Origin of the sequence: Arthrobacter sp. LAR12-1-1.1, assembly GCF_040676555.1 — a bacterium.
Lineage (GTDB): Bacteria > Actinomycetota > Actinomycetes > Actinomycetales > Micrococcaceae > Arthrobacter.
In genome coordinates this window covers 56,085-113,755 of the sequence record NZ_JBEGIG010000002.1, presented here as the reverse complement: position 1 = coordinate 113,755, position 57,671 = coordinate 56,085, and the positions used below count along the sequence as shown (strand labels likewise).

The window sequence follows — 57,671 nt, the reverse complement described above, 5'->3', positions numbered from 1 at the left end:
AATATGTTCGGTGACGCGGCGGCGCATGGCGCGGACGGATTCGACAAAGCCGTCCCGTCCCGCAGAGGACCAGATCAAGGGCGTCACGGCTGCCTCGTAGCGGGCCCCCAGGGCGGTGTCGCCGGCAATCGTCCGGGCCTTCAGGAGGGCCTGGAATTCCCAGCTCTCGGCCCAGCGCGCGTAATAGCTTTCGTGCGAGGCGAGGGTCCGGACCAGCGGCCCGGATTTGCCCTCGGGCCGGAGGTTCGCATCCACTTCCCACAGCCCGGGTTCGCGGCTCGTGGACATGATCGCCCGCGAGATCCCGGCAGCCAGGACGGTGCCGATGGTAGTGGCCAGGGTGTCTTCCAGCGCGCCGGAATCGATCACGTAGATGACGTCGACGTCGGATATGTAGTTCAGTTCGCCGGCACCGCACTTGCCCATGCCGATTACGGCGAGCCCGACGTCGGCCACCTCCTCGGCGTCGAACTTCTCCGCTGCCTCGGCCCGGGACACGGCGAGGGCGGCCTCGAGGGCGGCTCCGGCGAGATCTGCCAGTTCCGCTCCCGCGGCCGGCATGAAGTCCAGCGGATCGGCCGCGCACAGGTCCTTGATGGCGAGTTCCACGAGCCCGCGCCGGTAGGCGGTCCGCAGGGCGGCGTAGGCTTCCTGACCGCTAAGGGCCGCCACCGGCCGGGCAGATTTGGGGTCGGCCCGCACCGACTGCAGCAGCCGGGACCGCAGGGCCGCGGCGTCTGCGGCCAGCGGTTCCGGGCTGACCCGGACCTCGAAGGCGTCGAGGTGCTCGGGGTGGCGGATGAGGAACTCGCCCAGCGCCTCGGAGGCCCCCAGGACCCGGTACAGCGGTTCGCTGCTCTCCAGGTCCGCGACGGCAAGCTTGCGCAGCTCCGGGTGCTTCTCGATCAGCCGCACCAGGGACTGCAGGGCCGTGTCCGGGTTCGCCGCCAGTTGCAGCCCCGCGAACAGGGCATCCTGGTCGAGCCCCTCCAGCTCCCGGGCCGCCAGGAACCGCTCGCCCTTGTCCAGATCACTGAAGCCGGCGGCAATGAGGCGTCGTGCCAGGCTCATTGGGGCAGCCTACAGAATGCCGAGATTGCGTTGCAGCTCGTAGGGCGTCACCTGGAGGCGGTAGTCCTGCCATTCTGCACGCTTGTTGCGCAGGAAGTGCTCGAACACCTGCTCGCCGAGGATCTGCGGCATGAGTTCGGAATCCTCCATGGTCCGGATCGCGTCGTGCAGGCTCGCCGGCAGCGGGTCGTGGCCCATGGCGCGGCGTTCCGCCGAGCTCAGTGACCAGATGTCGTCCTCGGCCGCCGCGGGGAGCTGGTAGCCCTCCTCGATGCCTTTCAGGCCGGCACCGAGGAGCACGGCATAGGCCAGGTAGGGGTTGGCGGCGGAGTCGATGCCACGGTATTCGATCCGCGCGGACTGGCCCTTGCCGGGCTTGTACAGCGGGACCCGGACCAGCGCGGAGCGGTTGTTGTGGCCCCAGCTCAGGTAGCTCGGTGCTTCCCCCCCGCCCCAGAGCCGCTTGTACGAGTTCACGAACTGGTTGGTCACCGCCGTGAATTCGGGGGCATGCTTGAGGATGCCGGCAATGAACTGGCGCGCCGTCTCGGAAAGCTGGAACTCCGCACCGGCCTCGTAGAAGGCGTTGGTGTCTCCTTCAAAGAGCGAGAAGTGCGTGTGCATGCCGGAGCCCGGGTGGGCTGTGAAGGGCTTGGGCATGAAGGTGGCGTACGTGCCCTGCTGCAGCGCGACCTCCTTGATGACCGTCCGGAAGGTCATGATGTTATCCGCGGTCTGCAGCGCGTCCGCGTAGCGCAGGTCGATCTCGTTCTGGCCCGGCCCGGCCTCGTGGTGGCTGAATTCCACGGAGATGCCGACGGATTCGAGCATGGTCACGGCGGTCCGGCGGAAGTCCTGGGCCACGCCGCCCGGGACGTGGTCAAAATAGCCGCCCTCGTCCACGGGGACCGGCGATCCGTCGGGGCCCGGCTGCTGGGACTTGAGCAGGTAGAACTCGATCTCGGGGTGGGTGTAGCAGGTGAAGCCCATGTCCGCGGCCTTGGCCAGGGTGCGCTTGAGGACGTTGCGCGGGTCCGCGGCGGAGGGTTCGCCGTCGGGGGTCAGGATGTCGCAGAACATCCGCGAGGTGGCCTCGGTCTCGCCGCGCCACGGCAGGATCTGGAACGTGGCCGGATCCGGCTGGGCGAGCATGTCGGATTCAAAGACACGGGCCAGGCCTTCGATCGATGACCCGTCGAATCCGAGCCCTTCCTCGAACGCGCCTTCAACCTCGGCCGGGGCCAGGGCCACGGACTTGAGCGATCCCACGACGTCGGTGAACCAAAGGCGCACAAACCGCACATCGCGCTCTTCGATCGTCCGCAGGACAAACTCTTGCTGGCGGTCCATACTGGCCTCTTTCCGGTTCTTCCATCCGCCCCAGGCCCGCCTTTCATGGGCCCTGCGGCTGCTCACGGTTCACTTTACTAAGCATTGCCTCCGATTGCTGAAGCCGGACCCCCGCGTAACACACCGTTAACACAACGGCGGAGGATTTCGCGGCGTACGGCGGCGCTGCGCCGTCACGCGGACCGCCCTTGTGACGTGATTCACTGCCAACGGGGACGTTCCCCGGTAGCTGCGGCACTTCGTATCGCATTACGCTCGTGGCATGGCCACACCTAACAGCTCTGATTCCAGCACGCCCGCAGAACTTGCGGCCCCCTACGGCAACGGCCCGGCAGCGGCTTCAGCGGCCGTCCCATCCGGAACCACGGGTGGCGCCGGCGGCGGCACTGGCGGGGCTGCGGAGGCGCCCCGGAAGCCGGCGGCCAGGATCCGCACGCATCATCTGTACCAGGCCAAGGTCAACGGTGAGCGCTTCGCCATGCTCACCGCTTATGACCAGTACACCGCCGAGATTTTTGACCAGGCAGGCATCGAGGTGCTGCTGGTGGGCGATTCGGCGTCCAATAACGTCTTCGGCAACGAGACAAGCCTGCCCGTGACGGTGGACGAGCTCCTTCCGCTGTGCCGGGCCGTCGCCCGCTCCGCGCGGCGGGCTCTGGTGGTCGCGGACCTGCCGTTCGGCAGCTACGAGGTCTCCGCCCAGCAGGCGGTCGCCACCGGCGTGCGGTTCCTGAAAGAGGGCCTTGCCCACGGGGTCAAGATTGAAGGCGGAAAGTTCTACGCCGAGACCGTCCGCGCCATGGTCCAGGCCGGGATCCCGGTCATGGCGCACATCGGCTTCACCCCGCAGAGCGAGCACGCCCTCGGCGGCTACCGGGTCCAGGGCCGCGGCGATGACGCCCAGCGGTTGATCGACGACGCCGTCGCGCTGGCGGACGCCGGCGCGTTCTGCGTGCTCATGGAAATGGTCCCGGCCGCCACGGCGGCCGCCGTGGATGCCGCGGTCGAGGTCCCCACCGTCGGCATCGGCGCAGGCAGCGCCACTACGGGACAGGTCCTTGTGTGGCAGGACATGGCGGGCCTGCGCGGTGGAAAGATGGCGAAATTCGTCAAGCAGTACGCGGACCTGCGCACCTCGCTCAGCGACGCGGCGAAAGCTTACGGCGAGGACGTGCGCTCGGGCCAGTTCCCCGGCCCGGAGCACTCCTTCTAAGCCACCTCCGGAGCACTCCATCTCAGCCGCCCTGGTGCCCACAAGGCATTCGTTATTCGTATCCAAAGCGTGACCTGCGGCGATACCTCATCCTTCACGGGCGATGCGTTGCGTCTCCGGTGCGGGCAGGCTGGCCATTAAGGTCTGCATTAAGGCCCCAAGATGTTCCGCCGGCCCGGACGGTTTCATGCGCGAAGCGCTGGGTCAGGCTCCGGCGGACACGACTGGAGGAGTATCGATGGACACGAATAGCTTCTGGGACGTCCTGCTGTGGAGTTTCTGGTTCTTCATCTGGATCGCCGCGCTGATGGTGTGGTTCCGTTGCCTGATGGACTTGTTCGGCGACCACGAGCTCAGCGGCTGGGGTAAAGCCGGCTGGGTAATACTGCTGATCTTCGTACCCTGGCTCGGCGCCCTCATCTACCTGATCGCCCGGGGCCGCAGCATGGCCGAGCGGCAGATGAAGACGCTGGCCCAGCAACAGGCTGCCCAACAGGAGTACATCCAGCAGGTCGCAGGCAAGTCGGCCAGTCCCGCCGCCCAGATCGCCGATGCCAGGGCGCTGCTCGATTCCGGAGCTATCAACCAGACCGAGTTTGATTCCCTGAAGGCAAAGGCCCTGGCCTGACGCGACACCTGACCTGGACAACGGGCGACGGCCCGGCATGAGAATCACCTGGCTTGGTCACTCCTCGGTGGTTCTGGATCTCGACGGAGTTCGGGTCCTGACCGACCCGCTGCTTCGTCCCCATGCCGGGCTGTTGCGACGCCTGGCACCGCGGCCGGCCCCGGAGTCGTGGAGCCGACCGGACGTGGTGCTGCTCTCCCACCTGCACCACGACCACGCCGAGCTGCGCTCCCTGCGCATGCTCCGCGGGGCAGCGCTGATGAGCGCTCCGGCGAACGTTGCCTGGTTGCGTCGCAGAAAGCTGCTGCACACGGTTCCTTTGGGGGACGGCTGGACGCCGGTAGGCGGCGGGGTCGAGATTCGCCAGGTGCCCGCCGAGCATCGCAGCCGCCCTATGCCGCACCGTCCCAACGACGCCAATGGCCAACTCGTTCGGGGCCCATCGGGCATCGTCTGGATCGCCGGTGACACGAGTTTGTATCCGGAGATGGCCGCGATCCCCGCCATGGCGGGAGGGCCCATCGATGTCGCCCTGGTGCCGGTCTGGGGGTGGGGACCGAGGCTCTCGGCGGGACACCTGTCTCCGGAGAGCGCCGCCCGGGCTGTCGCGATGAGCGGCGCGCGATTCGCCGTACCGGTGCACTGGGGAACGCTGCACCCTCCGTTCGTCACACATTTTGCCCGGAGCTGGTTTGAGCAGCCCGGGCACCGGTTTGCTGAGGCCGTGGCGGAGCAGGCTCCTGGCTGCACGGCAGTGGTCCTCGCTCCCGGCCAGTCATGGGTAGCGCCCGAGTGAGTCGCTCAGCCCAGTCATTCAATCCAGTCACTCAATTGTGGAATGCCGTCGTGGCTCGTTGGCCGCAGGACTCGAGCATTCCCACCAGCACCCGGTGGAGTTCTCCGGCACCCTCGATCCGCTCGGGCAGCCCCGCCATGAGGTCGGCCGGGCCGATCAGCATGGCGCGGTCCTGCCAACCGCCGAGGCCCCCGTGGGATCCGACGAGGCCTTCGAATGCTGAGACGTCGTCGGTCACTGGATCGACCGCGCTGTTCACATATAAATCCGGTGCCTCGGGGTGCATCATCGCCCGGGCGAGCACCCGCGCCGCGTGGGAGCCGAAGCCGGCCAACGGATCGATGCCCTCCACCGCGCCGCTGGTGAGGTTGAGGCGCCCACCGCTTCCGATCGCCCACGACTGGCCGTCGTCATCAATGCCGGCGACAAACCCGACACCGGGATGGCCTGCCAGGCCCGGGATCAGGGCTGGCCACTGGCTCTCGAGGGCTCGGAGAGTCAAGCGCCGGTCACCCCGCACGTAGACCAGGCCCAGGTTGCCTGAACCCAACACGACCACCGGATCCTCGGCGTCGCCGGGAGCCGACGTCTGCTGCGCCTTGGTCAGCACCTTATCGGCACGGCCGGCCAGTTTCCCGGTCATCCCGCCGGCCGCAATGTCGCCGGCGATGGAGTCCGCGCGCCCAAGCCCCTCGACGGACGCGTCCACGTTCTGAACCTGTTCGTTCATCAGTTCCGCACACAGATCGCCGAGCGCCTGGCCATACCGGTCGGCGAACGGGGTGCCCTGGGACTGGCCGTGGTCCGAGAGCACCACCAGCCGGTAGCGGCGGGGGGCGGACCCGGCGAGCTGGGCCAGGGATCCGAGCGTGCGGTCCAGGCCATCGAGGGCGGCGAGGGATTCGGGCCGGAACATGCCTGCATGGTGGGCGATCTCGTCGTAGTCGACGTAGTCGACATAGATGACCTTCGTGCCACGACGCAGCTCCTCCGCCACCAAGGCCGTGTTCAGGTCTCGCAGCAGAGCGTTGGTGACGGCTCGCAGCAGGGCGAAGGTCCAGTCTCGATGCACACGCGGGTTGAGGTCACGCTTGACCTGTCTCCGGGCCTGCCAACGCTCCTTGAGGATCTCCGCGACTGTCCGCGTGAAGCTGCGCATGAATCCGTTCGGCGAAGCGAAAAACCACGCGAACGCACGACGGGTTTGGGTGGAACCGCGCCGGACCTCCACCCGGCTCATCGTCAATAGCGATCGGGGCGCGTCACCGGTGAACAGATTCGAAATGGAGACGCCGTCGTCGCAGAGCAGGCCTTGGCCGGTGCTGTGCCTTTCCTCGATCACCCGGGCGTCTGCCGGACGGTTGGCCACCAGGACCCGTTTGAGCTCACGGTCATACCACCGGAAGGCGGGGATCCCGTCGACGGTCCCGTGCAGAATGCCCAGCTGGCTGGCTGGCGTGGTGCACGGCAGCTGCGGAGTCCATTCACGGAACTGGTAATCCCCCGATGTCAGCCAGCGCCGGATATGGGGTACTGCCCCGGATTGGACCGCCCACTGCAGTACCGGGAAGGGGACGCCGTCGAGTTGCACGAACAGGACGCCGTCAACTTCCGGATCCGTCACCGTTTCCTGCCGGCGTGCCCTTCCGGCCAGCGAGGTGATGAGTCCGTCATCAGTCCCGGCCGTGGTGGCCCACGAGATGAGCGTGCCCACGACGGCACTGACCCAGGTCGCGGCAAGTGCGGTCCATGCCGTCGACTCGATGCCGGGCACCAGGCGGATGGCGACGTACATGATCAGGGCCTGCCCGATCAAAGCGGTGAGAAGCACCGCCAGCCAGCCCACCCGGGCGGAGATCTCCACCAGCGCGGGGCGGAGCACCAGACCGACGATGCCCGCCACTGCTGCCACTGCGGCGTAGGCCCACCAACTGGTTGCTGAGAACCCTGGCAGCAGGGCGCCGGTGATAATGAGGGCTGCAGTCGAAGCAGCCCAGGCAAGGGCCAGCCTGGCCAGGTCGGTGACTCGGGCGCCGCGGGTGCGGATAGCGCTGGTCGGCATTTTCTCAGTATGGCTGGCCGTAACCGGCTGGCACTCACCCTCGCAGGGTGAGAATGACAGGCTGAGAAAAATCAGCCCCCGTGCGCGTTGTCCGGTCTGCGATTGCCAGCGGATGCCCCCACCTGCGCGGCAGGCCGAAACAGGCTAGTCGTCCTCGTCCTTTTCCCACGCCTCGTTACGCGCCTTGACCTTCTCCAGGGCGTGTTCGGCTTCCTCACGGGTCTTGTACGGTCCGATCAACTGACTCCAGTCGGACATCGCGTCTTCCTCGATCTCGTGAGTGTTGACGTTGTACCAGTATTCGGGCATCGGGGTTCCTTCACTGTTTTTCCAGCTGTTTTCCTGCTGTTTTTGCTGCTCTTTCCGGATGTATTTTCCGGGCCCTATTTTCCGGACTCTGTTTTCCGGACTCTGTTTTCCGAGCTGTTCCGGCACCTTATATGATCAATCTATGCCTTCTCTAGCCTCGACTGCACCCATCGGCACGCTTGTCCCGGGGACAGTGAGCCCGCAGCTTCCCGTACCGCACTCCATCCCGCGTCCGGAATATGTGGGCAAGCCGGCTCCGGCAAAGTTCACAGGCTCAGAGGTCAAGTCGGCAGAGACCATCGAAAAGATCCGGTTCGCCTCCAAGATCGCTGCCCAGGCCATCGTGGAGGTCGGCAAGCAAATCGAACCCGGCGTCACCACCGACCATCTGGACCGGGTTGGCCACGAGTTCCTGCTGGACCACAACGCGTACCCCTCCACCCTCGGCTACAGGGGTTTTCCGAAGTCCCTGTGTTCCTCCCTCAACGAGGTCATCTGCCACGGGATCCCGGACAGCACCGTGATCCAGGACGGCGACATCCTCAACATCGACATCACGGCCTTCGTCGGCGGCGTTCATGGCGACACCAACTACACGTTCCTGGTCGGCGATGTCGACGAGGAATCCCGGCTCCTCGTCGAGCGCACCCGGGAATCGCTGAACCGCGCCATCCGGGCCGTAGCTCCGGGACGCGAAATCAACGTGATCGGCCGGACCATCGAGTCCTACGCAAAACGCTTCGGCTACGGCGTGGTCCGCGACTTTACCGGACACGGAGTCGGCGAAGCTTTCCACACCGGGCTGATCATTCCGCACTACGACGCCGCGCCCGCGTACAACACCACCATCGAAACCGGTATGGTGTTCACGATCGAGCCAATGCTGACCCTGGGCACCGTTGACTGGGACATGTGGGCCGATGAATGGACCGTCGTGACCCGCGACCGCAAGCGCACTGCCCAGTTCGAGCACACCCTGCTCGTCACGGAGTCCGGTGCCGAGGTCCTCACGCTGCCCTGACTGTCCCGCTCCACACGCTATTTCCCCGAACATCCCGCTCTGCACCAGCCGGCCCTGTCCGGTCCCTACCGCCCGCCCCTGCCACGAACGGAACGAATTTGGCCAAGAAGGACGAGAAGTCGAAGAAGAACGCCCCTCTGATCGGCATTGACATCGGCGGGACCGGTATCAAGGGCGGGATCGTGGACCTCAAGAAGGGGAAGCTGATCGGCGACCGCGTGCGCTTCCCCACGCCACAGCCCTCCACCCCCGAGTCCGTGGCCGAAGTCGTCGCGCAGGTTGTCGCCGAGCTCACGGCACGTGCCGGCGCCCCCGACGCCAGCAGCCCCGTGGGTGTCACCTTCCCCGGCATCATTCAGCACGGCGTGGTCCACTCGGCCGCGAACGTGGACAAGTCCTGGCTGGAAGCCGACATCGATGCCATGCTCACGGCACGTCTGGGCCGCCCCGTAGAGGTCATCAACGACGCCGACGCCGCCGGCCTCGCCGAGGCCCGCTTCGGTGCCGGCGAGGGGATCGCCGGCACCGTCCTGGTGATCACCCTTGGCACCGGCATCGGTTCCGCCTTCATCTTCGACGGCAAGCTGGTTCCCAACGCCGAACTTGGCCACCTGGAGATCGACGGCTTCGACGCCGAGACCAAAGCCTCGGCCGTGGCCCGTGAGCGCGAGGGCCTCAGCTGGGAACAGTACAGCGTGCTGCTGCAGCGCTACTTCTCCCACGTGGAGTTCCTGTTCTCCCCCGAACTCTTCATCGTGGGTGGCGGCATCTCCAAGCGCGCCGACGAGTACCTGCCGCGCATGAAGCTGCGCACTCCGATCGTCCCGGCCGAACTGAAGAATGACGCCGGGATCGTGGGCGCGGCCATCGAGATTGCGCTGAAGCACAAGCTGGCCAAATAGAGGCGCATTCAGCTGTAAAAGCCAATTGAGCTATCACTCCGGGCCGTTCTGAACGCTGGGAACGACCCGGAGTGATAGCTCAATATTTTTGGTGGAGCCGGTGGTGGCAGCGGCTTCCCCTCCGCTGCCACCACCGGAGTCTGTGGTGTGGATCCTAGGACACAGTCACTAAGACACGAGAATCAAAAACTACGACGGAACTGAATCTACGACGGCGCTTGGAGCGGACGTTTGTCCGGGCTCTTGCCGTCCCGGCCCTTGGTCTCCGCCTCGTGGCGAAGCAGGGAAATCGCCGATTCGAAGTCCTCCAGCGATTCGAAGGCCTGGTAGACGCTGGCGAACCGCAGGTAGGCGACCTCGTCGAGACGCTGCAGCGGCTCCAGGATCGCCAGCCCGACTTCGTGGGCATCGATTTCGGCGGCGCCGGAGCCCCGGATCGCCTCCTCGACTTCCTGCGCCAGCAGGGCGAGATCGTCCTCCGTGACCGGACGGCCCTGGCAGGCCTTGCGGACGCCGTTGATGACTTTGCTGCGGCTGAATGGCTCACCGACGCCGGAGCGCTTGATGACGGTCAGGCTGGTGGTCTCCACCGTGGTGAACCGTCGGCCGCATTCGGGGCACTGACGGCGGCGCCGGATGGCGGAACCGTCGTCGGCGATCCGGCTGTCCACGACGCGCGAATCAGGGTTTCGGCAGAACGGGCAATACATGTCGGTTCCTCCCCTGTCGCAATCCGCGGCGTCAATGCTGTTTCAATGCTGTATCAGTGCAGTCGGCGCTGCCCTGTGTCCCCAGTTTACGACTACATGTAGCTGAATAACAAGCCTGTAATTACTACATGTAGTGGTCTGTGCCTGCTACCGGGCGGCGAACCGCACCGTGACGGCCTCGCCGTGCGCGGGCAGGTCCTCCGCGCCGGAGAGGCTGACGATGTGGCCGCTGACCTGCTCCAACGCGGACCGGGTGTAGTTGATGACCTGGATGGCGCGCAGGAACGTTGTCACGTTCAGTCCCGAGGAGAAAGCCGCCGTGCCGCTGGTGGGCAGCACGTGGTTGGAGCCTGCGCAGTAGTCGCCCAGGCTCACCGGGCTGTAGTCGCCCACGAAGATCGCGCCGGCGCTGCGGATCCGACTGGCCACCCGGGCGGCATCGGCGGTCATGATTTCAAGGTGTTCCGCGGCGTACGCGTCGCAGGCGGCGATGCCCTGCGCCAGGTCCTCGACCAGGACCACGCCGGACTGCGGACCGGAGAGTGCCTCGCGGACGCGGCTGGAGTGCTTGGTGGCTGCGGCCTGCCGCTCAAGCTCCACGCGGACGTCGGCGGCGAGGGCCTCTGAGTCGGTGAAGAGAACCGATGCCGCCTTGGGGTCGTGTTCTGCCTGGCTGATGAGGTCCGCGGCCACGAGGGCGGGACTGGCGGTGGAGTCCGCGAGGATCGCAATCTCGGTGGTGCCGGCCTCGGAATCGATCCCCACGACCCCCTTGACCAGCCGCTTGGCAGTTGCCACGAAGATGTTGCCCGGACCGGTCACGACATCCACGGGGTCGATCCCGGGGAGGTTGCCGCCGTCGGACGTGTCGGCCGGGATGCCGTAGGCGAAGGCGGCGATGGCCTGCGCCCCGCCGATCGCGTAGACCTCCTCGATGCCCAGCAGGCAGGCTGCCGCCAGGATTGTGGGGTGCGGAAGGCCGCCGAAGTCCTTTTGCGGCGGCGAGGCCAGGGCAATAGATTCGACGCCGGCGGCCAGTGCCGGGACCACGTTCATGATCACCGAGGACGGGTAGACCGCCAGGCCGCCGGGGACATAGAGCCCCACACGCGCCACCGGCACCCAGTTCTGGCTCACGACGGCGCCAACGCCCAGTTCGACGTCGATGTTCGCCGGGCGCTGGGCGTCGGCGAAGGCGCGGGCCCGCTTGATGGATTCCTCGAGTGCCGCGCGTACGGCGGGGTCCAGGCCCTCAAGGGCCGCACGCAGCGCCTCGGCCGGGACGCGGGGATGCGCCTGCTCGACGCCGTCGAAGGCAAGGGCCAGCTCCCGGAGTGCGCCGAAGCCGCGCGTGCGGACAGCGGCGATGATGTCCAGGACCTTGCCCTCGGCGTCCGCCATGGTGCCGGACTGTGCCCGGGGCACGGCAGCGCGGAGTCCGGCGAGGGACAGTTGCGCACCGCGCACGTCCACCGTGCGGAAGTTGAGGGCGGCGGTCATCGGGGTCACGGGGCTGTCAGGAGTTAGGCTCACCCGATCATTTTACGTGCCCTGCCCCGGCGCGCCGGCACTGGCGTCAGCGGCGGGCTTTGCCGCCGGAGCCCGGGAAGAGGCTGTTCAGGAAGATGGCCAGGGCGATCGCCGCGGGCCAGATGGCGAGGACCGCATAGGAGCGCAGTGAGAAGGCGACGCTGGCGCTGGCGGAGGTATCCGCCGGCGCTCCCCACCACTGGGCGCTGAGCACGCCGGTTCCCCACGCGATGAGCGCACCTGCGGCACCGGCCAGGACCACCAGGATGACGGTTCCGGGACCGGGCTGGTGGTGCTTGGTGCCGGCGACGAACGACCCGGCGATGCACCCTGCGAGCAGGCACAGCCCTGCCAGCACCAGGTCCCTGGGCAGCCAGGTTGCGGTGTTGGTGCCGGCGGCGAGGTCCGGGTCTCCCGTCAGGAGATTCAGGCCCGACGGCGCCAGCAGCCACCAGAGCAACCCCACCGGGACACCGGCGGCCGCGATGACCGCGGCCTTGCGCCACGGGTTTCCGCCGGGTCCGCGCTGCTGCTCTGGAGACGCGGGCCGGAGCGGCTGCGCGGGCTCCCCGGCGTGGTGGACGGGGCCGTCTAGTGCGGGCTGTGTCATGCAACAAACCGTAACAAGGATTCCGCCGGCGCATGACGAAGCCCGGCAGCACATGACGGCGGAAGTAATCAAAATGCCATACTCGATTCCCCTGCGGAATACGCTGGCAGAGTAGGAAGTATGACACGCACGTGCAGCAGGGAGTTGGATCGCAGTGGCCACAGATGAAGGAGTTTTCGAGGGGACGTTCAAGGAAATGTTCCGTCGGCACGCGGCGGGCGTGGCCATCATCACGGCCAACCACAACGGCGTACCGTTCGGATTCACGGCAACCTCCGTGGCCTCGCTGTCCGCCAAGCCGCCGCGCTTCACGTTCAACATGGCCAGGACCTCCAGCTCGTGGCCGGCTGTGGCGAACACAACCTACATTGGCGTGCACATGCTCGGGCTGGAAAACCAGGAGCTCGCCGACCGCTTCGCCCGGGCCGGCAACCGGTTCGACGGCGACCACTGGGAGCTCGGACCCCATGAGGTGCCCGTGCTCAAGGGAGTCAGCGGCTGGCTGATCGGCAAGGTCCAGATGCGGCTCTCCTTTGAGAACAACGCCGTTGTGGTGGTCGAGGTGGTGGAGGGCCAGGTCGGCGACGACGGCGTTCCCCTGCTCTACCACTCCGGGGCGTACAGCCAGCCGGTTCCGCTCGACTACGAGATCTAGGGACCGCTGGCCGGCACTGGTGACCGGGCTAGTCGCCGGCGCTAGTGACCGGGGCTAGCGGCATGCGTTAGTGACTGCGGCTAGTTATCCAGGCACGTCGGGCCCAGCAGCACCTTCAAATCGCCGAACAGCGACGGGCTCGGGTTGACGCGCAAATGCACCGGCAGGCCCATGACCTCCACCCGAGTGTCGCCCTGCAGGTGCAGCCGGACCTCGGAGTTTCCGCGGTGGGTGCGCAGCACGTCGCCCAGCTCAGTGACCACGGCCTCGGTGGCCTTGTGCGTGGCCATGGTGATCACCACGGGCCCGTTCTGGCTGTCGCTGAGGTCCGGCACGGAAAGTTCCATGCAGTTCAAGGTGACGGCGCCGTCGTCGCGCCGTTGCAGGCGACCCTTGACCACCACAATCAGGTCCTCCGCGAGCACCGAGGCGATGGGGCCGTAGACCTGGCCGAAGAACATGACCTCCATGGAACCGGCGAGGTCCTCGATTTCGGCGCGGGCGTAGGCGTTGCCGCTCGCCTTGGCGATCCTTCGGCTGAGCGAGGTGATCATTCCCGCGATGGTCACGATCGAGCCGTCCGGCGGGCCGTCTTCGGCGATGATCGAGGTGATTGACCGGTCGGCGTGCTGGCTCAGGAGCCCTTCCAAACCTTGCAGCGGGTGGTCGGAGACGTAGAGGCCCAGCATGTCGCGCTCGAACGCCAGCTTGTCCTTTTTCTCCCATTCCGGCAGGTCCGGGATTTCCGTGCTGAGCGACGCCTCGGGCTCCTGGTCCTCAAAGCCGGCGAAGAGGTCGAACTGGCCAATCGCCTCGTTGCGCTTGAGCGTGATGACGGAGTCGATCGCCTCTTCATGGATCATGGCCAGAGCCCGGCGGTGGTGTCCCAGCGAGTCGAAGGCACCGGCCTTGATCAGCGATTCGATGGTCCGCTTGTTGCAGACCACCGCGGGGACCTTCATGAGGTAGTCCTTGAAGGACGTGTAGGCGCCTTCTTTTTCGCGCGCCACCACCATGGCTTCGACGGCGTTCACGCCGACATTGCGGATGGCGCCCATGCCGAAGCGGATGTCAGTGCCAACAGGGGTGAAGTTGAGGGCTGACTCATTGACGTCGGGCGGCAGCACGGTGATGCCCATCCGCCGGCATTCGTTGAGGTAGATGGCCGATTTGTCCTTATCGTCCCCCACCGAAGTCAGCAGGGCCGCCATGTACTCCGGCGCGTAGTGCGCCTTCAGGTACGCCGTCCAGTAGGAGATGACGCCGTACGCGGCCGAGTGGGCCTTGTTGAAGGCGTAGTCGGAGAACGGCAGCAGGATGTCCCAGAGGGTCTTGACCGCGGCCATGGAATAGCCGTTGTCCTGCATGCCCTGGGAGAAGCCGGCGAACTGCTTGTCCAGCTCGGACTTCTTCTTCTTGCCCATGGCGCGGCGCAGGATATCCGCCTGGCCCAGGGTATAGCCCGCGAGCTTCTGCGCCACGGCCATAACCTGCTCCTGGTACACGATCAGCCCGTAGGTCCCGCCGAGGATTTCGGACAGCGGTTCCTCCAGCTCCGGGTGGATCGGGATGACCTCTTGGATCTTGTTCTTGCGCAGCGCGTAGTCGGTGTGCGCGTTGGCGCCCATGGGTCCGGGCCGGTAGAGGGCCAGCACGGCGGAGATGTCTTCGAAGTTGTCAGGCTTCATCAGCTTGAGCAGGGAGCGCATGGGTCCGCCGTCGAGCTGGAAAACGCCCAGCGTGTCTCCCCGGGCCAGCAGCTCGTAGGACGCCGTGTCATCCAGCTCAAGGGTTTCGAGGTCGAGGTCGATGCCCCGGTTCATTTTGATGTTTTCCAGGGCATCGGAAATGATCGTCAGGTTTCGCAGCCCGAGGAAGTCCATCTTGATCAGGCCGAGGCCTTCGGAGGTCGGATAGTCGAACTGGGTGATGACCTGGCCGTCCTGGAAGCGGCGCATGATCGGAATCACGTCGATGATGGGGTCCGAGGACATGATGACACCGGCGGCGTGCACGCCCCATTGCCGCTTCAGGCCCTCAATGCCCAGTGCCGTCTCGAAGACCTTGGCGGCCTCCGGGTCAGTGCTGATCAGCTGGCGGAAGTCCCCCGCCTCGCTGTAGCGCTTGGACTGGGAGTTCTGAATGTCGGCCAGCGGAATGTCCTTGGCCATCACGGCCGGCGGCAGCGCCTTGGTCAGCTGCTCGCCCATGCTGAACGGATAGCCCAGCACGCGCGAGGAGTCCTTGAGGGCCTGCTTGGTCTTGATGGTGCCGTAGGTGACGATCATCGCCACACGTTCGTCACCGTACTTGCGCGTGACGTAATCGATCACTTCGGACCGGCGCCGGTCATCGAAGTCGACGTCGAAGTCAGGCATCGAGACGCGGTCCGGGTTGAGGAAGCGTTCGAAGATCAGGCCGTGGTGCAGCGGGTCAAGGTCGGTGATGCGCATGGCGTACGCCACCATGGAGCCGGCACCGGAGCCGCGCCCGGGACCGACCCGGATGCCGTTGTTCTTGGCCCAGTTGATGAAGTCGGCCACCACGAGGAAGTAGCCCGGGAAGCCCATGGAGGTGATGACTTCCAGCTCATAGTCGGCCTGCTTGCGGACCTTGTCCGGGATGCCCTTGGGATAGCGGTACTGAAGTCCCTTATCGACTTCCTTGACCAGCCAGGACGTTTCGTCCTCCCCTTCCGGGCAGGGGAACCGCGGCATGTAGTTGGCGCCGGTGTTGAACGAGACTTCGCAGCGCTCGGCGATCAGGAGCGTGTTGTCGCACGCCTCCGGGTGGTCGCGGAACAGCTCCCGCATTTCCTGCGGTGACTTCAGGTAGTAGCCGCTGCCGGAGAAGGCAAAGCGCGAACCGCCGTTGTCGTAGGTCGGCTCCAGGAGCGTGGAACCGGACTGGATGGCCAGCAGGGCCTCATGCGCCTTCGCGTCGTGCTCGTGCGTGTAGTGCAGGTCGTTGGTGGCCACCAGCGGCAGGTTCAGGTCCTTGGCCAGGCGCAGCAGGTCACCGGTGACGCGCCGCTCGATGTCCAGGCCGTGGTCCATGAGCTCGCAGAAGTAGTTCTCCGCACCAAAGATGTCGCGGAACTCGGCCGCGGCCTCAAGCGCTTCGCGGTACTGGCCCAGGCGCAGCCGGGTCTGGACTTCACCGGACGGGCAGCCGGTGGTGGCGATGAGCCCTTCCGAGTACGTGTTCAGCAGCTCACGGTCCAGCCGGGGCCATTTGCCGAAGACCGAATCCAGTGAGGCGATCGAGGAAGCCCGGAAGAGGTTCCGCATGCCCACGTTGTTGTAGCTGAGCAGGGTCATGTGCGTGTAGGAGCCACCGCCGGAAATGTCATCCTTGCGCTGGTGCTCCTCGCCCCACCGCACACGGGTCTTGTCCGTGCGTGCGGTCCCGGGAGTCACATAGGCTTCGACGCCGATGATGGGCCTGATGCCCTGGTCGGTTGCCCGCTTCCAGAAGTCGAAGGCGCCGAACAGGTAGCCGTGGTCCGTCGTGGCGAGGGCCGGCATGCCGAGCCGCTCGGTTTCGTCGAACAGCTCACCGAGCCGGGCGGCACCGTCCAGCATCGAGTACTCGGTGTGGTTGTGGAGATGGACAAACGAGTCGTTGCTGGAAGTCACCGCACCATTCTAGTGCCGTGCCACGACGGCGGCGTGCAACCACGACGGCCGGAACGGAACCTGCCGGACAGGCCGGCGGGATCCGCCGCGGAAACTAAGAGCAAACTGGGACCGGAGTGGATCCGGCCGCCCGCGCCGGACAGCTCAGGCGTTCCCGGATTCCAGGACCTCGAGCGCATACTTCAGGTCCTGCGGGTACTCGCTGCTGACGGTAACCCGCTCCCCCGTCCGCGGGTGGTCGAAGGAGAGTTCCCGGGCGTGCAGCCACTGCCTGGTCAGTCCGAGGTTGGCGGCCAGCCGCGGGTCCGCGCCGTAGGTGAGGTCACCGGCGCAGGGGTGCCGCAGGGCCGCGAAGTGCACACGGATCTGGTGGGTGCGGCCCGTTTCGAGGTGCACCTCCACGAGCGAGGCCTTCCCGAAGGCTTCCAGGACCTCGTAGTGCGTCACTGAATCACGGCCGTCCTCGATCACGGCGAAGCGCCAGTCATGGCCCGGGTGGCGGCCAATGGGCGCGTCGATGGTTCCCGCCAGCGGGTCGGGAAGGCCCTGGACGACGGCGTGGTAAACCTTGTCCACGGTGCGTTCCTTGAAGGCCCGCTTGAGCACGGTGTAGGCGTTTTCGGTCTTGGCGACCACCATGACGCCGGAGGTCCCGACGTCGAGCCGGTGGACGATGCCCGCGCGCTCGGGGGCGCCCGACGTCGAGATCCGGTAGCCGAGACCGGCGAGGCCACCGACCACCGTGGGTCCCACCCAGCCGGGCGAGGGATGGGCTGCCACACCCACCGGCTTGTCGATGACAACAAACTCGTCATCGTCCAGCAGGATCAACAGGTCGTCCACTACTTCCTCCACGATTTCCAGGGGGTCCCTGCGGTCCGGCACGACGACGTCGAGCACGGTGCCGGGGGTGAGCTTGAGCGACTTCCCAACCCGCTTGGCATCGCTGGAGACGTTGCCCTCCGCGATCAGGGCGGCCGCCTGGGACCGGGAGATGTCCATCAGCCTGGCCAGGCCTGCGTCCACGCGGGAACCGGCCAGGTCCTCCGGGACGGTGAACCGCAAGGGCCCCGCGGCTGTCGCGTTATCCGGGGTGTTCTCAGACATCCTTGGCCACCGTATCCTTCGTGTGGCGCGAGCCGTCCAGGGAGATCCCGCGGAAGGTGAGCAGGCAGATAATCACGACGGCGGAAACCACGGCCGAGTCGGCGATGTTGAAGATCGCAAAGTTTGGCAGCTGGATGAAATCCACCACGTGGCCCATTGCGAACGAGGGCTCGCGGAACAGCCGGTCCGTCAGGTTGCCGAGTGCGCCGCCCAGCAGCAGTCCCAGCGCCAACGCCCACCAGAGCGAGCCGAGCTTGCGCAGCTGCAGCAGGATTGCGACAGACACGGCCGCCATGATGATCGTGAACACCCACGTGACGTTCTCGCCGATCGAAAACGCCGCCCCGGAGTTGCGGATGTAGAACCAGTGCAGCAGCGGTGGAAAAACGGCGATCCGCTCGCCCTCAGTCATGGTGCTCGTTACCCAGAGCTTGGTCAGCTGGTCGAACACATAGGCGAACACCGCGAAGGCAGCGAACAGGACAAACAGCTTGGCCCGGCGCGGCCGGGCCTGCACGGGCTGTGCCGCGTCGACAGGCTGAATGGCGTCTGGTGATGGTGCGTCAGTCATAGGGCTTTCGTTCGGGAGCCAGTGCGGAGACCAGGGGCCGGGTACCCGGCAAGCGCCGTGCACCGGACCGGTGGCGGCACGTTGCGGAAAAATGAAAAGCCGGCGGCCGAGGAAACCTCAGCCACCGACTTTCAGAATACTTGGCTTTTGCCTAGCTGTTGGCCTCGACCTCAGGGGCCGCAACGGAGCCACGGGCATCGAGGTCACGGAGCTGGCCCTCAATGTAGGCCTTCAGGCGTGAGCGGTAGTCACGCTCGAAGCCGCGAAGCTGCTCGACCTTGCGTTCGAGCACGGAGCGCTGCTGCTCGAGGGCACCAAGGATCTTGCGGGACTTTTCCTGCGCATCGTTGACAAGGCTGCTGGCCTCGATCTGGGCTTCAGCGATGATCTTGTCCCGCTGCTGCTCGCCGTCGGCGACGTGCTTGTCGTGCATCTGCTGCGCCATGGCCAGCAGGCCGGCGGCGGACTCGGAAGCCGGGGTGGCAGCGTTACGTGCCGGTTGGACTGCCTGGGCTGCCTTGGCAGCCTGCTCGGCTTCCTTCTTCTTGGCAGCTTCAGCGGCTGCTGCCTTTGCCTTGGCCTCGGCCTCGGCCTTGGCGGTGTCTTCCTTCTCGGCCTTGACGGGCGCCGGGACCTTCTCCACCACGGGTGCGGCGGCTGCGGAGCTGGCAGGCGTGCCGGCGCCGGATTCGGCGAGCTTCTTGCGGAGCTCGTCGTTCTCCTGGTTCAGGCGCCGAAGTTCGACGACGATCTCGTCCAGGAAGTCATCAACCTCGTCCTGGTCGTAGCCTTCGCGGAACTTGGTCGGCTGAAAGCGCTTGTTGACAACGTCTTCTGGCGTCAAAGCCATCTGGTCACCTCGTTGGTCTAGTTAGTCAGTAGGCCTTCCGGCCGTCAAAACTACGGTACCTAAATATGGTCTGGTTCCTCTAATTCAACACCGCAGTGTCAAACCGGAGTTTCTTTCGGTTGGGCCTCGGCCCGGGCAAGTCCCCTGCTCGGCCCGGTGGCTCATGCTGCGACAGGCTGGGCGTACACCAGGCCCTTGACGATCCACATCGCCACGCTGACGGCCACGAACAGCAGCAGGAAGCCAATGTCCAGCGATATTCCGCCCAGCCGCAGCGGCGGGATGAGCCGGCGGAGCAGCTTGAGGGGCTTGTCCGTGACCGAATACACAGCATGGGCGGCCACGAGTGCCAAACCGCGCGGCCGCCAGCTTCGGGCGAACATCTGCACCCAGTCGTAGACCAGGCGGATGATCAACGCCACAAAAAATAGCAACAGCGCGATATAGACGAGCCCGAAAACAAATCCCATGAGCTAACTCATATCTCCATGTTCATTCCGGATACCGCAGTGTCCTAAGGAAAGTGTCACTTCTATTTCAACACGGATAATTCCGCAGGGATGCCAGGCAGGTGTCCCCGCCTGGCATCCGTACCGAATATTCGGGCCTAGCTCTGGTTGAAGAAACTTGCCTGCGTCTCGCTGACCTTCTTGTCATCGCCAATGACTTCGATGTACGACGGCGAGAGCAGGAAGACCTTGTTCGTCACCCGTTCGATGCTGCCGCGGAGGCCGAAAACCAGTCCGGCGGAGAAGTCCACGAGGCGCTTGGCGTCGGCCTCCCCCATGTCGGTGACGTTCATGATGACGGGGATGCCGTCGCGGAAGCTTTCGCCGATGAGTTTGGCGTCGTTGTACGACCGCGGGTGGATGGTAGTGATTTGCCGGAGTCCGGTGGTCTCTTCGCGGCTCGATGCCGCACGCTTGATGGGTGTCACAGGTGCGCGATATTCCTCTTCAGCGGCGTGAGGCTCTTCCCGGGGGACCTCGCGGACGGGCGCCGGCGCACGTCGTTCCTCGCGGTCCTGCTCCATGGATTCGTCCTCATCCTTGTGCGGTGTGGGGTGCTCAGACTCGTAGTGTTCGTCGCCGTCGGCGAGCCCAAGATAGATCATTGTCTTGCGCAGAGCGCCAGCCATGGTCGACTCCTAATCTTGTCCGTAAGCGGGCCGCTTAATGACTAGATAGCCTTGGAATCCCCGCCATTACCTTCCAATACGTTCGAACTTACCGCAGGGCCGGACGCGGACCGAGAATATCGGAGCCAATGCGCAGGTGTGTCGCCCCAAAGCGGACGGCCTCTTCGAGGTCCTGGCTCATTCCGGCGGATATTCCCGTGGCGTCCGGAAATTGTTCTCTCAGCCGCCCGGAAATGCGTGCCAGATTTTCGAAGGCGGCCGCCGGATCCGCCCCGAGCGGGGCGACGGCCATGACGCCCGCGAGCCTTAGCCCGGCAGCACCGGCCAGCTGCTCGGCCAGTGCCGGGACCTCGTCGGGGGCTGCGCCGCCGCGGTGCGCCCCGGAGGCCTCGTCCAGGCTGACCTGGATGAAGCAGTCCAGGGGCGGGCGCCCGGTGCGTTCACTTTCGGCTGCCATCGCCTTGGCGAGTGCGGAAGCCAGGGCTTCCCGGTCCACGGAGTGCACGGACGCGGCGTACTTCACCACGGACTTGGCCTTCTTGCTTTGGAGCTGGCCGATGAAGTGCCAGCTCAGGCCGAGGTCTTCGAGCTGCGCCGCCTTTTCCGCGGCCTCCTGGTCCCGGTTTTCGCCGACGTCGGTGACGCCCAGCGACGCCAGTCGCCGGACGTCCTGCGCCGGATGGAACTTGGTGACGACGATCAGGCGTGGTGGCGTCGCCGTGCGGCCGGCGGCGGTAACGGCGGCGTCGATCCTGCGGCGGACGGCCGAGAGGTTCGCGTCCAGCTGGGCAAGCCGCGGGCCCTCCAGCGCGTCCTGCCGGCTCTCCCCCGGCACGTTGACCGGCCTGTACGTGTTTGTGTCCGGTACGTCCACCGGCTCAGTCATGGCCATGCGCCCTGTTCCCGTCCGTCCCGTGCGTCCCGTCAGTCCCGTCCGTCCATGCCAGCCCGGCGAAGCGGCCGGTGTGGCTGTTGCGGCGGTAGGAGAACAGGGTGTTGTCCTCGAGGGTGCAGCCCCCGGAGTATTCGATCGCGACGCCCGCTGCTTCCAGCTGGCTCCTGACACCTGCCGGCAGGTCCAGGCCGGGGGTGCCGGTGGACGTGGTGCACCAGGTGGCAGGCACGGTGGCGGCAACGTCCGCGCGCAGCGATTCGGGGACCTCATAGCAGCGGCCGCAGACCGAGGGCCCCACCCAGGCGCTGATGCGGTCCGCGCCGAGCTCCCGCAGGCGGGCCACAGCGGCCGGCACCACCTCGGCGGCAACGCCGGGCCGTCCGGCATGGACGACCCCGAGGACGGGTGCCCCAGCAGCGTCCTCGCCGACCAGTACCACCGGCACACAGTCCGCCACCAGGACGGCCAGCGGCTCGGTCAGGGAGACCATGGCATCGGCCGTGGGGGCTGCCGGAACCTGGCCCGCGGCGTCCGCTGCCGCCGGTGCGGCCGTGGAGCCAACGATCGTGGCGACGTCATTGCCGTGGACCTGGTTCATGTACCGGAAGGATCGCCCACCTAGCCCGGCGGCCGCTTCGAGCTCCGCGCGCCGGCGGCGGACCGCCGCGGGGTCGTCGCCAACATGCAGTGCCAGGTTCCCGGCTCCGGCGTCGGTGAAGGCCACCCACACGCCCGGCCGGACTTCAGCCCGCCAGCAAAACAATCACAACACCGCCATCGACATGTCCGGAATACCTACGTTCATACAATCCACCGTAACCCGCCGCAAAGCAGCATGGCACCGCCGGGCGGCGGTGCCATGCTGAAGCAGAACGATTTACTTGAGGAAGTCCGGGACATCCAGGTCATCGGAGTGCCGGCCGGACAGGTCCGGCTCCACGACGGCCGGCAGGTCGACGTCGAAGCCCGAGTCAGCCGGTATGGCTGAGGGACGCTGCTGGCCCCAGCCGCCGTAGCCGGAGGCGCCGACAGTGGCGTGCAGCGGCTGCACCGGGGCGGAGGCGGGTGCCTGCGCCGGAGCGGGGGCGGCGGACGCGGGCCGCTGCGGCGCGGCCGGCAGGGACTGGTCCATGGACGGCGAGGTGGCCTTCACGTCGTCGAAGCCGGCTGCGATGACGGTGACGCGTGCCTCGTCGCCGAGGGCGTCGTCGATCACGGCGCCGAAGATGATGTTGGCCTCCGGGTGGGCGACTTCCTGGACCAGGCGGGCAGCCTCGTTGATTTCGAACAGGCCAAGGTCCGAGCCGCCCTGGATGGAGAGCAGGACACCGTGGGCGCCGTCGATCGATGCCTCCAGCAGCGGCGAGGCGATGGCCAGTTCCGCGGCCTTGACGGCACGGTCTTCGCCGCGGGCAGAACCAATGCCCATCAGCGCGGAACCGGCACCCTGCATGACGGACTTGACGTCGGCGAAGTCGAGGTTGATCAGGCCGGGGGTCGTAATGAGGTCCGTGATGCCTTGGACGCCGGAGAGCAGCACCTGGTCGGCGGAGCGGAACGCATCCAGGACCGAGACGTTGCGGTCGCTGATGGAGAGCAGACGGTCGTTCGGGATCACGATCAGGGTGTCGACTTCATCGCGCAGTGCGTCGATGCCGGCCTCGGCGGAGCCGGCCCGGCGGCGGCCCTCGAAGGTGAAGGGACGCGTCACGACGCCGATGGTTAGGGCGCCAAGGGAACGGGCGATCCGGGCGACGACGGGGGCGCCGCCTGTACCGGTTCCGCCGCCTTCGCCGGCGGTGACGAAGACCATGTCCGCGCCCCGGATGACCTCTTCGATTTCATCGGCGTGGTCCTCCGCGGCCTGCCGGCCAACCTCAGGGTTCGCGCCAGCACCGAGACCACGGGTCAGCTCACGCCCGACGTCGAGTTTGACGTCGGCATCGCTCATCAACAATGCCTGGGCATCGGTGTTGATGGCGATGAATTCGACGCCGCGAAGACCGACCTCGATCATGCGGTTGACTGCGTTCACGCCACCGCCGCCGATGCCGACGACCTTGATGACGGCCAAGTAATTCTGCGGAGCTGCCACGTTACGTGTCCCTTGTTCGTGTACTAATGCGAAATCTGGTCGAGTCCTGCTTGAAGCTTTGAACCTTAACCTTCGACTTGAAGGTTATAGTTATGTCAAGTAACTCATGTCTGTGACGGTATTTCCTATGCCGGGGACATTCAATAACCGGCGCCGCGTGTCGCGGTAATACCGGGTAAATAGCCCCTGTATGTACTCCCGCGGGCGGCTGGACGTCCCGCGCTCGCCCCTCGGCGAGTGCGCGGACGCATCCGTGTGCCTGCCGGCGCCACGTCCGGAGTCCCGGAGCGCGGCGGAAGTGGCCGCAGCTACCGGGTGACAGGGTGCCGGGGCACGCTGACATCGTAGACCTTGACGGGGTTCTTCGGATCGGCCGGGACCTTCAGGAGGGCCGAAAGGACCCGCGCCTTCAGCTCCTTCTCCCCCGCGTTGCCCCAGACGATTGTCTGCCCGTCGACGAGTTTGAGTTCGACGGCGTCGGCGGAGGCGGCGGAGGCGTTGGAGAGCCGCGCCAGCACATCCGCCGGCAGTGCCCCCAGCACCGCAGTGATGGCCTGGAACAGGTCCTTCGGCAGCGTCCCGCTGCCGCCGTCGATCACCGGGAGCGATACCGTGGCGGCATCCGCGGTGGTGCTGAGCTGGACGCCGTCGACGTCCACCAGCTGGAATGTCTTGCCCTGCTTGACCAGGGCCACGGGAATGCGCTCGGTGACGTGAACCTGCAAGGTGGCGGGCGGCAGCGCCTTCACGGTGACGTCCTTGACCTGGACCAGCGGCTTGAGCAGGGCCGTGACCTCCTCCTCGCTGATCTGCGGCAGGGGCTTGCCCTGGAGCGGCGCGAGGGCGGCCTGAACCTGATCCGGGTTCAGCATCTTCGTGCCCTCCACCGTGACCGTCCGCAGGGCGAGCACAGGCGAGTACACGGCGGCTGCGACGATCCCCGCCATCAGCACGGCCACGATGCCGATGGTACTGAGCACGATGCGCCGGCGGCGTTTGCCCTTGGGCTCGGGGAAGGAGAGCACGTTGCCGGGCTCTTTGCCCGATGTGCCCTGCGGGTTCCGCGGGTTCTGTGCGTTGCCGCCGGCCGTGTCCGCGGCGTTCTTGGACGCCGAAATGACATCCGTGCCCGCTCCGCCGGGCGGCCGGGAGCCGGTTCCGGAAGCGTTGGATCCGCCCCGGTAGGTGGGGCGCCTGGTGCTAGGCACCGGCGGCCTCGACCGTGAGGGCGTCGACAATCAGCGGCCCGTAGGCCGTGACGTCGCCCGCGCCGGCTGTCAGGACGATGTCCCCGGGTCCGGCGTCCGCCAGCAGAGCCTCCACAGCCTCCCCGCCCGGTCCCACGAGGCGGCCGCCGGAGCCCAGGTGCTCGGCGATCAGCCCGCTGGTGACGCCGGGAATGGGATCTTCGCGGGCAGGATAGATGTCCAGGACCAAGGCCGTGTCCGCCGTGTTGAGGGCTTCGGCGAACTCGCGCGCAAACTCGCGGGTCCGGGAAAACAGGTGGGGCTGGAAGAGTACGTGCACCTTATGCTCCCCGGCGACGGCCCGTGCCGCGGACAGGGCGGCCCGGACTTCCGTGGGGTGGTGGGCATAGTCGTCGTAGACGCGGACGCCCCGCCCTTCCCCCTTGAATTCGAAACGGCGCGAGGCACCGGAGAAGTGGGCCAGTGCCGCAGCCGCGGTCTCCGGCGCGACGCCGAGTTCGACCGCCACGGCGAAGGCGGCGGCAGCGTTGAGCGCGTTGTGCCGGCCCGGAACCTGGAGTTCGACGCCGAAGGTGCCGGCCGCTGTCGAGATCCCCATCCGCCCCGGTTCGGCGTCGTGCAGCCGGATGGCGGCGTCGGCCGCCGTCCCGTACAGGACCACGCGGGTGTTGCCGCGGGCCAGGGTGCGCTCGGCGAGGGCCCTGGCCCCGGGGTCGTCCGCGCAGGCCACCATGACGCCGTCCGCCGGGAGCAGGGCCGTGAAGCTGTCGAAGGAGGCGTAGACGGCCTCGGCGGTGCCGTAGAAGTCCAGGTGATCCGGCTCGACGTTGGTCACCACGGCGATCGTGGGGCGGTAGTTCAGGAAGGAGCCGTCCGACTCGTCGGCCTCCGCGACGAAGATTCCCGAGGTGCCGTGGGCCGCGTTGACGCCGAGCGCCGGGACGTTGGCGCCGATGGCGAACGACGGGTCCAGTCCGGCGCCCTGCAGCAGCACCGTGATCATGGAGGTCGTGGTGGACTTGCCGTGCGTTCCGGCCACTGCCACCACGGTGTCGTCCGCCATGGTGGCGGCCAGCGCCTCGGAGCGGTGCAGCACCGGGAGCCCGGCGGCGCGGGCCGCTGCGAGCTCGGGGTTGTCGGGCCGGATCGCAGAGCCGGCGACCACCGTCTGGGCGTCGCCGAGGTTCCCGGGACCGTAGCCGACGGCGATCCGGGCCCCGGCGGCTGCCAGATCCGCCATGACGGGCAGCGCCTTGGCGTCGGAGCCGCTCACCGGGATGCCGCGCGCCACCATGATGCGGGCAACGGCGGACATGCCGACGCCGCCGATGCCGATGAAGTGGACGCGGCCGAGGGATGCCAGGGAACGGGTTCCGTGCTGGGGCTGGGTCATTGCTTTACTGCTTCCTGCCGTGCTGGTTTGTGGACGCGACTTCGAGGATGAGATCGGCCATGCGCCGGTCCGCGTTCCGGATCCCGAGCTGTTCGGAGCTGGCGGCCATCCGGGCCAGCTTGTCCGTGTCCAGCAGCAGGGGAATGATGTTCTCGCGGATCCAGTCAGCGGAGAAGGCCTTGTCGTCGACGATCAGGGCGCCGCCTGCCGCGACCAGGCCCGCCGCGTTCAGCGCCTGCTCGCCGTTGCCAATGGGCAGGGGGACGAAGACGGCGGGGACGCCCACCGCGGCCACCTCGCAGACCGTGGCGGCTCCGGCACGGGCCAGCAGCAGGTCAGCCGCGGCGTAAACAGTTTCCATGCCGTCCACGTATTCCACCTGCCGGTAGCCCGGCGCGGCGAGCGGCTTGCCGTCGGCGTCGTGCACGGACTTGCCGCGACCGGTGATGTGCAGGGTCTGCACGCCGGCGTCGGCGAGGGCTCCGACGGCCGCGGCGAGGGACCGGTTGATGCTCTGGGCGCCCGAGGAGCCGCCCGTGACGATCAGCGTCGGTTTGTCCGCGTCCAGTCCGAGCGCCTGCCGCGCCCCGGCCTGGGCGGCAGCGCGGTCGAGGCCGGAGATCTCGGGGCGCATGGGCATGCCCACGTGCCGCGCGCGGCCCAGTTTGGTCGCGGCGAAGGCGACGGCCACGTGGGCGCCGAGGCGTGCGCCGACCCGGTTTGCCAGGCCGGGGCGGGTGTTGGCCTCGTGGACCACGATCGGGATCTTCCGGCGCCGGGCCGCGAGGTACATCGGCGTGCACACATAGCCGCCGACTCCCACCAGGACGTCGGCGGCTGCCTCATCAAGGATGGAGCCCGCTTGCTTCACGGCACCGGCCATCCGCCCGGGAAGCCGGAGCAGGTCCGTGGAAGGCTTGCGCGGGAGCGGGACCCGGCTGATGGTGGCGAGGTCCAGCCCGGCGGCCGGTACCAGCCGCTCTTCCATCCCTCCTGGAGTCCCGACAGCCAGGAGCTGCACTCCGGGGCGGGACTGCCGGAGGGCGCCGGCAATGGCCAGCAGCGGGCTGATATGACCGGCGGTTCCGCCGCCGGCGAGGACCACGGACAAGGGCGACTCGGTGTTCATGAAGGGCTGTTTACGCTTTCGTACGGTTCTTGGAGGCGGGGTTCTTGCTGGTGGGGTTCTTGCCGGTGGGGTTCTTGCCGGTGGGGTTCTTGCTGGTGGGGTTCTTGCTGTTGGGGATTTTGGCCGATGAATTTTTGGCGGCACTCCGAGACGGGCTCCCGGATCCGTTCCCGGCGCCCTTGGTGGCGGGACGGGAGGCTTCACGGGCGGCGGATCGGCTGGCTGCATTGCTGGTGGCCCGGGCAGCGCGGGCGCTCCGCACGGAATTCGCGAACGCGGCCGGGCCGAACCTGAGCATCTTCTTCGGCTGCATGCCGGGGTCCATCTGGGCCCTGGCCAGGGACAGGACGACGCCGATTGCGCACAGCGACATCAGCAGGGCCGAGCCGCCGTAGGAAATGAAGGGCAACGGGACGCCGATCACCGGTGCCAGCCCCGTGACCACGGCCATGTTGACGCTGGCCTGGCCCAGCAGCCAGACCATGATCGCGCCGGCCAGGACGCGGTGGAAGACATCGTGCTGTGCGACGACGACGCGGTAGATGGCGGTGCCGAGGATAGCGAAGAGGACCAGGACCACGAGCGTGCCCACCAGTCCGAGTTCCTCGCCGATGATCGCGAAGATGAAGTCGTTGTGCGCTTCCGGGATCCAGCTGTACTTCTGCCGGCTCTGGCCCAGTCCGACGCCGAACCATCCGCCGGACGCGAGCCCGTACAGACCGTTGGTGGACTGGTAGTTCAGGTCGGAGCCATCGGCACAGGTCTGGCCCGTCCATGACAGGATACGGCACATCCGGTTCGGGCTCGTGACGGCGAGGACGGTCGCGCCTATGGCCAGTAACGCCCCGGAAATGCCGAAGAAGGAGAGCCGGACTCCGGCGAAGAACAGTGCGGCGGCCACAATGATCATCACAATCATGGCCGTGCCGAGGTCGTTTCCGGCGAGGATGAGGCCAAGGACCACAATAGCGCCCGGGAGCACGACCGGAATGAGCGCGTGGCGCCACTCCTGGAGGAGCTTGGCTTTGCGGTCAAGCACCGTGGCCATCCAAAGCGCCAGGGCAAGCTTGGCGGCTTCGGAGGGCTGGAAGGTGAACGGGCCGACGTCGATCCAGTTCTGGTTGCCCAGGGCGCTGCGTCCCACGAGGAGGACCAGGCCCAACAGCGCAATGGCCAAGAACATGAGCCCCCAGGCCACGCGCCTGAGCCAGGCGACGTTGACGCGCGAAAGGACAAACATGGCGAAGAGGCCAATGGCGGCGAATCCGCCCTGTTTGAGGGCAGCGGAGTACGGTGACTCCCCCGCAGCGATGGCTTCCACGCTGGAGGCGGAGAGGACCATCATGATGCCGATCGCCGTCAGGGCCAGGGTGGAGCCAAGGATCAGGTAGTACGTGGATCCGTTGCGGGACTTGCCGGTGCCTTCGAGCGCCGACCAGAATCCGCGGTTCCAGGCACGCACCCGGGCTGCCGGGGTGACGGAGGGCCTGCCGGCCGTTGACGCGGTAGCCGAAGGCGTCCTGCTGCCGGCGGACTTGCCACTGGTGGCACCGCCTCCGGCGGGTCGTGCCGCCGTCGTACGTGTGGGCGTGCTGACCATTGTTACTCCTCGCTGGTCTGAGCCTGCCCTTCCACGAGCTCGCGGACAGCTTCGATGAAGGCATCGCCACGGTGAGCATAGGAAGAGAACTGATCCATGGAAGCAGCCGCCGGCGCGAGCAGCACAGTGTCCCCGGAGGCGGCCAGCTGCGCCGCCGAGGCAACGGCCTGGGCCATCACAGTCTCACCGAAAATCGGCGAAGGGCCTGCGTCGGCTTTGGCCGTTACGGCAGTCTGCACGTCTTCAGTCTCGCCCTTGGCCGGCAGGATCACGGGGACATCCGGCGCGTGTCGCTTCAGTGCGGCCTGCAGATCGCTGGAGTCAGCGCCGATCAGGACCACGGCTTTGAGCCGGCTGCCCTGTTCCTGGATCAAGGAGTCGTAATTCACGCCCTTGGACAAGCCACCGGCGATCCACACCACGTTCTGGAAGGCGGATAAAGCAGCGGCGGCGGCGTGCGGGTTGGTGGCCTTGGAATCATTGACCCAGAGCACACCCTCATGGCGGGCCACGGGCTGGATCCTGTGGTCTCCCGGAAGGTAGTCCAGCAGGCCCTGGCGGACAGCCGACGGCGCCAGGCCGTAGGCCCGGACCAGGGCGGCCGCTGCCAGAGCGTTCGCCACCATGTGGCGCGGAGCCGCCGACCCCAGGTCAGCAATCGAGGCGAGTTCGGCCGCGCTGTCCTTGCGTTCGGCGATGAACGCGCGGTCCACCAGCAGCCCCTCCACGACCCCAAGCATGCTGATGGCCGGCGTCAGTGTGGTGAAGCCCACGGCCCGGCAGCCTTCCACCACGTCCGCGTCCTCGACCATGCGTTCGGTCTCGATCTGCTCGGCGTTGTAGATGCAGGCCTTCTGCGTATTCGCGTAGACCTTGGCCTTGTCGGCGAGGTAGGAGGCGTACGAACCGTGCCAGTCCACGTGGTCTTCAGCGACGTTGAGGCACACGCTGGCCACTGGGGACACCGAGTGGCTCCAGTGCAGCTGGAAACTGGAGAGTTCCACTGCAAAGACGTCGTAGTCCACGGGATCGCGCAGGGCGTCCAGGATCGGGGTCCCGACGTTGCCTACGGCGATCGCCTTGAGCCCGGCGGCCTGGAGCATGGACTCGGTGAGGCCGACCGTGGTGGTCTTGCCGTTGGTGCCGGTGATGGTCAGCCAGTCGGCGGTCTTGCGGCCCTTGCGTTCGCGGAGCCGCCAGGCGAGTTCGACGTCGCCCCACACCGGAATGTGCGCCCGCGCCGCAGCGGCGAGCAAGGCCTGGTCCGGGCGCCAGCCCGGGGACGTGACAACGAGGTCGGGCTTGTGCCCGTCGATCTTCGGAACCGACTCCACGGCTTCTTCGCCCAGCAGGACGTCCACGGCGCCGACGATGCGGAGCGTGTCGGCCTGGGCCAGCGCTTTGGCGCTGGTCGCGGCGTCCACCACGACCACCCGGGCACCGAGTTCGATCAGGGTATCGGCGGCGGCGAAGCCCGAGACGCCGATGCCGGTGACCACGACGCGCAGGCCGGACCAGTCGGAGTCCCACGTGGTGAGGCCCTGCAGCCGGGGTGAGGTGGTGAGCGGGGCGGGGATCGGTCCGGTCACAGGAGTACCACCCATTCAGCGTAGAAGATGCCCAGGCCGGCGGCGACAAACAACCCGCACAGGATCCAGAACCGGACCACCACCGTGACTTCGGCCCAGCCTTTGAGCTCGAAGTGGTGCTGCAGCGGTGCCATCTTGAAGAACCGTTTGCCCTTGGTGATTTTGAAGTAGCCCACCTGGATGATGACCGAGAGCGTGATGAGGACGAAGAGCCCGCCGATGAAGGCCAGCAGCAGTTCGGTGCGGGACAGGATGGCGAAGGCTGCGACGGCGCCGCCGATGGCCAGGGAGCCGGTGTCGCCCATGAAGATTTTCGCGGGCGAGGTGTTCCACCACAGGAACCCGACCATCGCCGCGCTCAGGATGGCGGCCAGCAGGGCCAGGTCCAGGGGGTCGCGGACGGAGTAGCAGCCGCCGCCGGCCTGGCGCGGGGACCCGCAGGCCTGGTTGCTTTGCCAGATGCCCATGAGCGTGTACGCCCCGAACACCATGACCGAAGCGCCGGCGGCCAGGCCGTCGAGGCCGTCGGTGAGGTTCACGCCGTTGGTCGCGGCCGTGACGATCAGGTTGGACCACAGCACAAAGAGTATGGCGCCGAGCACGGTTCCGGCGAAGGCCAGGTTGAGCCACGGAATATCCCGCACCAGTGAGATCTGGGTGGAAGCCGGGGTCAGGCCGGCGGCATTGGGGAAGTTCAGCGCCAGCACGGCGAAAATGATGCCCACGGCACCCTGGAGGATCAGCTTGGCTTTGGCATCCAGCCCCAGGCTGCGCTGCTTGGAAATCTTGATGAAGTCATCCAGGAAGCCGACCAGCCCCATACCCACCATGAGGAACAGCAGGAGCAGCCCGGAGGCGCTTGGACCCGGGGAGTGCGGGTTCATCATCCACATGATCAGGTGCGTGAGCCCGTAGCTGACGAGGACCGCCACGACCACAACGGTGCCGCCCATTGTCGGGGTGCCGCGCTTGGTGTGGTGGGAGGTGGGTCCGTCGTCCCGGATGAATTGTCCGTAGCCCTTGCGGACCAGGAACCGGATAAACAGCGGGGTGCCCACAAACGCGAGGAGCAGCGCCATTCCGGCGCCCATCAGCAGTGCAATCACAGCTGTGCACTCCCTTCGGTGGCGGTGGCGGCAGTTCCCTCAGCAGATCGCTCGGGAGAGTCCTTGGTGGCATGTGGGGGTAATGCTATCCGATCCCCCAAGTGGCGCAGCCCGATGCCGTTCGATGACTTGAACAGGACCAGGTCGCCGGGCTGGAGCTCGGCTTGAAGGAGCTCGTAGGCCTCGTCCGCAGTCTCGGCGAAAACACATTCGTCGCCCCAGGAGCCCTCGTTGATGGCGGAGACATACAGCGACCGGGCTTCCCGGCCCACCACGACGAGACGGGAGATGTTGAGCCGCACCACCTGGGTGCCGACTGCCATGTGCTCGCGGATGGAATCCGGGCCGAGTTCCAGCATGGCGCCCAGGACCGCCCAGGTGCGGCGGCCGCGTCCCAGCTCGGCCAGCGTCCGCAGTGCCGCCCGCATGGACTCCGGGTTGGCATTGTAGGCATCGTTGATGACTGTCACGCCGTCGGGACGCTCCGTGCGCTCCATCCGCCAGCGGCTGGCGGCGGCCTGCGTACCGAGCGAGGCGGCGATCTGCGCGCCCGGAATGCCGGCCGCGTGCGCCGCGGCCGCAGCCGCGAGGAGGTTGGCCATGTGATGGGCACCGATCAGCTTGGCGGCAACGTGGTACTCGGTCGGTCCTTGCTGGCTCAAGTCGCCGGGGAGGAACAGCTCAAATTCTGGATGGCCGTCGGCGTTCAGTTCCACACCCTCTGCCCTCACCACATCGGCTTGGGCCATGCCCGTCTGGACGCTGTTGTCTTGGCCTATGCCGGCCGCGCGGGAGGTGTAGCCGAGCACGCGGGCCCGGGTCCGGGCGGCCATCGCTGCGACGCGGGAATCATCCAGGTTCAGCACGGCGGTGCCCGTGGCCGGGAGCGACTCCACGAGTTCGCCCTTGGCCACCGCGATGTTGTCGATACCGCCGAATTCTCCGGCATGGGCGGAGCCGACACCGAGGACGACGCCGATCTCCGGCTGGACCATGTCCGCGAGGTATTGGATGTGGCCGATACCCGTGGCGCCCATCTCGATGACGAGGTAGCGGGTGTCGAAGTCGGCCTTGAAGACGGTGAGCGGGACGCCGATCTCGCCGTTGTAGGACCCTTGCGGCGCAACGGTGGCGCCTTCAGTGCCGGCTGCCGCGAAGATTCCGGCGAGCAGGTCTTTCGTGGTGGTCTTGCCGGCGGAACCGGTAATGCCGATCACCGTGAACGCGGCGCCGGCAGCTGCGCGGCTGGCCCGGATCCGGCGGACGGATTCAGCAGCCAGTGCGCCCATGGCGAGGACAGCGTCCTCAACGACGACGGCGGGAAAGTTCGTTCCGGCGGCGTCGGCGACTTCGCGCTCGACGAGTGCCAGGACGGCGCCCCGGTCAAAGGCGGCGCCCACGAAGTCGTGTCCGTCGGCGTTCTCCCCCGGTTTGGCCACATAGAGGGAACCCGCCGTGGCCTCGCGGGAGTCGGTCACCACGGATGCGGGAGTAATTCCCGGTTCCGCGGCGAGCCGGCCGTTGGTTATGTCGGCGATTTCCGCCGCTGTAAGTGCAATCATCTCGGTTTAGGACTCTATCCGGTGGTCTTCGAGAACGGTGAATCCCCGTGCTGTCAAGGCGTTCCGAAGCTCCACCCGGTCATCCAATGCCAGGTTGACTCCCTTGACCTCCTGCCACACCTCGTGCCCGCGCCCGGCCACGAGGATGGTGTCCCCGGCTCCGGCGAGCTCTACGGCCTTCACGATGGCCGCGTCGCGCGGGAAGACCTCCAGGACAGTGCAGTCCAGGCCTTCGTCATCCTTGGCCGCCAAGGCCCCGGCAAGGACGTCCGCGCGGATGGCCGCCGCGTCCTCGTCGTGGGGATCGTCGTCGCTGACAATTACGGTGTCCGCCAGCCGGGCCGCAATGGCCCCCATGGCGGGGCGCTTGCTCTGGTCGCGTTGTCCGGTGGCGCCGAAAACGATGATCACCTTGGACCCGGGCTCCGGGGACCGGACGGCTTCGAGGGCACGTTCGAGGGCGTCGGGGTTGTGCGCGAAATCCACCACGGCCGCCGGGGCCGTGGAGACGAGCTGCATCCGGCCGGGCACGGCGACGGTGAAGGGGTCTGCGGCGTCGAGGGCGGCCTGCACGGCGGCAGGCTCGTGGCCGCCGGCGAGCACCATGACCGTGGCCAGTGCTGCGTTGGCGACGTTGAAGCCTCCCGGCAGGCCAGTGTGGACGCGCAGCTCGGCGCCGTCCAGGTGCCTGAGTACGAAGTCGGAGCCAAGGCCCCGCGGAGCAGTCCGGGCCACAGTCCAGTCCGCGGTCCAGTCGGCGTCAGTCTGCCCGCTGCCGGTGGTCCCGGCCGCGGCGAGGGTTGTGACCGGGATTTCGGCGGCGGCCGCGAGCTTCCGGCCCCAGGCGTCGTCGATTGTCACCACCGCGGCGCGGGCGCGTTCCGGCGTGAACAGCCGGGCTTTGGTCTGGAAGTATTCCTCCATGGTCCCGTGCAGGTCCAGGTGGTCCTGGGTGAGGTTCGTGAACCCGGCGACGTCGAACACCACGCCGTCCACGCGGTGGAAGGACACGGCGTGCGAGGAAACTTCCATGGAGGCGGCATCGAGCCCGCGTTCGCGCATGAGCGCCAGCAGGGCGTGCACATCCGTGGATTCGGGGGTGGTCAGCAGGCTCGGGATCGGCTCGCCGCCGGCCAGGATCTCAATCGTTCCGATCAGCCCGGTCCGTTTGCCCAGCGCCCGCAAGAGGGCATTGATGAAGTAGGTGGTGGTGGTCTTGCCGTTGGTGCCCGTCACGCCGAAGAGGGCCGGCGCCCCGGCGCCGTCGGGCCGGCTCTGGTAAATGAGTGCGGACAGCCGGCCGACCACGCTGCGCGGCTCGGCGGACAGCAGCACCGGGACGGGGATGTCATTGGCCAGTGCCAGCAGGCGCGCTCCGGCGTCGTCTGTCAGGACCGCCACGGCGCCGGCGTCGACGGCCTGGGACACGAAGTCGGCCCCGTGCCGTGCGGCGCCGGGCAGGGCCACGTAGAGGTCTCCCGGGCGGACCGACCGGGAGTTCAGGGAGATCCCGGTGACCGGGACGGAGCTGGATGCCCCGGGAACGGCGACGCCGATCGCCGCACCGATGGCTGACAGCGGCACTGCGGCAACCGCAGTGGGCCGAAAGCCCGGGGTGGCGTCATGGCCGGACGGCGCGGAAGCATCGGGGGCGGTGAGCTCTGACAAGTGGATCTCCGTTGTGGTGCTAGTGGATCGGGCACTGAATGAATCGGGACCTGCGCACGGAGATAGGCTCCGGCGGGCAGGCACTGGGCAGTGGCGCCGGCTGGTAACTTCCGGGTGCCAGGTGGAACGGGCGCTACTTGGCGTACTGCGGCAGCCGGGCAGGTTCGCCGGTGGAGGGCTGGACGTTGAACGTGCGCAGCGTCTGGCTCATCACCGATCGGAACACCGGTCCGTTGGTGATTCCGTAGATGCTTCCCTTGGGCCGTTGCAGGACCACCTCAACAATAAACCGCGGATTGTCCATGGGCGCCATTCCCACCATGGAGGCCGTGAAGCCGCAGAAGCCGGATTTGCCGTCGTCGCACGGGGACTCGGACGTGCCTGTCTTGGCGCCCACGCGGTACCCGTCGATCGCGGCCTCCTTGATCTCGCCCTCGGTCACCGCGCTCTCCAGGATGTCGCGGACCTGCTTGGCGGTCTCCTTGGAAACGATCTGCTGCGGGGCCTTGGCCGGGACTTTTTCCTCGGTTCCGTCCGGGTTGATGTAGCTGTCGATCAGCCGCGGCTGGAGCATCACTCCGTCGTTGGCGATGCTCTGGTAGGCCCGGACGGTCTGGAGGGTGGATTGGGCGACGCCCTGGCCGAAGAGGACGGTGTACTGCTGGCGGCCATCCCACTGGTCAGCCGGGGTCAGGATGCCCTTGGATTCGGCCGGGAGTCCAATGTCGGGGGCGTCGCCGATCCCGAACTTCCGCAACCAGTCATGGCGCTGGTCCTTGCTCAGGCGCTGGCCCACCATGACCGTGCCGGTGTTCATGGAGTAGCCGACAATTCCGGCCAGCGTCCGGCGCTCGGTGCCGTGTTCGAACGCGTCGCTGAAGGTCTGCCCGTCCACGGTGTAGGTGGGCGGAATGGTGAAGGTGTCCAGCGGGCTGGACTTGCCTTCTTCGATCGCGGCGGCGGCCGTGATCATCTTCTCCACCGAGCCGGGCTCGTAGGAGGCGGTGACGGCCCGGACGCCGCGGTCCTCGGCCGCGACCTTGCCGGGGTCGTTGGGATCCGGGGAGTCGGTATCGGCCATGGCGATGATGTTGCCGGTCTTGGCGTCGGAGACCACAATCACACCCCACTCGGCGCCGAGCTTGTCTTTTTGGCTTTGAATCGCCTGCTGGGAAAAATACTGCAGGTCCGAATTCAGCGTGAGCTTGATGTCCTTGCCGTTAATCGCCGGCGTCAGCTCGTCCACGCCCACGGGGATGCGCAGTCCGTCGGCGCCGATTTCGAACAGGCGCTTGCCGGGTGTCCCTTTGAGGATCTCGTCCTGGGTCTGTTCGAGTCCTGCCTGCCCGGTGGTGCCGTCCTTGAGGAACCCCACAATTCCGCCGGCCACGGAGCCGTTGGGGTAGACCCGTTTGCTGGTGCCTTCGGTGACAATGCCCGGAATCTGCAGCTTGGACACCCGGTCCTCGACGTCCGGTTTCAAGTCCTTGGCCACGATGTAGTAGCGCTGGGTTCCGGTCAGGGCATCGCGCAGCGCGTCGCGGTCCATGCCGAGCACGCCGGCCAGTTCGGAGATGCCCTGGTCACGGGTGACCTTGACGAGTTCGTCCTTGCCCTTGATGGTTTCGAGCCGGCGGAACGAGTCGGTCTTGGTGTTGACGGTCTGGTCCACCACGACGTTATAGCGGATGACGCTGCTGGCCAGGACCGTGCCGGAGGAATCGAGGATACTGCCGCGCTCCGCGGGCAGCTCTATGGGCGTGAGCCGGTTATTGAGGGCCGCCTCCGCCATGCCCCCAATGTCCAGGCCCTGGACCATGAACAGCTTGCCGCCGACCACCAGCAGGAGCGCCAGCATGATGCCGAGTCCCCAGCGGAGCCGCCGGGTGGCGTTTGGGGCTTTCGCCTTGCTTGCCTTGCCGGAGTTCTTCGCCACGGTGAGTCCTTGCTGCTTGCCTTGCTGGTGGTCAGTGAGCGTTACTGCCCGGGGGTCTTCTGCGCCGGGGCGGGAACCGATCCACCGTGGAGCTCCGCCGCGGGAGCGGGCTTTGCAGGTGCCGCCGCGGGAGCGGGCTTTGCAGCCGCCGGCGCCGGCACGGTGTCCGCCGCCTTGCGCTGGGCCAGCGGTTCATTTTCCGTGACAGGCGGAACGACGTTGAGCTGTCCTGCGACGGCCGGTGCGGCGATGACGGCGCCCGGGGCATCGCCCTTGACGGCCGGTTTGGCCTTGCCGGTGACACTGAGGGTGGAGAGATCGATCTGGCCCTTGGCCAGGGATGCCACCATGCCCAGTTCCGCGGCCTTGGCCGCGAGGTTCTGCGGGGCGTCGAAGTTCTGCACTTGCTGGGTGAGGTCCTGGTTCTGCTTGGTCAGGGTGCTCTGTTCACTGCGGAGCTGGACCAACTGGTACTGGGCGGAGGAAACGGAGATGTTCAGGACCAGTACGGCCATGAGGGCAATCGCCAGGAGACCGAAGCAGAGGACCACGAATGGTGCGCGGCGCTTGCGGGGCACGGAGCGGACCACAGAAAGCGGAGTGCGCGCCTTCCGGGTCTGATCAGTGCCGGGGCGGAGGCCGGGCAGGGCACGGGCAGTGGCGCCCTGGGCAACGGGGTAGCTGTTGACGGCGGCGGTGCTCATGCGGCTCTCCTGGCTTTGATGCGTTCGACGGCGCGCAGCCGGGCGGAGGCTGCACGGGGGTTTTCGGCGATTTCAGCGGCGGTAGGTACCTCGGTGCCCTTCGTCAGGGTTTTGAGTTCGGCTTTGTGCTCTTCGAGCTCGACCGGGAAGCCGAGCGGGGCCGAGGACTTCGACCCGGCCTGGAAGAAGCCCTTGACGATCTTGTCTTCCAGGGAGTGGTAGGACATGACCACCACGCGGCCACCGAGGGCGATGGCCGCGATGGCTGCCGGAATGGCACGCTCCAGGACGTCCAGTTCCTCGTTGACCTCGATCCGGAGTGCCTGGAAAGTGCGCTTCGCGGGGTGGCCGCCGGACTTGGCGGCACCGGCGGGCACCACGGACCGGATCTGTTCGACCAGTTCGCCGGTGGTGGTGAAGGGCTTTTCGGCACGCGCGGCCACGATCCTGTTCGCGATGCGGCCGGCGAACTTCTCCTCGCCCCATTTTCGGATGATCCGGACGAGTTCTTCTTCGCTGTAATTGTTGACGACGTCGGCGGCAGTCTGGCCGCGGCTGGTGTCCATCCGCATATCCAGGGGCGCATCAAAGGAGTAGGCGAAACCGCGCTCCCGCTCGTCCAGCTGGAGGGACGAGACGCCAAGGTCCATCAGCACACCGTGGACTTCGGTGAAGCCCAGGTCCGCGAGGACGTCCGGGATTTCGTCGTAGACGGCGTGAACGAGGTCGGTCCGGTTCGCGAAGGGCGCCAGACGCGCCCCCGCCAGGGCCAGGGCTTCCTCGTCCCGGTCGATGCCGATCAGGTGGAGGTCGGGAAAGCGCTGCAGGAGGGCCTCGGAGTGGCCGCCCATGCCGAGCGTCGCGTCGATCACCACGGGGGTCTCGCCGCGGCTCCGGGCAGCCTCGAAGCCAGGGGCCAACAAATTGATGCACCGGTCCTTGAGGACCGGTACATGGCGTTCGGACGTTGGCTTCGCCTGGTCGGGATCAGTCATGCCGTCGTCCTTTCGTTGCGGGAGTTTGCTGGTTGCGGCCCTTACGCAACGTTCCTTGGTCCAGATCCCCATCCGCGCCTACCCGGTGCCGGCCTGGCTCCGGGGAAGTGAGCCAGGACAACAACCGGATGGGCGGCTGGAGATCTCGATCAAGGAACGTTGTGTGCTTGTGGATGAGTGGGGGTTCAGAGAATCCCCGGAATAGCGTCGTCTGTTTCCGAGAAGGCGGTTTCCTTTTCGGCCAGGTACTCACTCCAAGCCTGGGCGTCCCAGATCTCCGCGCGGGAACCTGCGCCAATGACGGCGAGTTCCCGGCCAAGACCTGCGTATTCCCGGAGCGCCGGCGGAATCGTCACGCGCCCCTGCTTGTCAGGTACCTCGTCCGAGGCTCCAGAGAGGAAAACACGGATGTAGTCACGTGCCTGCTTGGAGGAAATTGGAGCCTCCCGCATCTGCTCGTGAACCCGGCCGAATTCCGCCTCACTGAAAACGTAGATGCAACGCTCCTGGCCCCTTGTGAGAACCAGCCCGCTGGCAAGTTCCTCGCGGAACTTCGCGGGGAGGATAATTCGACCTTTTTCGTCCAGACGCGGCGAATGTGTGCCGAGAAACACGGCCCACCGCCCGTCTGTTCTAGAAAGTCCAACGTCCCCTGAGTTGCAACTACCCTCTTACGCCCTCCACATTACTCCACATCGCTCCACAGTCAACGACACGCCCGGGATGTTTAGACAAATTTGCGGATGTTTATCCCCTTTCGTCCCAGCATTTGCAGGGAAACAGGATTGGTGGGGGAAAGTGGAGTGATTTTTCCTGCTTGCCTCACTCGCCCTGGCCGATTCACGGTTCGGACCGGCGCCAGGGTGAATCAATTCGACGGCGCCGCCCCTTTTATGGCCCGATCGCGGCGAACCCGGGCAAGAACCGGAGCAAAATTTCTGCTTTAAATGGCGAAAGACCCGCCGAAGCGGGTCTCGCGCCGTCCCCCGGAGAGCCGGTGGCGGAAAGTGGAGGGCCTAAGGGGCCGTCACGGATTGGTTCAGGACTCGCCCCCGTGCCGTTCGTCCCAGCGCTGTTCAAGGTTGCTCATGAACGAGTTCCTGGGTTTGCCCTGCTTGCGGCCGCCGGCTGCCCGGGACCTGCCCACAGCCGAACTGCGCATCGTGGCGAAATAGACGCCGGCGCCCATCACTACAAAGCCCACAACCCCGACGATGATAATTTGCGTGGACACGCCGACCAATAACAGAAGCACGCCCGCGAGAGTCGCGAGCACGCCCATGACGAGGTGGCGTGTGGACCAAGAGCGTCCGGGGACCGATCCCATCGAGCTTGCAAACTTTGGGTCGTCCTCATTCAGCTGCTTCTCAAGTTGCTCCAGCAACTTCTGTTCGTGTTCCGAGAGCGGCATCACGACCTCCTCAAGTCTGCCAACGTCCGGGCGTGACGTATCCAGTGCCCTAATCGCCTAACGCCCGGGATTCCGAAGAGGTTCCCATTCACCGCCCTTGGTGAAAGGGGCAATTCAGCAGTCCCGTGCCGGTCTTAGCTGGCCGGGTCGCCCGAACGGTCGATCCAGTAGTCCTAAACCTAGGTATTAATAAGGATAGATTGTTGCGGCCTGTTCTGAAAGACAGTCTTAAGGCCCTGTCCCGTGTCCGAAACCCCTCGCTGGAGCCCTTGTCGGGGCGGGGCCGCCATATTCCTGCGCCGGTCCCTGCGCCGGGCTCACTCGAGGGGGCCCCCGGGATCCAGGAGCCGTGCCGGTAGAACCGACTTATTGCCGAATTTCCGGGTGACAGCATCGAGGGCTTGTTCGGCGGCCCGCCAGTTGTCGTCCCGGCGGTCCAGGCTGAGCTGGAGCGGGGCGTGGGCAGCCTCTTCCAGCTGTTCGGCCCGAATGCCCACGAGCCGGACTGTCATGGGCCTCTCACCTACCGATTCCAGGAGCTGCACTGCCACGGCGTAAAGAAGTTGGGCGCTGTCGATCGGTGTGCTGACGGTGCGGCTGCGGGTGATGGTGGAAAAGTCCGCGTAGCGCAGCTTGAGCGCCACGGTGCGGGCGTGCATGCCGGCGCCCCGGAGGCGCTCCGCGGTCCGGTGCGAAAGCCGCAGCAGCTCACGGTGCAGCAGGGCGTCATCCGCAGTGTCAGTGGCGAACGTCTCTTCGGCTCCAATGCTCTTTTCCAGCCGGACCGGCGTCACGGGCCGCGGATCGATGCCCCAGGAGAGCCGGTAGACATGCTCCCCCGACGCGCCCAGCAGCTTCCGCAGCGAGGGCAGCGGCGAGGCGGCGACGTCTGCCACCGTCCGGATCCCCCTGCGGGCAAGCACTTCCACTGTCTTGCCGCCGACGCCCCACAGCGCACTGACGGGAAGGCTGTGCAGGTACGGGACGGTTTCCTCGGGCCTGATCAGCAGCAGCCCGTCCGGCTTGCACCGGGTGGAAGCGATCTTGGCCACAAACTTGCTGGCGGCAATGCCCACCGACGCCGTGATTCCCAATTCCCGGAAGACGCGGGCCCGGATCAGTTCGCCAATCTCACGGGGCGGACCGAGCCGCCGGATGGCTCCCCCGACGTCCAGGAACGCCTCGTCCACGCTGAGCGGCTCGACGAGATCGGTGATGGAGCCAAAGATTTCCATGATCTGGCCGGAGACTTCGTAGTAGAGCTTGTGGCGGGGCTCGATAATGACAGCCGAGGGGCACATGCGTGCCGCCACCACCATAGGCATCGCTGATCTGACGCCGAACGCCCGGGCCTCGTAGGACGCGGACAGCACCACGGAGCGGTCCGCCGGATAGCCCACAATCACGGGCCTTCCCTTCAACTCGGGACGGCTGCGCAGCTCCACGGAAACAAAGAACGCGTCCATGTCCACATGCATGATGCTGCTGCGCCTCAGTTCCAGCAGGGAATCCCCGCTCAGGCGGCCGGGAAGCTGGCTGTGGGGCTGCGCATTCGGCAGCCCCCGAGGGTGCACATTTGACTGCACTCTCTGCTGATTGTCTGCGTCCGGCCCCACGTCTTCAATCCTATGCCCGGGGACTGACTAAACTGGAGGCTGATTCCGCTTCAACACCAGGAGGAAAGTCCCTGTGAAGGTATTTGGACAGCGCAAACGTGCCGCAGCAGCCATCGCGGCGGCGGGCGCGTTATTGGCCTTGGCCGCATGCACGCCCGCCGGCTCCGCGAGCCCGGCGGCGTCGTCGGCGTCGAACCCGGCCGCATCTGCGCAGTCCTCCACCACGGCTCCCCCCAGCCCTTCGGCGCAGCCCGGCACGTCGGCGACGGTTGGCGCGCTGGTTCCCGGCTTCCCGCAGAAGCTCCTGCCGCTCATGCCCGGGGCCAAGTTGGTCTCCAGCAGCTTCGATAAGACCACCGTGCCGGCAACCGTGGCACTGGTCGGCAGCATCACCGCCCCTGCCGCAGATGTCCTGGCCTTCCACACCAAGACGCTGGAGGCACAGGGCTTCAAGGCCGTACCCGGTGAAACCGTGGGCGCCCTGCCCTCGAAGGACTTCCTGCGCGGGGACAACGAAACTGTGAACATCTCCGTCATGCAGAAAGCAGGCGTGTCCACGTTCACGATTGGCGCGAACGTCGCTGCCGAGTCCGTCAAGTGAGTCTCGCTGAACAGCTAAGGCTAGAGCAGGCGGATTACGTGGCCGCCGTCGCCGGCCAGCTGACGGAGTTCCTGACCAGCCGCCAGGCCGTCATGTCCTCGATCTCCCAGGACATCGATCCGCTCATGGGCTCGATCTCAAACCTGGTCACGGGCGGAAAGCGCCTGCGGGCACTCATGTGCTACTGGGGGTGGCGTGGCGCGGGCGGGGAGGCAGGCGCCACCGAGGTGGTCACAGCCGGCTCAGCCCTGGAGCTGTTCCAGGCTGCGGCCTTGATCCACGACGACATCATTGACCGCTCGGATACCCGCCGGGGCGGCCCCAGCGTCCACCGCCGCTTCATTGAACTGCACGAGGCCCAGGGCTGGGCGCTGGACAGTGAGCGGTTCGGCCACGCGGCAGCGATCCTGACCGGGGATCTCTGCCTGTCCTTCAGCGAGGAATCCTTCACGGAAATCGGCCACCGCGCCGCCTCGGGCAGCCCGGCACGGCTGATCTTCAACCTGATGCGTGCCGAAGTGATGGCCGGGCAGTACCTGGACATCCTCGAAGAGGTCGCCGGGCCCAGGCGGGACCGCGCCGGGGCAGTCAGCCGGGCCCAGTCCATCATCCGGTTCAAGTCGGCCAAGTACTCCACCGAACACCCGCTCGCTCTCGGCGGCGCCCTGGCCGGCGCCGGCGACGAGCTGCTGCGCGGCTATTCCGCCTTCGCCCTGCCGCTCGGCGAGGCGTTCCAGCTGCGGGACGATGTCCTTGGCGTCTTCGGCGACCCCGTCACCACGGGCAAACCTGCCGGGGACGATCTCCGTGAGGGCAAGCGCACGGTCTTGGTGGCTTTCGCCCTGGACCAGGCCTCGGCGGCCGAATCAGAGTTCATCGACGCCAAACTGGGCAGCCCCGATCTCAGCGACGCGGACATCGAGGAGATCCGGCGGATCATCGTGGACTGCGGTGCGCTCCAGGCCACCGAGGTACTCATCGAGGAATTCGGCAAGGCGGCCTTCGCCGCCCTGGACCTCCTGCCGCTTCAGGAGCTGCCCAAGACCGCGCTCCGCAGGCTGGCAGAGGCCACGGTCAGCCGCGCCGCCTAATCAGAACGAAACACCGGACCAAAACGCAGCGGGCCGTGCACAGCGGCTTGCGCTGTACACGGCCCGTCATGGCACGTCTTGGGGATGCTGCCGGCTCCTTGATGCTGCCAGCGGGCTCCTACCAGGCCAGTGACTGCGCCCTGCGTCGGATTTCGGTCTTGCGCCCTTCCCGGAGGGCATCGATCGGCCGGCCGCGGAGGGACTCGTCCGGGGTAAAGAGCCAGTTGATCAGTTCCTCATCGGAGTACCCGGCGTCCGAGAGGACAACAATGGTGCCTTTCAGGCTCTCCACTGCGTGCCCGTCCTGGATGAAAGCTGCAGGCACGGACCGGATGCGCCGGTCGCCGATTCTCACAGCCGCCAGCGCACGCTCGTCCAAAAGTGCATGGACCTTGGTAATAGATACGTTCAGAAGCTGTGCGACATCGGGCAGGGGCAGCCATTCGCCCACGAGGCTTTCTACATTACTCACGCATAAAGATTGCCACGACGGGTGCCCCGCCGCCTAGTCGGCAGGCGCAGAAATGACGGCAGCGGCCATAGCCCATCCCACCGGCGGCAATGCCGCCCGGGTTCACCCGGGACCCCGCCGGGACACCAATTGCCCGACACTCCGCCGGAGAGTGGTTTGTGGAATGCCAAACAGTTCTTGTGCTAATTGCCAATTCATGAGACATTCACATAGATCACATTTGTAACAGAAATAACTTTTGTCACACTGGTAACACCAGTTCCACCGGCCTGACCGCAGCGTTGCCGCTGAGAAGAGGATCTTTCCAATGACGACCTCACGTTCGCCACAGCTCCGTCCGGGGCGCAGCCTGCCGCTGATCGCGGCCACGACGGCGGCGCTTCCCGCCGTCGTGCTTTCCTCCCTGGCGATCGCCCAGCCGGCCGCAGCCGAATCGCGTGTACGCTCGGTCCCCGCAACCCTCGCGGCTGCCATGCGAGCCCAGGCGCAGGCGGACGCAACGACGTCCCTCAAGGCGGCACTGATCCCCTCCGCCTCCGTGCCGGCAACGCTGCCAAGCGCCATGCGGCCCGCGCAGTCCGCGGCTCCCGCCGTCTACACGATCGCCCGCGGCGACACCATCAGTGCCGTTGCCGGCCGCTACGGCCTGGACACCTTCGCCGTGCTGAAGCTGAACAATCTGCAGGCGAACACCATCATCTACCCGGGGCAGAAGATCAAGCTCACGGGCTCGACGCCGGCCCCGGCAACCAAGCCCGCCGCCCCGGCCAGTTCCGCCTCTGTTACCTCCGGCTCTGGCCGCGTCTACGTCGTGAAGGCAGGCGACACCCTGAGCGCCATCGCCGCACGCCACGGCGTTGGGCTTTCCGAGCTCTTCAAGTGGAACGGGCTTGGCATGAGCTCAGTGATCTACCCCGGCCAGAAGGTCAAGGTCGGCGGCGGTTCCAGTACCCAGGCTCCGGCCGCGACAAAGCCCGCGTCGTCGGCACCCGCGCCGGCCAGCTCGGGCTCTTACACCATCAAAGCCGGCGATACCCTTTCCGGCATCTCGGCCCGCAACGGCGTCAGGCTCTCGGATGTCCTCTCGGCCAACCGGCTGACGATGTCGAGCATCATCTACCCGGGCCAGAAGCTCGTCATCCCCGGTGCGTCGACGATCGCGCCGGCTTCGAGCAAGCCTGCTGCCACCACGCCCCTCGTGCCCAGCACGTTCCTCGGGTTCAGCTACCCGGCCGCCGTGGTCAGCTCGGCCAACCAGAACAAGGCGCTGCTCAACGCCTCTCCCGTGCCCAGCCATCAGCAGATGAAGTCGATCGTGGCGGACACGGCACGGCGCATGGGCGTGGATGCCAGCCTCGCCCTGGCCTTTGCCTTCCAGGAATCCGGCTTTGACCAGCGTGCCGTGTCACCGGCCAACGCGATCGGCACCATGCAGGTCATCCCGTCCTCCGGCCAGTGGGCCTCCGATCTCGTGGGCCGCAAGCTGAACCTCCTGGACCCGTACGACAACGCCACGGCAGGCGTAGCGATCATCCGCCAGCTGGTCCGCACGAGCCCTGACTTGGACACTGCGATCGCCGGCTACTACCAGGGCCAGTACTCGGTGAGCCAGAATGGCATGTTCGAGGACACCAAGGGATACGTCGCGGCCATCAAGGCCAACCGGAGCCTGTTCGGTTAAGCACAGACACCAGCACAGGCTCCCTGACAACGGAGCGTGACGCTACGGGCCCGGATCGCATGTTGATTCGGGCCCGTTTCTGTCCAGCGACTACGATTGTAAGGTGCAAGAATACGTGTCGGACGCTCTCGTAGGGAACCTGGTGGACAACCGCTACCAGGTTCAATCCAGGCTTGCCCGCGGCGGGATGTCCACCGTGTACCTCGCCACAGACCAGCGCCTCGAGCGCGACGTCGCGCTGAAGGTGCTCCATCCCCATCTGGCCGACGACCCGCAGTTCCTTGACCGGCTGGGCCGCGAAGCCAAGGCCGCCGCCCGGCTTTCCCATCCCCACGTGGTGGGCGTCCTGGACCAGGGTGAAGACGGCCGGCTCGCCTACCTGGTCATGGAGTTCATCAAGGGCCACACGCTGCGGGACGTCCTCAACGACAAGGGCGCCCTGTCTCCCCGGCTGGCCCTGGCGCTGATCGATCCGGTCGTCGAAGGGCTCGGCGCCGCGCACGCCGCCGGAATGATCCACCGGGACATCAAACCGGAAAACGTCCTGATCGCCGACGACGGGCGGATCAAGCTCGGCGACTTCGGCCTGGCACGCGCCATCTCGACGTCCACGAGCACCGGCGCCCTGATCGGGACTGTCGCCTACCTCTCCCCCGAACTCGTCCTGGGTAAACAGGCAGACGCGCGCAGTGACATCTATTCCGTAGGGATCATGCTCTACGAGATGATTACGGGCCGGCAGCCGTTCGACGGCGACGTGCCCATCCAGGTCGCCTACCAGCACGTCAATTCCACCGTGGGAGCTCCCTCGTTGGAGGTTCCCGGACTGGCTGCGGAGATCGACGAACTCGTCCAGTGGTGCACGGACCGGGACCCGGACAAACGCCCCGTCGACGGGAGCGCACTGTTGTCCGAGCTCCGGCACATCAGGACCAACCTCAGCGACGCCGAGCTCGACCTCGTACCGCCGGCGGCTATCCTCAGCCCGCTGCCGGCCGTGGCCGCCCCGCCGAACCGGCGGCCCGGCAGTGCCGGCCCGGCGCCGGACGCGCACGACACTCAGGACACAACCTACGTGAAGCCGCCCACCGAGGCGCCCACGGAATTACACACTGAGGTATACGGCAGCCTTGCCCGGCCCACCGAGATGATCTCCCGCGCCAGCGGCAACCCGACCACCGTGATGTCCGGTGCCCCGCGGCGTCCGTCCTACGGTCCGTTGTCCACTCCGGACGAGGCGGCCTACGACGGCGCCGCCGGCTACGACGACCCGGCGGCAGTTGCGGTTGCCCCCAGCAAGCGCGCCCAGCGCAAGCTGGACCGGGACGAGGAGAAGGCGCGCCAGCGCGCCGCGGCCACGCCCACCAAGACCCTGCACGAGGGGAACCCGCGACGCCGCGGGCTGCTGTGGATCGTCCTGCTCGTCGTCGCGGCGCTGCTCGCCGCCGTCGCCGGCTGGTTCTTCGGGATGGGACCGGGCTCGCCCGGAACGATCCCCCCGGTGGCGAACAAGACCGTTGCCGAGGCCCAGGACCTGCTCCGCACCGCCGGGTTCCAATCCACCGTCAAGGATGTCTTCGACGACGACGTCTCGCCGGGGCTGGTGGTCGGCTCGGAACCAAACGCCGGCGAGGTCATCCGCAAGTTCCAGCCCGTGTCCCTTGCCGTTTCCAAGGGCCCGGAACTGTTCCCGCTGCCGGAACTGACCGGCAAGACCCTGGACGAGGCCAAGACCACCCTCAACGCCGCCGAAATGGCCCTGGGTCCGATTACCGAGACGTTCGATGAATCGGCGCCTGCCGGCACGGTGCTTGCCCAGGCGCCTCGCAGCGGCAATCCGGTGCGGCACGGGACGCCCGTGGGCCTCACCGTCTCGAAGGGCCCGCAGCCCATTCCGGTCCCGGATGTCCGCGGCCAGGAGCAGCGTGCCGCCGTGAGCGCGCTCGAAGCCGCCGGGCTGAAGGCCGTGGTCTCCCCGGAGACAGTCAATGACCGGAAGGTGCCCAAGGGTTCCGTCGTGGCGCAAGACCCGGCCTCCGGCAACCTGACCAAGGGCGGATCGGTCACCCTGACGATCTCGAAGGGTCCGAAGCTCGTCGAGGTACCCAGCTTCATCGGGAAACAGGCCTCGGAAGCCAAGGAGGCCCTCGAAAAGCTCGGCTTCGAGGTCCAGATCGATGAGATCCTGGGAGGATTCTTCGGAACAGTCCGCGCCCAGGATCCCGTGAACACGGCCGTCCCCGAAGGCTCGCTTGTCACCCTGACCGTGGTCTGACCGCACGCGGCTCAAGGCAGACCTGCTCCACATAAAAGCTCCGCCCGGCTGCATCAGCCGGGCGGAGCTTTTTTAGCAGCGTTATTGTCTGCGTTTTTCAGCGAATTCTGTTGTCGATCAGTGCCGCGGGTCAGCGCTTGGCGAGGGCTCCGGCCACAAGGAACGCCATTTCGAGCGACTGCATGTGGTTCAGGCGCGGATCGCAGACCGACTCGTAGCGGTCCAGGAAGGCTTCCTGGTCGATCGGGTCGGCTCCGCCGAGGCATTCGGCGACGTCGTCGCCGGTCATCTCCACGTGCAGGCCGCCGGGGACGGTGCCGAGCGCGTGGTGGACTTCGAAGAATCCGCGCACTTCGTCGATGACGTCGTCGAAATTGCGGGTCTTGTAGCCGTTGGGCGAGGTGACCGTGTTGCCATGCATGGGGTCGGTGACCCACAGGACCTGAGCCCCGGAGGCGGTGACGCGTTCGACGATCGCCGGCAGCTTCTCGCGAATGTTGCTGGCGCCCATGCGGGTGATGAAGGTAAGCCGGCCGGGCTCCCGGTCCGGATCCAGTTTGTCTATCAGGCGCAGGGCGTCGTCGCCGCTCGTTGACGGGCCGAGCTTCACGCCGATCGGGTTACGGACGCGGGAGAGGAAGTCAACGTGTGCATGGTCCAGCTCGCGGGTGCGCTCCCCGATCCACAGGAAGTGCGCCGAGGTGTCGTAGGGCAGCCCCGTGCGCGAATCGATGCGGGTCAGGGCGCGCTCATAGTCCAGCAGCAGCGCCTCGTGGCTGGCGTAGAATTCCACGCGCTTGAGTGCCTCGAAGTCGGCGCCGCAGGAGGACATGAACTTGATGGCGCGGTCGATGTCCCGGGCCAGGGACTCGTAGCGGGCGTGCGCCGGGTTTTCGGTGAAGCCCTTGTTCCACTGGTGCACCAGGCGCAGGTCCGCGAAGCCACCCTGGGTGAAGGCACGGATCAGGTTCAGCGTCGAGGCGGAGGTGTGGTAAGCCTTCAGCATCCGGCCGGCGTCGTGGGCGCGGGAAGCGGGTGTGAAGTCGTAGCCGTTAACGATGTCGCCGCGGTAGGCCGGCAGGGTGACGCCCTCGCGCGTTTCGTCGTTGGAGGAGCGGGGCTTGGCGAACTGGCCAGCCATGCGGCCCATCTTGATGACGGGCATGGCCGCACCGTAGGTGAGGACGACGGCCATCTGGAGGATGGTCCGGACGCGTGCGCTGATCTTGTCCGCCGTCGCCGCTTCGAAGGTCTCGGCGCAGTCGCCGCCTTGGAGCAGGAATGCCTTGCCCTGCGCGGCAGCGGCGAGCCGTTCACGAAGGATGTCCACTTCGCCGGCGAACACGAGGGGCGGGAGGACGGAAAGTTCCTTGACGGACGCCTCAAACACAGCCGGGTCGGACCACGTGGGCTGCTGCGAGGCCGGGAGTTCCCGCCAGTTGTCCAGTCCGGGATAGTTGGCGGCTCCGCTCTGGGCGGTGCTGGTCAGCGGGGAAACTGGTTTCTCAGATAGCTCGGTCACCCTCTAAGGATAGTTGCCCCAACGAGGTTCGGCGGCCCTGCCTGTCATTGACTGCTCCGTTGCCGTCACATGGCACCCGTGGCGCCAGTTAGGCAGTCCCGGGAACCTCGGGGCCGTCTTCCGTGGCCGCCGTCGGCGCACCGGGGTTGTGAGCGTTGTCTGGCGTTTTTTCTGATGTTTTGTCGGCGGCTTTGTCGGCGGGCGCTTCCTGCGCCGCATCGGGGCCCGCGGAGGCCTTGTCCGGCGCTGCTTCCTGCGCTTTGCCCGCCAGGCGGAGCTTCACGACGGCGGCGTACTCGTCCACGTATTCCTGACCGGACAGCCGCATGAGTTCATACATGATCTCGTCAGTCACCGAACGCTGGACCAGCCGGTCATCCTCCATCCCGTAGTAGCGGCTGAAGTCGAGCGGTTCGCCAAAGATCATGCCAATGCGACGGATATTGGGGACGCGCTTGCCGATCGGCTGGACTTTGTCCGTTCCGATCATCGCCACGGGAATGACCGGTACACGGGCCTGCAGCGCCAGGCGGGCAACGCCCACCTTGCCGCGGTAGAGGCGCGCGTCGGGGCTGCGTGTCCCCTCGGGATAGATGCCCAGGAGCGAGCCGTTCCTGAGTACGTCCATGCCAGCGTTCAGGGACTGCGCGGACGCGGCTCCCCCGGACCTGTCCATGGGGAGCTGGTTGGTGAGCCGGAAGAAGGCGGCGGTCAGCCTGCCCTTGATCCCGGTGCCGGTGAAGTATTCGGATTTTGCCAGGAATGCGACGGGCCGCGGCACCATGACCGGCATGAAGATGGAATCCGAGAAGGAGAGGTGGTTCGAGGCCAGGATCGCGGCGCCCTCGGCCGGGACGTTGTCCAGGCCCTTGACCCAGGGCCGGAACAGCAGCTTCAGCACCGGTCCCAGGACAAACGTCTTCATGAACCAATAAAACACTCGGTGACCTCTCCGGAAGGCGTCTGGCCGGCCGCCCAAATCGGGTCCGGCCAGGACTTCAATGGACACCTTACTCTAGTGAGTTTTGCCGCCAAGGGTGACACGATGGGCTCATGACTGAAAGCAGCACTCCCCCGGCGCCCGCCGCTTTCAGCTACCCCGGCCACGGCCCCAACGCCCGGACCGGCGTGGCCATCTGCCACGGCTTCACGGGCAGCCCGCACAGCGTCCTGCCGTGGGCCCACCACCTCGCCGCCCAGGGCTTCGCGGTATCGGTGCCACTGCTGCCCGGGCATGGCACCCACTGGCGGGATCTCGCCCGGCAGCGCTGGCAGGACTGGTACACGAGCTTTGAAACGGCGTACCTGGACCTGGCCGCCCGGACCAACGACTGCTACGTCGCGGGGCTGTCCATGGGCGGCACCATAGCGCTGCGCACCGCGGCCCGCCACAGCGTGGCCGGCGTGGCCGCAGTCAACCCCGGCCTGAGCTTCTATGACCGCAGGGTCAGGATCGTGGGACTGCTCAAATACTTCCAGCGCACCACCATGCCGCTTCAGGAGGAGAATTCCACGGCGGCCGCCACCGACGACGGCGACTACTCGCTGACGCCGTTGGCCGCCGTCCACCAGCTGCGCCGGCTGTTCTCCGCGACCCTGCGGGACCTGCCGGCAGTGCAGGCTCCTGCCCTGGTCTTTAAGTCGGCCACCGACGCCGTGGTCCCGCCGTCGTCCCTGGCGCTGCTGCGCAGGAGGCTCGGATCCCGGGAACTCACCGTGATCCCGCTGCCGCACAGCGGGCACGTTGCCACCCTGGACGCCGATGCGCCGCTACTCTTTGAAGAATCAGTCCGCTTCTTCCTTCAGCACGCCCACGCCACCCACACACGGTCCACCATGCCGCCCACCGCCCCCTCGGAGACCACATGAGCATCCTTCCGGACCACTCGCCGTTCAGCAGCCCGTTCACGGGAACCGGCCCCCGGACCGGCGTCGTGGTGTCCCACGGCTTCACCGGCAGCCCGCACGGTGTGCGGGACTGGGCGTCGTCGCTGGCCGGTGCCGGGTTCGCCGTCCGGCTGCCCCTGCTGCCGGGGCACGGAACGAGCTGGCAGGAGCTGGCCAAGACCCGCTGGCAGGACTGGCATGCGGCCCTGGACGCGGCCTACCTGGAGCTAGCGGAAGAATGCGACATCGTGGTCGTGGCGGGGTTGTCAATGGGCGGTGCCCTGGCGTTGCGGATTGCGGCCACCCGTCCCGTGGCGGGGGTTGTGGTGGTCAACCCCGGCCTGGTCATCGATGATCCCCGTGCCCCGCTGGCCGGCGTCCTGAAGTTCGTCCTCAAGAGCACCCCTGCGATCGCCAATGACATCCTCAAGCCGGACATGGATGAGGGTGCCTACCCGCGCACGCCGGTGGCCGCGGCGCACGAGCTCAACAAGATGTTCAAGGACACCGTGCGCCTGCTGCCCCGCATTACGGCTCCTGTCCGGGTGTACCGTTCAGCAGTGGATCATGTGGTGTCCGAATCCAGCATGGTGGCCCTGCGCCGCGGGTTGACCAACGCCCCGCTCGAGGTGGTCCGGCTGGAAAACAGCTACCACGTCGCTACTATGGACAACGACGCGCCCGAGATCTTCCATGGCACAGCCGAATTTGTCCGGTCCGTTGCCTCCGCAGCCAGTCCGGGCGCGGCCCGCGCCAGCCGGAAGGACACGGCCAATGACTAAACCAGACCCCGACCTCCCGGATCCCGAGACTCCGGACCCGGACCCCGCCGATGCCCGGCACTCCGGCCCGGACGCCACCGCGCACCAGGAGCCCCAGCCCCCTGAGTCCCAGGCCGATGAGTCCCAGGACTCCCCCGCCTCGGACGCGCAGTTGGCCGACGACGACGCCGTCTGGCTGGATCTCGTCGCCAGGCTTGAAGGGGTCGGGGCAGCCGGGGACGAGGCAACCGGCGGGCCGGCCGACGGACCCGACAGCGCTGCCGGCGGCGGCGCCGGCTCCGGCGCTGGCTCCGGCGCTGGTTCCGGCGCTGGTTCCCCTCCGGGTCGGACGTTCCGGGATTTTGACCCGTTGGGCCTCTCCGGCGCCGCACCGATCGAGCTCTCCGCCAAGGAGCGCCTCGCCCCGGCCCCGGGGCAGCCGGCTGCGGGCACCAACGAGATACCGGATACTGCGCCCGGCCCCCGCGACTACGAGCCCGACGACGACGACGGCGCGTTCGTCCCGGAGGAGCCGCCCAGCCTGGCAGGGGCAGATCCGATGACTGTCCTTGCCTGGATTGGCGCGGTGGGCGGCCCGATTGCGCTCGTGCTCTCGGCAATGTTCTGGCGGTCGGCGCCGCTGGTGGCCATCCTTGGCATGGTGGCCGCGTTCGCGGCCGCGGTGGTCTTCCTGATCATGAAGCTGCCCGGCGAGAAAGACGAGCACGACGACGGGGCGCGCATCTAGCCCACCCGCTCATTTAGGCCACCAGCTACTCCGCCTGTATCTCAGGGCTGGCTACATCGCGCTGCTACGTGTGCATCCGGCTGCTGACCCGGGAGAGGTCGGCCGCGCCGATCAGTCCGGCGTTGGGTCCGAGGGCAGCCAGTTCGATCTCCGCCGCCGGGCGGAAACCGCGGCCGGTTAGGTTCCGGGCGAAGGCCTTCCGGGCCGGCGCGACCAGCAGCTCGCCGGCATCGCACAGTCCGCCGCCGATCACGAACTTTCCGGGGTCCAGGGCCGCTGCGAGGTTCGCCAGGCCAAGGCCCAGCCATTCCCCGACGTCCTCGAGGAGTTCGCAGGAGGTCTGGTCCCCGGCCTTGGCCAGCTCGGTCACAATCACGCCCGTGATCCGTCCCACGTCTCCGTCCACAGCCTTGAGCAGTTCCTGGGCAACCGGAGAATTAGCAGCGGCCAGTTCCCTGGCCTCGCGGCCGAGCGCATTGCCTGAGGCGTACTGTTCCCAGCAGCCGCGGTTGCCGCACTCGCAGCGGTGCCCGCCCGGCATGATGATCTGGTGGCCGAACTCCCCCGCCACGCCGAAGCGGCCGCGTTCCAGCCGTCCGTCCATCACCATGGCGCCGCCGATCCCGGTGCCCAGGGTGATGCAGACCAGGCGGTTCTGTCCCTGTCCGGCGCCGAAGCGCCATTCCGCCCAGGCGGCAGCGTCGGCGTCGTTGGTCAACAGGACGGGGCGGCGCAGCAGCCGCTGCAGGTTCTCGCGCAGCGGTTCATTGCGCCAGGCCAGGTGCGGGCTGAAGAGAACGGTACCGCCGTCGAGGTCCATCCAGCCGGCGGCGCCGATGCCGACCGACCAGATCCGGTGCCCGGCGCCCAGTTCCTCGACCAGCTCGACAATGACCTGCTCCACGGCGCGCGGGTCATTGCCCGGAGTGGAGCGTTTAGCCTGGCTGAGGATCCGGCCCTCGGCATCGACCACCCCGGCAGCAACCTTGGTTCCCCCGATGTCGACGCCGATCGCCAGGCCCTTGCGGCCCAGCCGCAGGTGTGAACGGATGTCGTGCCCGGCCGTGGCGGCCGCCGCTCCGGCCACGGTCCTGCTCCGCCAGGCGGCGGTCCGGCCGCGCAGGCCGGGCTGCCGGCCAGGTGTTGGTGTCTGCATGGTGCCCCATTCTATTCGCCGGGACCGGCGCAGCCGCGAACGCCCCCGCAGCACGACGCGCCAGCACGACGCGGAGCATTACGCCGCGCCGGTGTCCGCAGCATCCAGACTGGCGGAAAGTCGGGCCCGCCCGTAAAGTTACTGGCCAGTAGGTGTCGTAGAACACACCTTGGGGGAACCGCATACTAGGCTTAGCGGTACCCCTTGCGGGCCTATGGATACCTAAGGAGCTGTCGTGCGAGAAATCATTGTCCCGCCCCTGGTGAATGTCGATCCGGACACCAACGTCACCGATCTCGTAGTGCGCCAGGCGGCCAAGGCCTCCAACCCTGCGCTTTTCTCGCGGCTCGACGCGGCGGGCCAGTGGCAGGACGTCCGTGCCACGGATTTCCTGGCCGACGTGTCGGCCCTGGCCAAGGGCCTCATGGCCAGCGGTGTGGCGGCCGGCGACCGCGTGGGCATCATGTCCCGAACGCGGTATGAATGGGCCCTGATCGACTTCGCCATCTGGTTCGCCGGCGCCGTTTCGGTCCCGATCTATGAGACCTCCTCCCCCTCCCAGGTGGCGTGGAACCTTGGCGATTCCGGCGCGGTAGCCGCGTTCGGCGAATCCGCGCATCACGAGGACATCATCCGGCAGGCCGCCACCTCCGAAGGGCTCACTGCCCTGCGTCATGTCTGGCAGCTCGAGGGCGACAGCCTGGACGAGGTCCGTGCGGCTGGAGCCGGCATCAGCGACGCCGAGCTCGAAGCGCGGCGCGGCCAGGCGTCCCTGAACGATATCGCCACGATCATCTACACCTCAGGAACCACCGGCCGGCCCAAGGGCTGCGAGCTGACCCACGGCAATTTCGTGGAACTGTCAGAGAACGCCCTGGTCACGTCGCTGGGCAAGATCGTGCACGAGCAGGCCAGGACCATCATGTTCCTGCCCATGGCCCACGTCTTCGCACGCTTCATCTCCGTGCTGGCCGTCGCAGCCGGCGTCACGGTGGCGCACACACCGGATATCAAGAACCTGCTGCCGGATCTGCAGAGCTACAAACCGACCTTCATCCTCGCCGTCCCGCGCGTCTTCGAAAAGGTCTACAACTCCGCCCTGACCAAGGCCGAGGACGGCGGCAAGGGCGCCATCTTCCACCGCGCTGCGGACACCGCCATCGAATTCTCCCGGGCCCGGCAGGCCGGCAAGGTGGGGCTCGTGCTGAGGCTCAAGCACGCCTTGTTCGACAAGCTCGTGTACAGCAAGCTTCGGGCCGCCATGGGCGGGCACGTCGCCCATGCCGTTTCCGGCGGCGGCCCGCTCGGCGAACGGCTGGGCCACTTCTTCCAAGGCATCGGCATGCAGATCCTGGAAGGGTACGGGCTGACCGAAACCACGGCGCCGGTCACGGTCAACACCCCGGACCTGATCAAGATCGGCACCGTTGGCGCCCCGATTCCCGGCAACTCCGTCAGGATCGCGGACGACGGCGAGATCCTCACCAAGGGCGTGTGCGTCATGCGCGGCTACTACAAGCGCGATGACCTGTCCGCCGCGACCTTCGACGAGGACGGCTGGTTCCGCACGGGAGACATCGGCCAGCTGGACGAGGCGGGGTTCCTGACCATCACGGGGCGCAAAAAGGAAATCATCGTCACGGCGGGCGGCAAGAACGTGGTTCCTGCCCTGCTGGAAGACCAGATCCGGGCGGACGCGCTTGTCTCGCAGGTGCTCGTGGTGGGCGACAACCGCCCGTTCATCGGCGCCCTTGTGACCCTGGACGAAGAGGCCCTTCCCGGCTGGCTGGGCCGCCACGGACTCCCGGCCTCGACCTCGCTTGCCGAGGCTGCCGGGCACCCGACGGTCAAGGCCGCCGTCCAGGAGCTCATCAACCACGCCAACCAGTCTGTGTCCCAGGCTGAGGCGATCAAGTCCTTCCGGATCGTGCCGGCCGACTTCACCGAGGCCTCCGGCCATCTGACCCCTTCCATGAAGGTCAAGCGGGCGCAGGTGCTCAAGGACTTCGAGAACGTGATCGAGGAGATGTACAGCGCCAAACGTCCCACCCTCGCGTAGGCAACGGACGCCCGCACCACAGCAAAGGGCCCTTCCAGCTTCGGCTGGAAGGACCCTTTGTCTGTGTTCCGGGTTGTTTCTGCTGCCGCTATTCGACGACGAGCAGCAGATCCCCGCCCTGGACCTGTTCGATCGAGCCGACGGCGAGGCGCGCCACGGTGCCGGCCACCGGCGTCGTGATGGACGCTTCCATCTTCATGGCCTCGATCGTGGCCACCGTGTCGCCGGCCTTGACCGTGTCGCCGGCTTTGACGGTCAGCGTGACGGCACCGGCGAACGGCGAGGCCACCTGGCCCGGCTGGGAGGCATCGGCACGTTCGGCGGCCTTGACGTTGCTCACCACTGAACGGTCACGGACCACCACGGGCCGGGACTGGCCGTTGAGCGTGCACATGACCGTCCGCATGCCCTTTTCGTCCGGCTCGGAGACGGCCTCGAGCGAGGCGATCAGGTGGACGCCCTTCTCGAGTTCGATCTCGTGCTCCGCACCGCGCTGCAGCCCGAAGAGGTAGTCGCGCGTGTCCAGCACCGAAAGGTTGCCGTAGGACTCGACGCTCTTCTCGTAGTCCTTGGTGGGACCGGCGAAGAGCAGCCGGTTGAGGGTGCGCCGACGGGTCTTGGAGTCGCCGTTGAGCGCGGCGCTGTCCTCGGTGCTGAGCTCGACGTCGCGGACCTTGACGTTGCGGCCCTGCAGCGCCTTGGTCCGGAAGGGCTCGGGCCAGCCGCCGGGCGGGTCGCCGAGTTCGCCGGAAAGGAAGCCGATCACGGAATCCGGGACATCGTACTTCTGCGGGTTCTCGTTGAAGTCCGCGGGATCGGCGTTGAGGCCCACCAGGTGCAGGGCGAGGTCGCCCACCACCTTGGACGACGGCGTCACCTTCACCAGGCGGCCGAGGATCCGGTCCGCCGCGGTGTACATGTCCTCGATCGCCTCGAAACGCTCGCCCAGGCCCAGCGCCATCGCCTGCTGGCGCAGGTTGGACAGCTGTCCGCCCGGAATCTCGTGCTGGTAGACCCGGCCGGTGGGGCCCGGCAGCCCGGACTCGAACGGCGCGTAGACCCGGCGGACGGCTTCCCAGTAGGGCTCGAGGGCACAGACGTTCGCGAGGCTGAGGCCGGTGTCGCGCGGCGTGTGGGCCAGCGCGGCGACGAGGGCCGAGGCCGAGGGCTGGCTGGTGGTTCCGGCAAGGGAGGCCGAGGCCACGTCCACGGCGTCCACGCCGGCATCCACGGCCGCGAGGAGCGTGGCCAGCTGGCCGCCTGCGGTGTCGTGGGTGTGCAGGTGGACGGGGAGGTCGAACCGCTCCCGCAGCGCCGAGACGAGGCGTGCCGCGGCAGCCGGACGCAGCAGCCCGGCCATGTCCTTGATCGCGAGGATGTGCGCCCCGGCGTCGACGATCTTCTGCGCCAGCTCCAGGTAGTAGTCCAGGGTGTAGAGCGTTTCCTCCGGATCCAGCATGTCCGCGGTGTAGCAGAGGGCGACCTCGGCGACGGCGGTACCGGTCTCGCGGACGGCCCGGATGGCCGGGGCCATCTGGTTGACGTCGTTGAGGGCGTCGAAGATGCGGAAGATGTCGATGCCCGTGGCGGCGGCCTCGTTGACGAACGCCACCGTGACCTCTTCCGGGTAGGGCGTGTAGCCGACGGTGTTGCGGCCGCGGAGCAGCATCTGCAGGCACAGGTTCGGCATTGCCTTGCGCAGGGCAGCAAGACGGTCCCACGGGTCTTCGCCGAGGAAGCGCAGGGCGACGTCGTAGGTTGCCCCGCCCCAGGCCTCGACCGACAGCAGCTCCGGGAGCAGCTTGGACTCGGCCGGACCGGCCGCCACGAGGTCGCGGGTGCGCACACGGGTGGCCAGCAGGGACTGGTGCGCGTCGCGGAAGGTGGTGTCCGTGACAGCCACGGCGTCCTGCGCGCGCAGGGCCCGCGCAAATCCTTCCGGGCCGAGCTCCAGGAGCCGCTGCCGGGACCCCGGCCGGGCCTCAGTGTCATCGAGGGCCGGAAGCTTGTCCGCCGGGTCCGTGTGGACCCGCAGTTCGCCGTTGGGCTTGTTGACGGTGACGTCGGCAAGCCAGGTCAGCAGCTTGGTGCCGCGGTCTGCGGAGACCCGCGCCTTCAGCAGCTGGGGCCGTTCGTCAATGAACGAAGTGGCCACATCCCCGGCGACAAAGTCGGCGTCGTCGAGGACGGCCTGCAGGAAGGAGATGTTGGTGGACACCCCGCGGATGCGGAATTCGGCGAGGGCGCGGCGGGCGCGGGCGACGGCGGCCGGGTAGTTGCGGCCGCGGCAGGTCAGCTTGACCAGCATCGAGTCGAAGTGCGGGCTGATCTCCGCACCCGAGTAGACGGT

General features: G+C 67.0%; 48 protein-coding genes and 1 pseudogene (2 of these 49 cut by a window edge). 14 read left to right on the top strand and 35 right to left on the bottom strand.

Annotation, left to right across the window (positions count from 1 at the left end):
- On the bottom strand, positions 1-1,071 hold the beginning of the coding sequence (locus MRBLAR12_RS04560) for a bifunctional [glutamine synthetase] adenylyltransferase/[glutamine synthetase]-adenylyl-L-tyrosine phosphorylase (RefSeq protein WP_229994711.1). Its footprint begins 1,941 nt before the window's first position; 1,071 of the gene's 3,012 nt are visible here — the first part of the coding sequence; it begins with the start codon at positions 1,069-1,071; its stop codon lies off the left edge, out of view.
- A 9-nt stretch (positions 1,072-1,080) separates the two neighbouring features.
- Entirely contained in the window at positions 1,081-2,421 is a 1,341-nt protein-coding gene (gene glnA / locus MRBLAR12_RS04555) for a type I glutamate--ammonia ligase (RefSeq protein ID WP_120954845.1), read from the bottom strand.
- Between the two features lie 262 nt (positions 2,422-2,683).
- On the opposite strand from glnA, the gene panB reads away from it, so the two are divergent.
- The 3 genes from panB to MRBLAR12_RS04540 all read left to right on the top strand — a co-directional run bounded on the left by panB (position 2,684) and on the right by MRBLAR12_RS04540 (position 5,058).
- Positions 2,684-3,634, top strand: a complete 951-nt coding sequence (gene panB / locus MRBLAR12_RS04550; RefSeq protein ID WP_229994712.1) for a 3-methyl-2-oxobutanoate hydroxymethyltransferase — start codon at positions 2,684-2,686, stop codon at positions 3,632-3,634.
- A gap of 238 nt (positions 3,635-3,872) precedes the next feature.
- The gene (locus MRBLAR12_RS04545) at positions 3,873-4,262 is read left to right on the top strand and encodes an SHOCT domain-containing protein (protein WP_229994713.1); all 390 of its coding nucleotides are present in this window, start codon (positions 3,873-3,875) and stop codon (positions 4,260-4,262) included.
- 37 nt (positions 4,263-4,299) lie between these two features.
- Positions 4,300-5,058 carry an MBL fold metallo-hydrolase gene (locus MRBLAR12_RS04540; protein WP_364743889.1) on the top strand — a complete coding sequence of 253 codons (759 nt, stop codon included), beginning with the start codon at positions 4,300-4,302 and terminating at the stop codon, positions 5,056-5,058.
- Between the two features lie 31 nt (positions 5,059-5,089).
- Here the strand turns inward: MRBLAR12_RS04540 and MRBLAR12_RS04535 are convergent, their stop codons facing one another.
- The gene (locus tag MRBLAR12_RS04535) at positions 5,090-7,120 is read right to left on the bottom strand and encodes a phage holin family protein (protein ID WP_229994715.1); all 2,031 of its coding nucleotides are present in this window, start codon (positions 7,118-7,120) and stop codon (positions 5,090-5,092) included.
- A 144-nt stretch (positions 7,121-7,264) separates the two neighbouring features.
- On the bottom strand, positions 7,265-7,429 hold the full coding sequence (locus MRBLAR12_RS04530; protein ID WP_139164280.1) for an SPOR domain-containing protein: 165 nt from the start codon (positions 7,427-7,429) through the stop codon (positions 7,265-7,267).
- Between the two features lie 142 nt (positions 7,430-7,571).
- Between MRBLAR12_RS04530 and map the strand changes: the two genes are divergently transcribed.
- Together map and ppgK are read left to right on the top strand one after the other, a co-directional pair.
- A complete protein-coding gene (gene map / locus MRBLAR12_RS04525; RefSeq protein ID WP_364743886.1) occupies positions 7,572-8,450 on the top strand; it encodes a type I methionyl aminopeptidase in 879 nt (292 codons plus the stop codon).
- A 98-nt stretch (positions 8,451-8,548) separates the two neighbouring features.
- A complete protein-coding gene (gene ppgK / locus MRBLAR12_RS04520) occupies positions 8,549-9,352 on the top strand; it encodes a polyphosphate--glucose phosphotransferase (RefSeq protein ID WP_229994717.1) in 804 nt (267 codons plus the stop codon).
- A gap of 206 nt (positions 9,353-9,558) precedes the next feature.
- Here the strand turns inward: ppgK and nrdR are convergent, their stop codons facing one another.
- The 3 genes from nrdR to MRBLAR12_RS04505 form a co-directional block, all read right to left on the bottom strand.
- Positions 9,559-10,062 carry a transcriptional regulator NrdR gene (gene nrdR / locus MRBLAR12_RS04515; protein WP_229994718.1) on the bottom strand — a complete coding sequence of 168 codons (504 nt, stop codon included), beginning with the start codon at positions 10,060-10,062 and terminating at the stop codon, positions 9,559-9,561.
- A gap of 147 nt (positions 10,063-10,209) precedes the next feature.
- Positions 10,210-11,562, bottom strand: a complete 1,353-nt coding sequence (hisD, locus tag MRBLAR12_RS04510; protein WP_414645462.1) for a histidinol dehydrogenase — start codon at positions 11,560-11,562, stop codon at positions 10,210-10,212.
- 76 nt (positions 11,563-11,638) lie between these two features.
- Complete coding sequence (locus tag MRBLAR12_RS04505; protein ID WP_364743879.1) at positions 11,639-12,202, bottom strand: hypothetical protein; 564 nt, start codon at positions 12,200-12,202, stop codon at positions 11,639-11,641.
- Between the two features lie 196 nt (positions 12,203-12,398).
- Here MRBLAR12_RS04505 and MRBLAR12_RS04500 point away from each other — a divergent pair, with 196 nt between their 5' ends.
- Positions 12,399-12,857 (top strand): flavin reductase family protein, encoded by a 459-nt coding sequence (locus MRBLAR12_RS04500; protein WP_018772361.1) that lies wholly within the window; start codon positions 12,399-12,401, stop codon positions 12,855-12,857.
- An 80-nt stretch (positions 12,858-12,937) separates the two neighbouring features.
- On the opposite strand, the gene dnaE is transcribed toward MRBLAR12_RS04500, so the two are convergent.
- The 23 genes and pseudogenes from dnaE to dinB all read right to left on the bottom strand — a co-directional run bounded on the left by dnaE (position 12,938) and on the right by dinB (position 40,918).
- Positions 12,938-16,495 (bottom strand): DNA polymerase III subunit alpha, encoded by a 3,558-nt coding sequence (gene dnaE / locus MRBLAR12_RS04495; RefSeq protein WP_364743876.1) that lies wholly within the window; start codon positions 16,493-16,495, stop codon positions 12,938-12,940.
- Positions 16,496-16,639: 144 nt separating this feature from the next.
- Positions 16,640-17,602 (bottom strand): RluA family pseudouridine synthase, encoded by a 963-nt coding sequence (locus MRBLAR12_RS04490; RefSeq protein ID WP_229994722.1) that lies wholly within the window; start codon positions 17,600-17,602, stop codon positions 16,640-16,642.
- Positions 17,595-18,173, bottom strand: a complete 579-nt coding sequence (gene lspA / locus MRBLAR12_RS04485) for a signal peptidase II (RefSeq protein ID WP_229994723.1) — start codon at positions 18,171-18,173, stop codon at positions 17,595-17,597. Before lspA ends, MRBLAR12_RS04490 begins: the two co-directional genes overlap by 8 nt.
- A gap of 151 nt (positions 18,174-18,324) precedes the next feature.
- Positions 18,325-19,023, bottom strand: a complete 699-nt coding sequence (locus tag MRBLAR12_RS04480; protein WP_229994724.1) for a DivIVA domain-containing protein — start codon at positions 19,021-19,023, stop codon at positions 18,325-18,327.
- Between the two features lie 161 nt (positions 19,024-19,184).
- Complete coding sequence (locus MRBLAR12_RS04475; RefSeq protein WP_229994725.1) at positions 19,185-19,493, bottom strand: YggT family protein; 309 nt, start codon at positions 19,491-19,493, stop codon at positions 19,185-19,187.
- Positions 19,494-19,630: 137 nt separating this feature from the next.
- Positions 19,631-20,161, bottom strand: a complete 531-nt coding sequence (locus MRBLAR12_RS04470; protein ID WP_026266243.1) for a cell division protein SepF — start codon at positions 20,159-20,161, stop codon at positions 19,631-19,633.
- 88 nt (positions 20,162-20,249) lie between these two features.
- On the bottom strand, positions 20,250-21,047 hold the full coding sequence (locus tag MRBLAR12_RS04465) for a YggS family pyridoxal phosphate-dependent enzyme (protein WP_229994726.1): 798 nt from the start codon (positions 21,045-21,047) through the stop codon (positions 20,250-20,252).
- Positions 21,040-21,819: a polyphenol oxidase family protein gene (locus tag MRBLAR12_RS04460; RefSeq protein WP_229994727.1), complete on the bottom strand. Its 780-nt coding sequence runs from the start codon at positions 21,817-21,819 to the stop codon at positions 21,040-21,042. Before MRBLAR12_RS04460 ends, MRBLAR12_RS04465 begins: the two co-directional genes overlap by 8 nt.
- A gap of 114 nt (positions 21,820-21,933) precedes the next feature.
- Positions 21,934-23,151, bottom strand: a complete 1,218-nt coding sequence (gene ftsZ, locus MRBLAR12_RS04455) for a cell division protein FtsZ (protein ID WP_229994728.1) — start codon at positions 23,149-23,151, stop codon at positions 21,934-21,936.
- Between the two features lie 308 nt (positions 23,152-23,459).
- Positions 23,460-24,359 (bottom strand): cell division protein FtsQ/DivIB, encoded by a 900-nt coding sequence (locus MRBLAR12_RS04450; RefSeq protein WP_364743868.1) that lies wholly within the window; start codon positions 24,357-24,359, stop codon positions 23,460-23,462.
- Complete coding sequence (murC, locus tag MRBLAR12_RS04445; RefSeq protein WP_364743865.1) at positions 24,352-25,752, bottom strand: UDP-N-acetylmuramate--L-alanine ligase; 1,401 nt, start codon at positions 25,750-25,752, stop codon at positions 24,352-24,354. Before murC ends, MRBLAR12_RS04450 begins: the two co-directional genes overlap by 8 nt.
- 4 nt (positions 25,753-25,756) lie before the next feature.
- Positions 25,757-26,881 carry an undecaprenyldiphospho-muramoylpentapeptide beta-N-acetylglucosaminyltransferase gene (gene murG / locus MRBLAR12_RS04440; RefSeq protein ID WP_229994731.1) on the bottom strand — a complete coding sequence of 375 codons (1,125 nt, stop codon included), beginning with the start codon at positions 26,879-26,881 and terminating at the stop codon, positions 25,757-25,759.
- Positions 26,882-27,161: 280 nt separating this feature from the next.
- Positions 27,162-28,481 (bottom strand): annotated as a pseudogene (gene ftsW / locus MRBLAR12_RS04435) (putative lipid II flippase FtsW); the annotation flags it as partial.
- A gap of 2 nt (positions 28,482-28,483) precedes the next feature.
- A complete protein-coding gene (gene murD, locus MRBLAR12_RS04430; protein WP_364743860.1) occupies positions 28,484-30,085 on the bottom strand; it encodes a UDP-N-acetylmuramoyl-L-alanine--D-glutamate ligase in 1,602 nt (533 codons plus the stop codon).
- A complete protein-coding gene (gene mraY / locus MRBLAR12_RS04425; protein ID WP_229992572.1) occupies positions 30,067-31,176 on the bottom strand; it encodes a phospho-N-acetylmuramoyl-pentapeptide-transferase in 1,110 nt (369 codons plus the stop codon). The genes murD and mraY overlap by 19 nt, the downstream gene beginning before the upstream one ends.
- Positions 31,173-32,738 (bottom strand): UDP-N-acetylmuramoyl-tripeptide--D-alanyl-D-alanine ligase, encoded by a 1,566-nt coding sequence (locus MRBLAR12_RS04420; protein WP_229992571.1) that lies wholly within the window; start codon positions 32,736-32,738, stop codon positions 31,173-31,175. The genes mraY and MRBLAR12_RS04420 overlap by 4 nt, the downstream gene beginning before the upstream one ends.
- A gap of 6 nt (positions 32,739-32,744) precedes the next feature.
- On the bottom strand, positions 32,745-34,406 hold the full coding sequence (locus tag MRBLAR12_RS04415; protein ID WP_229992570.1) for a UDP-N-acetylmuramoyl-L-alanyl-D-glutamate--2,6-diaminopimelate ligase: 1,662 nt from the start codon (positions 34,404-34,406) through the stop codon (positions 32,745-32,747).
- 133 nt (positions 34,407-34,539) lie between these two features.
- Positions 34,540-36,342 (bottom strand): peptidoglycan D,D-transpeptidase FtsI family protein, encoded by a 1,803-nt coding sequence (locus tag MRBLAR12_RS04410; RefSeq protein ID WP_229992569.1) that lies wholly within the window; start codon positions 36,340-36,342, stop codon positions 34,540-34,542.
- 41 nt (positions 36,343-36,383) lie between these two features.
- The gene (locus MRBLAR12_RS04405) at positions 36,384-37,046 is read right to left on the bottom strand and encodes a hypothetical protein (RefSeq protein WP_229992568.1); all 663 of its coding nucleotides are present in this window, start codon (positions 37,044-37,046) and stop codon (positions 36,384-36,386) included.
- Positions 37,043-38,041, bottom strand: a complete 999-nt coding sequence (gene rsmH, locus MRBLAR12_RS04400) for a 16S rRNA (cytosine(1402)-N(4))-methyltransferase RsmH (protein ID WP_229992567.1) — start codon at positions 38,039-38,041, stop codon at positions 37,043-37,045. The genes MRBLAR12_RS04405 and rsmH overlap by 4 nt, the downstream gene beginning before the upstream one ends.
- Before the next feature lie 185 nt (positions 38,042-38,226).
- Entirely contained in the window at positions 38,227-38,655 is a 429-nt protein-coding gene (gene mraZ, locus MRBLAR12_RS04395; RefSeq protein ID WP_090956633.1) for a division/cell wall cluster transcriptional repressor MraZ, read from the bottom strand.
- A gap of 425 nt (positions 38,656-39,080) precedes the next feature.
- The gene (locus MRBLAR12_RS04390; RefSeq protein ID WP_229992566.1) at positions 39,081-39,452 is read right to left on the bottom strand and encodes a DUF3040 domain-containing protein; all 372 of its coding nucleotides are present in this window, start codon (positions 39,450-39,452) and stop codon (positions 39,081-39,083) included.
- 317 nt (positions 39,453-39,769) lie between these two features.
- A complete protein-coding gene (gene dinB, locus MRBLAR12_RS04385; RefSeq protein WP_414645461.1) occupies positions 39,770-40,918 on the bottom strand; it encodes a DNA polymerase IV in 1,149 nt (382 codons plus the stop codon).
- Between the two features lie 223 nt (positions 40,919-41,141).
- Here dinB and MRBLAR12_RS04380 point away from each other — a divergent pair, with 223 nt between their 5' ends.
- A complete protein-coding gene (locus MRBLAR12_RS04380; protein ID WP_229992565.1) occupies positions 41,142-41,669 on the top strand; it encodes a hypothetical protein in 528 nt (175 codons plus the stop codon).
- Complete coding sequence (locus tag MRBLAR12_RS04375) at positions 41,666-42,760, top strand: polyprenyl synthetase family protein (RefSeq protein WP_229992564.1); 1,095 nt, start codon at positions 41,666-41,668, stop codon at positions 42,758-42,760. Before MRBLAR12_RS04380 ends, MRBLAR12_RS04375 begins: the two co-directional genes overlap by 4 nt.
- Positions 42,761-42,878: 118 nt before the next feature.
- Here MRBLAR12_RS04375 and MRBLAR12_RS04370 read toward each other — a convergent pair whose 3' ends face one another.
- A complete protein-coding gene (locus MRBLAR12_RS04370; RefSeq protein ID WP_026538795.1) occupies positions 42,879-43,232 on the bottom strand; it encodes an Rv2175c family DNA-binding protein in 354 nt (117 codons plus the stop codon).
- 307 nt (positions 43,233-43,539) lie between these two features.
- Between MRBLAR12_RS04370 and MRBLAR12_RS04365 the strand changes: the two genes are divergently transcribed.
- The gene (locus MRBLAR12_RS04365; RefSeq protein ID WP_229992563.1) at positions 43,540-44,913 is read left to right on the top strand and encodes a lytic transglycosylase domain-containing protein; all 1,374 of its coding nucleotides are present in this window, start codon (positions 43,540-43,542) and stop codon (positions 44,911-44,913) included.
- 103 nt (positions 44,914-45,016) lie between these two features.
- Positions 45,017-47,188, top strand: coding sequence for a Stk1 family PASTA domain-containing Ser/Thr kinase (locus MRBLAR12_RS04360; protein WP_229992562.1), 2,172 nt, complete (start codon positions 45,017-45,019; stop codon positions 47,186-47,188).
- A 130-nt stretch (positions 47,189-47,318) separates the two neighbouring features.
- Here the strand turns inward: MRBLAR12_RS04360 and MRBLAR12_RS04355 are convergent, their stop codons facing one another.
- Together MRBLAR12_RS04355 and MRBLAR12_RS04350 are read right to left on the bottom strand one after the other, a co-directional pair.
- Positions 47,319-48,710 (bottom strand): class II 3-deoxy-7-phosphoheptulonate synthase, encoded by a 1,392-nt coding sequence (locus MRBLAR12_RS04355; protein ID WP_229992561.1) that lies wholly within the window; start codon positions 48,708-48,710, stop codon positions 47,319-47,321.
- Between the two features lie 88 nt (positions 48,711-48,798).
- Positions 48,799-49,650: a lysophospholipid acyltransferase family protein gene (locus MRBLAR12_RS04350; RefSeq protein WP_229992560.1), complete on the bottom strand. Its 852-nt coding sequence runs from the start codon at positions 49,648-49,650 to the stop codon at positions 48,799-48,801.
- A gap of 113 nt (positions 49,651-49,763) precedes the next feature.
- Here MRBLAR12_RS04350 and MRBLAR12_RS04345 point away from each other — a divergent pair, with 113 nt between their 5' ends.
- The 3 genes from MRBLAR12_RS04345 to MRBLAR12_RS04335 are packed head-to-tail and all read left to right on the top strand — an operon-like array spanning position 49,764 to position 52,106.
- On the top strand, positions 49,764-50,579 hold the full coding sequence (locus MRBLAR12_RS04345) for an alpha/beta hydrolase (RefSeq protein WP_229992559.1): 816 nt from the start codon (positions 49,764-49,766) through the stop codon (positions 50,577-50,579).
- Positions 50,576-51,379: an alpha/beta hydrolase gene (locus tag MRBLAR12_RS04340; RefSeq protein WP_229992558.1), complete on the top strand. Its 804-nt coding sequence runs from the start codon at positions 50,576-50,578 to the stop codon at positions 51,377-51,379. The genes MRBLAR12_RS04345 and MRBLAR12_RS04340 overlap by 4 nt, the downstream gene beginning before the upstream one ends.
- Positions 51,372-52,106 carry a hypothetical protein gene (locus MRBLAR12_RS04335; RefSeq protein WP_364743851.1) on the top strand — a complete coding sequence of 245 codons (735 nt, stop codon included), beginning with the start codon at positions 51,372-51,374 and terminating at the stop codon, positions 52,104-52,106. The genes MRBLAR12_RS04340 and MRBLAR12_RS04335 overlap by 8 nt, the downstream gene beginning before the upstream one ends.
- A gap of 64 nt (positions 52,107-52,170) precedes the next feature.
- Here MRBLAR12_RS04335 and MRBLAR12_RS04330 read toward each other — a convergent pair whose 3' ends face one another.
- Positions 52,171-53,262: an ROK family glucokinase gene (locus MRBLAR12_RS04330; protein ID WP_229992556.1), complete on the bottom strand. Its 1,092-nt coding sequence runs from the start codon at positions 53,260-53,262 to the stop codon at positions 52,171-52,173.
- A 235-nt stretch (positions 53,263-53,497) separates the two neighbouring features.
- On the opposite strand from MRBLAR12_RS04330, the gene MRBLAR12_RS04325 reads away from it, so the two are divergent.
- Positions 53,498-55,321 carry an AMP-dependent synthetase/ligase gene (locus MRBLAR12_RS04325; protein ID WP_364743848.1) on the top strand — a complete coding sequence of 608 codons (1,824 nt, stop codon included), beginning with the start codon at positions 53,498-53,500 and terminating at the stop codon, positions 55,319-55,321.
- Positions 55,322-55,409: 88 nt separating this feature from the next.
- Here the strand turns inward: MRBLAR12_RS04325 and MRBLAR12_RS04320 are convergent, their stop codons facing one another.
- Positions 55,410-57,671: the 3' portion of a pyruvate carboxylase gene (locus MRBLAR12_RS04320; protein ID WP_229992554.1), read on the bottom strand. Its footprint extends 1,134 nt past the window's final position; only the last 2,262 of its 3,396 coding nucleotides appear in the window; the start codon falls outside the window, past its right edge; its stop codon occupies positions 55,410-55,412.

Bases quoted from the DNA above. Each gene is read 5' to 3' on its own strand.
- MRBLAR12_RS04480 (WP_229994724.1), bottom strand. From the start codon at position 19,023: ATGGCTTTGACGCCAGAAGACGTTGTCAACAAGCGCTTTCAGCCGACC.
- MRBLAR12_RS04470 (WP_026266243.1), bottom strand. From the start codon at position 20,161: ATGGCTGGCGCTCTGCGCAAGACAATGATCTATCTTGGGCTCGCCGAC.
- MRBLAR12_RS04530 (WP_139164280.1), bottom strand. From the start codon at position 7,429: ATGCCCGAATACTGGTACAACGTCAACACTCACGAGATCGAGGAAGAC.
- MRBLAR12_RS04390 (WP_229992566.1), bottom strand. From the start codon at position 39,452: ATGCCGCTCTCGGAACACGAACAGAAGTTGCTGGAGCAACTTGAGAAG.
- dinB (WP_414645461.1), bottom strand. From the start codon at position 40,918: ATGGACGCGTTCTTTGTTTCCGTGGAGCTGCGCAGCCGTCCCGAGTTG.
- MRBLAR12_RS04345 (WP_229992559.1), top strand. From the start codon at position 49,764: ATGACTGAAAGCAGCACTCCCCCGGCGCCCGCCGCTTTCAGCTACCCC.
- lspA (WP_229994723.1), bottom strand. From the start codon at position 18,173: ATGACTGACGCACCATCACCAGACGCCATTCAGCCTGTCGACGCGGCA.
- murD (WP_364743860.1), bottom strand. From the start codon at position 30,085: ATGGGTGGTACTCCTGTGACCGGACCGATCCCCGCCCCGCTCACCACC.
- panB (WP_229994712.1), top strand. From the start codon at position 2,684: ATGGCCACACCTAACAGCTCTGATTCCAGCACGCCCGCAGAACTTGCG.
- MRBLAR12_RS04545 (WP_229994713.1), top strand. From the start codon at position 3,873: ATGGACACGAATAGCTTCTGGGACGTCCTGCTGTGGAGTTTCTGGTTC.
- MRBLAR12_RS04340 (WP_229992558.1), top strand. From the start codon at position 50,576: ATGAGCATCCTTCCGGACCACTCGCCGTTCAGCAGCCCGTTCACGGGA.
- MRBLAR12_RS04365 (WP_229992563.1), top strand. From the start codon at position 43,540: ATGACGACCTCACGTTCGCCACAGCTCCGTCCGGGGCGCAGCCTGCCG.
- nrdR (WP_229994718.1), bottom strand. From the start codon at position 10,062: ATGTATTGCCCGTTCTGCCGAAACCCTGATTCGCGCGTCGTGGACAGC.
- MRBLAR12_RS04535 (WP_229994715.1), bottom strand. From the start codon at position 7,120: ATGCCGACCAGCGCTATCCGCACCCGCGGCGCCCGAGTCACCGACCTG.
- MRBLAR12_RS04405 (WP_229992568.1), bottom strand. From the start codon at position 37,046: ATGAGCACCGCCGCCGTCAACAGCTACCCCGTTGCCCAGGGCGCCACT.
- MRBLAR12_RS04335 (WP_364743851.1), top strand. From the start codon at position 51,372: ATGACTAAACCAGACCCCGACCTCCCGGATCCCGAGACTCCGGACCCG.
- MRBLAR12_RS04420 (WP_229992571.1), bottom strand. From the start codon at position 32,738: ATGATTGCACTTACAGCGGCGGAAATCGCCGACATAACCAACGGCCGG.
- map (WP_364743886.1), top strand. From the start codon at position 7,572: ATGCCTTCTCTAGCCTCGACTGCACCCATCGGCACGCTTGTCCCGGGG.
- hisD (WP_414645462.1), bottom strand. From the start codon at position 11,562: ATGACCGCCGCCCTCAACTTCCGCACGGTGGACGTGCGCGGTGCGCAA.
- murG (WP_229994731.1), bottom strand. From the start codon at position 26,881: ATGAACACCGAGTCGCCCTTGTCCGTGGTCCTCGCCGGCGGCGGAACC.
- glnA (WP_120954845.1), bottom strand. From the start codon at position 2,421: ATGGACCGCCAGCAAGAGTTTGTCCTGCGGACGATCGAAGAGCGCGAT.
- MRBLAR12_RS04475 (WP_229994725.1), bottom strand. From the start codon at position 19,493: ATGGGATTTGTTTTCGGGCTCGTCTATATCGCGCTGTTGCTATTTTTT.
- MRBLAR12_RS04465 (WP_229994726.1), bottom strand. From the start codon at position 21,047: ATGACTGAGCCGGTGGACGTACCGGACACAAACACGTACAGGCCGGTC.
- MRBLAR12_RS04505 (WP_364743879.1), bottom strand. From the start codon at position 12,202: ATGACACAGCCCGCACTAGACGGCCCCGTCCACCACGCCGGGGAGCCC.
- murC (WP_364743865.1), bottom strand. From the start codon at position 25,752: ATGACCCAGCCCCAGCACGGAACCCGTTCCCTGGCATCCCTCGGCCGC.
- rsmH (WP_229992567.1), bottom strand. From the start codon at position 38,041: ATGACTGATCCCGACCAGGCGAAGCCAACGTCCGAACGCCATGTACCG.
- MRBLAR12_RS04540 (WP_364743889.1), top strand. From the start codon at position 4,300: ATGAGAATCACCTGGCTTGGTCACTCCTCGGTGGTTCTGGATCTCGAC.
- MRBLAR12_RS04490 (WP_229994722.1), bottom strand. From the start codon at position 17,602: ATGTCTGAGAACACCCCGGATAACGCGACAGCCGCGGGGCCCTTGCGG.
- MRBLAR12_RS04500 (WP_018772361.1), top strand. From the start codon at position 12,399: ATGTTCCGTCGGCACGCGGCGGGCGTGGCCATCATCACGGCCAACCAC.
- MRBLAR12_RS04330 (WP_229992556.1), bottom strand. From the start codon at position 53,262: ATGCAGACACCAACACCTGGCCGGCAGCCCGGCCTGCGCGGCCGGACC.